Annotated in this window: 55 protein-coding genes (2 of these 55 running past the window's edge); 27 read left to right on the top strand and 28 right to left on the bottom strand. The window is 69.0% G+C overall.

Annotated features, from left to right (window positions below):
• The 6 genes from ASG96_RS18290 to ASG96_RS18270 all read left to right on the top strand — a co-directional run.
• Positions 1–584, top strand: partial view of a sugar ABC transporter substrate-binding protein gene (locus ASG96_RS18290; RefSeq protein WP_056750625.1) — the 3' end only. The gene continues 712 nt to the left of window position 1, outside the view; only the last 584 of its 1,296 coding nucleotides appear in the window; the start codon falls outside the window, past its left edge; its stop codon occupies positions 582–584.
• A 173-nt stretch (positions 585–757) separates the two neighbouring features.
• A complete protein-coding gene (locus ASG96_RS18285) occupies positions 758–1,696 on the top strand; it encodes a carbohydrate ABC transporter permease (RefSeq protein ID WP_056750628.1) in 939 nt (312 codons plus the stop codon).
• The gene (locus ASG96_RS18280) at positions 1,693–2,676 is read left to right on the top strand and encodes a carbohydrate ABC transporter permease (protein WP_157610994.1); all 984 of its coding nucleotides are present in this window, start codon (positions 1,693–1,695) and stop codon (positions 2,674–2,676) included. The genes ASG96_RS18285 and ASG96_RS18280 overlap by 4 nt, the downstream gene beginning before the upstream one ends.
• A 3-nt stretch (positions 2,677–2,679) precedes the next feature.
• Positions 2,680–3,702: a glycoside hydrolase family 68 protein gene (locus tag ASG96_RS18275; protein ID WP_057588838.1), complete on the top strand. Its 1,023-nt coding sequence runs from the start codon at positions 2,680–2,682 to the stop codon at positions 3,700–3,702.
• A 727-nt stretch (positions 3,703–4,429) separates the two neighbouring features.
• A complete protein-coding gene (dcm, locus tag ASG96_RS22795; RefSeq protein ID WP_255359603.1) occupies positions 4,430–5,506 on the top strand; it encodes a DNA (cytosine-5-)-methyltransferase in 1,077 nt (358 codons plus the stop codon).
• 5 nt (positions 5,507–5,511) lie between these two features.
• Complete coding sequence (locus tag ASG96_RS18270; protein WP_082591871.1) at positions 5,512–6,834, top strand: type II restriction endonuclease; 1,323 nt, start codon at positions 5,512–5,514, stop codon at positions 6,832–6,834.
• Between the two features lie 176 nt (positions 6,835–7,010).
• Here the strand turns inward: ASG96_RS18270 and ASG96_RS18265 are convergent, their stop codons facing one another.
• From ASG96_RS18265 to ASG96_RS18195, 14 genes are all read right to left on the bottom strand, one after another.
• Positions 7,011–9,059, bottom strand: a complete 2,049-nt coding sequence (locus ASG96_RS18265) for an AIPR family protein (protein ID WP_057588836.1) — start codon at positions 9,057–9,059, stop codon at positions 7,011–7,013.
• On the bottom strand, positions 9,056–10,015 hold the full coding sequence (locus tag ASG96_RS18260; protein WP_057588835.1) for a PD-(D/E)XK motif protein: 960 nt from the start codon (positions 10,013–10,015) through the stop codon (positions 9,056–9,058). Before ASG96_RS18260 ends, ASG96_RS18265 begins: the two co-directional genes overlap by 4 nt.
• Positions 10,005–12,731, bottom strand: a complete 2,727-nt coding sequence (locus ASG96_RS18255) for a Z1 domain-containing protein (protein ID WP_057588834.1) — start codon at positions 12,729–12,731, stop codon at positions 10,005–10,007. Before ASG96_RS18255 ends, ASG96_RS18260 begins: the two co-directional genes overlap by 11 nt.
• Positions 12,724–14,184: an ATP-binding protein gene (locus tag ASG96_RS22790; RefSeq protein WP_082591869.1), complete on the bottom strand. Its 1,461-nt coding sequence runs from the start codon at positions 14,182–14,184 to the stop codon at positions 12,724–12,726. Before ASG96_RS22790 ends, ASG96_RS18255 begins: the two co-directional genes overlap by 8 nt.
• A 149-nt stretch (positions 14,185–14,333) precedes the next feature.
• Positions 14,334–14,795: a very short patch repair endonuclease gene (locus ASG96_RS18245; RefSeq protein WP_082591868.1), complete on the bottom strand. Its 462-nt coding sequence runs from the start codon at positions 14,793–14,795 to the stop codon at positions 14,334–14,336.
• A 574-nt stretch (positions 14,796–15,369) separates the two neighbouring features.
• Positions 15,370–15,924: a hypothetical protein gene (locus ASG96_RS18235; protein ID WP_057588831.1), complete on the bottom strand. Its 555-nt coding sequence runs from the start codon at positions 15,922–15,924 to the stop codon at positions 15,370–15,372.
• A gap of 96 nt (positions 15,925–16,020) precedes the next feature.
• A complete protein-coding gene (locus ASG96_RS18230; RefSeq protein ID WP_057588830.1) occupies positions 16,021–16,635 on the bottom strand; it encodes an isochorismatase family cysteine hydrolase in 615 nt (204 codons plus the stop codon).
• Positions 16,636–16,728: 93 nt separating this feature from the next.
• Complete coding sequence (locus ASG96_RS18225; protein ID WP_057588829.1) at positions 16,729–17,331, bottom strand: hypothetical protein; 603 nt, start codon at positions 17,329–17,331, stop codon at positions 16,729–16,731.
• A complete protein-coding gene (locus ASG96_RS18220; protein WP_057588828.1) occupies positions 17,328–18,278 on the bottom strand; it encodes a hypothetical protein in 951 nt (316 codons plus the stop codon). The genes ASG96_RS18225 and ASG96_RS18220 overlap by 4 nt, the downstream gene beginning before the upstream one ends.
• Entirely contained in the window at positions 18,278–19,177 is a 900-nt protein-coding gene (locus tag ASG96_RS18215; RefSeq protein WP_057588827.1) for an ATP-binding cassette domain-containing protein, read from the bottom strand. The genes ASG96_RS18220 and ASG96_RS18215 overlap by 1 nt, the downstream gene beginning before the upstream one ends.
• Positions 19,174–20,121 (bottom strand): hypothetical protein, encoded by a 948-nt coding sequence (locus tag ASG96_RS18210; RefSeq protein ID WP_157610990.1) that lies wholly within the window; start codon positions 20,119–20,121, stop codon positions 19,174–19,176. The genes ASG96_RS18215 and ASG96_RS18210 overlap by 4 nt, the downstream gene beginning before the upstream one ends.
• Positions 20,118–20,672, bottom strand: a complete 555-nt coding sequence (locus ASG96_RS18205) for an RNA polymerase sigma factor (protein ID WP_056750683.1) — start codon at positions 20,670–20,672, stop codon at positions 20,118–20,120. Before ASG96_RS18205 ends, ASG96_RS18210 begins: the two co-directional genes overlap by 4 nt.
• Before the next feature lie 66 nt (positions 20,673–20,738).
• Positions 20,739–22,667 (bottom strand): glycoside hydrolase family 15 protein, encoded by a 1,929-nt coding sequence (locus ASG96_RS18200; protein WP_082591880.1) that lies wholly within the window; start codon positions 22,665–22,667, stop codon positions 20,739–20,741.
• A gap of 44 nt (positions 22,668–22,711) precedes the next feature.
• Positions 22,712–23,206: a hypothetical protein gene (locus ASG96_RS18195; RefSeq protein ID WP_057588824.1), complete on the bottom strand. Its 495-nt coding sequence runs from the start codon at positions 23,204–23,206 to the stop codon at positions 22,712–22,714.
• Positions 23,207–23,388: 182 nt separating this feature from the next.
• On the opposite strand from ASG96_RS18195, the gene ASG96_RS18190 reads away from it, so the two are divergent.
• Genes ASG96_RS18190 through ASG96_RS18180 form a run of 3 tightly spaced genes read left to right on the top strand, consistent with a single transcriptional unit; the run spans position 23,389 to position 24,618 of the window.
• Entirely contained in the window at positions 23,389–23,919 is a 531-nt protein-coding gene (locus tag ASG96_RS18190; RefSeq protein WP_057588823.1) for a hypothetical protein, read from the top strand.
• A gap of 10 nt (positions 23,920–23,929) precedes the next feature.
• On the top strand, positions 23,930–24,190 hold the full coding sequence (locus ASG96_RS18185) for a type II toxin-antitoxin system Phd/YefM family antitoxin (protein ID WP_057588869.1): 261 nt from the start codon (positions 23,930–23,932) through the stop codon (positions 24,188–24,190).
• On the top strand, positions 24,187–24,618 hold the full coding sequence (locus ASG96_RS18180) for a type II toxin-antitoxin system VapC family toxin (protein WP_057588822.1): 432 nt from the start codon (positions 24,187–24,189) through the stop codon (positions 24,616–24,618). Before ASG96_RS18185 ends, ASG96_RS18180 begins: the two co-directional genes overlap by 4 nt.
• A 285-nt stretch (positions 24,619–24,903) precedes the next feature.
• Here ASG96_RS18180 and ASG96_RS18175 read toward each other — a convergent pair whose 3' ends face one another.
• A complete protein-coding gene (locus ASG96_RS18175; RefSeq protein WP_057588821.1) occupies positions 24,904–25,422 on the bottom strand; it encodes a glycine cleavage system protein R in 519 nt (172 codons plus the stop codon).
• 243 nt (positions 25,423–25,665) lie between these two features.
• Here ASG96_RS18175 and ASG96_RS18170 point away from each other — a divergent pair, with 243 nt between their 5' ends.
• Genes ASG96_RS18170 through ASG96_RS18150 form a run of 5 tightly spaced genes read left to right on the top strand, consistent with a single transcriptional unit; the run spans position 25,666 to position 32,875 of the window.
• Positions 25,666–30,777 carry an S-layer family protein gene (locus ASG96_RS18170; protein ID WP_162262052.1) on the top strand — a complete coding sequence of 1,704 codons (5,112 nt, stop codon included), beginning with the start codon at positions 25,666–25,668 and terminating at the stop codon, positions 30,775–30,777.
• A 10-nt stretch (positions 30,778–30,787) separates the two neighbouring features.
• Positions 30,788–31,294, top strand: a complete 507-nt coding sequence (locus ASG96_RS18165; protein WP_056750699.1) for a phage tail protein — start codon at positions 30,788–30,790, stop codon at positions 31,292–31,294.
• An 8-nt stretch (positions 31,295–31,302) separates the two neighbouring features.
• Positions 31,303–31,815 (top strand): phage tail protein, encoded by a 513-nt coding sequence (locus ASG96_RS18160; protein WP_056750701.1) that lies wholly within the window; start codon positions 31,303–31,305, stop codon positions 31,813–31,815.
• 9 nt (positions 31,816–31,824) lie between these two features.
• Positions 31,825–32,346 carry a phage tail protein gene (locus ASG96_RS18155; protein WP_056750703.1) on the top strand — a complete coding sequence of 174 codons (522 nt, stop codon included), beginning with the start codon at positions 31,825–31,827 and terminating at the stop codon, positions 32,344–32,346.
• Between the two features lie 16 nt (positions 32,347–32,362).
• Positions 32,363–32,875 carry a GNAT family N-acetyltransferase gene (locus ASG96_RS18150; protein ID WP_057588819.1) on the top strand — a complete coding sequence of 171 codons (513 nt, stop codon included), beginning with the start codon at positions 32,363–32,365 and terminating at the stop codon, positions 32,873–32,875.
• Here ASG96_RS18150 and ASG96_RS18145 read toward each other — a convergent pair.
• The 6 genes from ASG96_RS18145 to ASG96_RS18120 form a co-directional block, all read right to left on the bottom strand.
• Positions 32,854–33,174: a hypothetical protein gene (locus ASG96_RS18145; RefSeq protein WP_057588818.1), complete on the bottom strand. Its 321-nt coding sequence runs from the start codon at positions 33,172–33,174 to the stop codon at positions 32,854–32,856. The genes ASG96_RS18150 and ASG96_RS18145 overlap by 22 nt on opposite strands.
• Entirely contained in the window at positions 33,171–33,554 is a 384-nt protein-coding gene (locus tag ASG96_RS18140; protein ID WP_235509219.1) for a hypothetical protein, read from the bottom strand. The genes ASG96_RS18145 and ASG96_RS18140 overlap by 4 nt, the downstream gene beginning before the upstream one ends.
• A gap of 189 nt (positions 33,555–33,743) precedes the next feature.
• Complete coding sequence (locus ASG96_RS18135; RefSeq protein WP_057588868.1) at positions 33,744–34,712, bottom strand: oxygenase MpaB family protein; 969 nt, start codon at positions 34,710–34,712, stop codon at positions 33,744–33,746.
• Positions 34,713–34,774: 62 nt separating this feature from the next.
• Positions 34,775–35,170, bottom strand: a complete 396-nt coding sequence (locus ASG96_RS18130; protein WP_057588816.1) for a PPOX class F420-dependent oxidoreductase — start codon at positions 35,168–35,170, stop codon at positions 34,775–34,777.
• Positions 35,171–35,242: 72 nt separating this feature from the next.
• Positions 35,243–36,616 (bottom strand): hypothetical protein, encoded by a 1,374-nt coding sequence (locus tag ASG96_RS18125; protein ID WP_057588815.1) that lies wholly within the window; start codon positions 36,614–36,616, stop codon positions 35,243–35,245.
• Positions 36,613–37,221, bottom strand: a complete 609-nt coding sequence (locus tag ASG96_RS18120) for a hypothetical protein (RefSeq protein ID WP_056750720.1) — start codon at positions 37,219–37,221, stop codon at positions 36,613–36,615. Before ASG96_RS18120 ends, ASG96_RS18125 begins: the two co-directional genes overlap by 4 nt.
• Positions 37,222–37,354: 133 nt before the next feature.
• On the opposite strand from ASG96_RS18120, the gene ASG96_RS18115 reads away from it, so the two are divergent.
• The 3 genes from ASG96_RS18115 to ASG96_RS18105 all read left to right on the top strand — a co-directional run bounded on the left by ASG96_RS18115 (position 37,355) and on the right by ASG96_RS18105 (position 40,100).
• Positions 37,355–37,879, top strand: coding sequence for a 2'-5' RNA ligase family protein (locus tag ASG96_RS18115; RefSeq protein WP_057588814.1), 525 nt, complete (start codon positions 37,355–37,357; stop codon positions 37,877–37,879).
• Between the two features lie 101 nt (positions 37,880–37,980).
• Positions 37,981–39,129: a hypothetical protein gene (locus ASG96_RS18110; RefSeq protein WP_057588813.1), complete on the top strand. Its 1,149-nt coding sequence runs from the start codon at positions 37,981–37,983 to the stop codon at positions 39,127–39,129.
• A gap of 317 nt (positions 39,130–39,446) precedes the next feature.
• Positions 39,447–40,100: a hypothetical protein gene (locus ASG96_RS18105; protein WP_082591865.1), complete on the top strand. Its 654-nt coding sequence runs from the start codon at positions 39,447–39,449 to the stop codon at positions 40,098–40,100.
• 9 nt (positions 40,101–40,109) lie between these two features.
• Here ASG96_RS18105 and ASG96_RS18100 read toward each other — a convergent pair whose 3' ends face one another.
• From ASG96_RS18100 to rocD, 3 genes are all read right to left on the bottom strand, one after another.
• Positions 40,110–40,754, bottom strand: coding sequence for a type VI secretion system tube protein Hcp (locus ASG96_RS18100; RefSeq protein ID WP_056750734.1), 645 nt, complete (start codon positions 40,752–40,754; stop codon positions 40,110–40,112).
• Between the two features lie 134 nt (positions 40,755–40,888).
• Entirely contained in the window at positions 40,889–41,128 is a 240-nt protein-coding gene (locus ASG96_RS18095) for a PLDc N-terminal domain-containing protein (RefSeq protein WP_057588811.1), read from the bottom strand.
• 71 nt (positions 41,129–41,199) lie between these two features.
• Positions 41,200–42,459, bottom strand: coding sequence for an ornithine--oxo-acid transaminase (gene rocD, locus ASG96_RS18090; protein ID WP_057588810.1), 1,260 nt, complete (start codon positions 42,457–42,459; stop codon positions 41,200–41,202).
• Between the two features lie 175 nt (positions 42,460–42,634).
• Between rocD and ASG96_RS18085 the strand changes: the two genes are divergently transcribed.
• From ASG96_RS18085 to ASG96_RS18070, 4 genes are read left to right on the top strand one after another with little or no spacing between them, the layout of a single operon-like run.
• A complete protein-coding gene (locus ASG96_RS18085; RefSeq protein WP_235509218.1) occupies positions 42,635–44,083 on the top strand; it encodes a cyclic 2,3-diphosphoglycerate synthase in 1,449 nt (482 codons plus the stop codon).
• Positions 44,080–44,565 carry a hypothetical protein gene (locus tag ASG96_RS18080; protein WP_056750746.1) on the top strand — a complete coding sequence of 162 codons (486 nt, stop codon included), beginning with the start codon at positions 44,080–44,082 and terminating at the stop codon, positions 44,563–44,565. Before ASG96_RS18085 ends, ASG96_RS18080 begins: the two co-directional genes overlap by 4 nt.
• A 5-nt stretch (positions 44,566–44,570) precedes the next feature.
• The gene (locus ASG96_RS18075) at positions 44,571–45,098 is read left to right on the top strand and encodes a hypothetical protein (protein WP_157610986.1); all 528 of its coding nucleotides are present in this window, start codon (positions 44,571–44,573) and stop codon (positions 45,096–45,098) included.
• Positions 45,038–46,018, top strand: coding sequence for a DUF4389 domain-containing protein (locus tag ASG96_RS18070; protein WP_200962715.1), 981 nt, complete (start codon positions 45,038–45,040; stop codon positions 46,016–46,018). The genes ASG96_RS18075 and ASG96_RS18070 overlap by 61 nt, the downstream gene beginning before the upstream one ends.
• A gap of 19 nt (positions 46,019–46,037) precedes the next feature.
• Here the strand turns inward: ASG96_RS18070 and ASG96_RS18065 are convergent, their stop codons facing one another.
• Positions 46,038–46,226 carry a hypothetical protein gene (locus tag ASG96_RS18065; protein ID WP_056750752.1) on the bottom strand — a complete coding sequence of 63 codons (189 nt, stop codon included), beginning with the start codon at positions 46,224–46,226 and terminating at the stop codon, positions 46,038–46,040.
• A 245-nt stretch (positions 46,227–46,471) separates the two neighbouring features.
• Positions 46,472–47,398, bottom strand: coding sequence for an alpha/beta hydrolase (locus ASG96_RS18060; protein WP_056750755.1), 927 nt, complete (start codon positions 47,396–47,398; stop codon positions 46,472–46,474).
• Between the two features lie 258 nt (positions 47,399–47,656).
• Here ASG96_RS18060 and ASG96_RS18055 point away from each other — a divergent pair, with 258 nt between their 5' ends.
• From ASG96_RS18055 to ptsP, 5 genes are all read left to right on the top strand, one after another.
• Entirely contained in the window at positions 47,657–48,418 is a 762-nt protein-coding gene (locus ASG96_RS18055; protein ID WP_056750758.1) for a DeoR/GlpR family DNA-binding transcription regulator, read from the top strand.
• Positions 48,415–49,359 (top strand): 1-phosphofructokinase, encoded by a 945-nt coding sequence (gene pfkB / locus ASG96_RS18050; RefSeq protein WP_056750763.1) that lies wholly within the window; start codon positions 48,415–48,417, stop codon positions 49,357–49,359. The genes ASG96_RS18055 and pfkB overlap by 4 nt, the downstream gene beginning before the upstream one ends.
• Positions 49,360–49,414: 55 nt before the next feature.
• Entirely contained in the window at positions 49,415–51,472 is a 2,058-nt protein-coding gene (locus tag ASG96_RS18045) for a fructose-specific PTS transporter subunit EIIC (RefSeq protein WP_057588807.1), read from the top strand.
• Positions 51,473–51,548: 76 nt separating this feature from the next.
• Positions 51,549–51,818: an HPr family phosphocarrier protein gene (locus tag ASG96_RS18040; protein ID WP_056750769.1), complete on the top strand. Its 270-nt coding sequence runs from the start codon at positions 51,549–51,551 to the stop codon at positions 51,816–51,818.
• A gap of 5 nt (positions 51,819–51,823) precedes the next feature.
• The gene (ptsP, locus tag ASG96_RS18035) at positions 51,824–53,530 is read left to right on the top strand and encodes a phosphoenolpyruvate--protein phosphotransferase (RefSeq protein ID WP_057588806.1); all 1,707 of its coding nucleotides are present in this window, start codon (positions 51,824–51,826) and stop codon (positions 53,528–53,530) included.
• Here the strand turns inward: ptsP and ASG96_RS18030 are convergent.
• Complete coding sequence (locus tag ASG96_RS18030) at positions 53,514–54,548, bottom strand: methyltransferase (RefSeq protein WP_057588805.1); 1,035 nt, start codon at positions 54,546–54,548, stop codon at positions 53,514–53,516. The two genes, ptsP and ASG96_RS18030, sit on opposite strands and share 17 nt — an antisense overlap.
• Positions 54,549–54,674: 126 nt before the next feature.
• Here ASG96_RS18030 and ASG96_RS18025 point away from each other — a divergent pair, with 126 nt between their 5' ends.
• Entirely contained in the window at positions 54,675–55,016 is a 342-nt protein-coding gene (locus tag ASG96_RS18025) for a hypothetical protein (protein WP_235509217.1), read from the top strand.
• A gap of 3 nt (positions 55,017–55,019) precedes the next feature.
• On the opposite strand, the gene ASG96_RS22785 is transcribed toward ASG96_RS18025, so the two are convergent.
• On the bottom strand, positions 55,020–56,225 hold the 3' portion of the coding sequence (locus tag ASG96_RS22785) for an ATP-dependent DNA ligase (protein ID WP_082591864.1). Its footprint extends 987 nt past the window's final position; 1,206 of the gene's 2,193 nt are visible here — the last part of the coding sequence; its start codon lies off the right edge, out of view; its stop codon occupies positions 55,020–55,022.

Raw genomic sequence — 56,225 nt, 5'->3', positions numbered from 1 at the left:
CGAAGGCCGTCGAGTGGGCGACGTGGTTCCGGAGCCTCGTCACCGACGGGCTGGTCCCGCTCAAGTCCGGCGCCGACCCGGCCAAGGACTTCATCAACGGCAAGACCGCGATCCTCTACAACGGCACGTGGACGGCGGTCGACACCCGCAAGGCCTTCGGCAAGGACACCCTCTTCCTCCCGCCGCCGGACCTCGGCACCGGCCCGAAGATCGGTGGCGGCTCGTGGCAGTGGGGCATCTCGCAGAACTGCTCCGACCAGGCCGGCGCGCTCGACTACATGAAGTTCGCGGCGCAGGACAAGTACGTGGCGAGCGTCGCCCGGGACACGAACAACATCCCGGCGACGGATGCGGCGGCCGCGCAGGTCAAGGGCTACGAGAAGGGCGGGGAGAACGAGATCTTCCTCGACTACGCGAAGAAGTTCGCCCTGCTGCGACCCGTGACCCCGGGCTACCCCTTCATCGCGACGGAGTTCACGAAGACCGCGCAGGACATCCTCAACGGCGCCGACCCCAAGCAGGCGCTCGACCAGGCCGTCAAGAACATCGACGCCAACCAGAAGTCCAACGGCTACTTCCAGTGACCCGCTGGGCGCAGCCATCCGGCTGAGCCACTGAGCCGAGTCACTGAACCGCGAGGGTATGCCGCCGCGTGCGGTGGGAGGGGCAGCGTGACTGCCGCCCCTCCCGCCGACCCGGGCGGACGGCATACGCGAGCTCCTGCTTGAACCCGGACCTTCACGAAAGGGGATGGACGATGACGACCATCACCGCGGCCGAGAACCCCTCGGCGATCACGCCCCCGGAGCGCAAGCCCGTCAAGGGCTCCCGCTCCTCGACCACGACGGCGCTGCTCATGCTGGTGCCGGCGGCGGTCCTGCTGATCACGTTCCTGCTGATCCCGATCGGTCTGACGTTCGGGCTCGCGTTCACCAACGCCCGGTTGATCTCGCCCCGACCGGCGGAGTTCATCGGCACCGACAACTTCGTGCGGCTCTTCCAGGACGAGACGTTCTGGAAGTCGCTGCGCAACACGATCGTCTTCGCCGTGGTCATCGTGCCGCTGCAGTCGGCGTGCGCGCTCGGGCTGGCGCTGCTCGTCAACGTCAAGATGCGCGGGGTCAACTTCTTCCGCACCGTCTACTTCCTGCCGGTCGTCACCTCGATGGTCGTCGTGTCGATGCTGTGGCTGTTCATGTACCAGAAGAACGGCCTCATCAACCAGGTGCTCCTCAAGTTCGGCATCGAGGGGCCGGACTGGCTCGGCGACCCGCACACCGCGCTGCTCGCGATCATCCTCATGTCGGCGTGGCAGGCGATGGGCTTCCACATGGTCATCTGGCTCTCCGGGCTCCAGACCATTTCGGCGGACCTCTACGAGGCGGCCGATCTCGACGGCGCCGGAACGTGGCAGAAGTTCCGCTACGTCACGTGGCCGGGGCTGCAGGCGACCCGCACGTTCATCCTCATCACCATCACGATCTCGGCGTTCGCGCTCTTCACGCAGGTCAACATCATGACCCAGGGCGGCCCGCTCGACTCGACCTCGACGCTCGTGCTGATGGCGGTCCGCACCGGCTTCCAGCAGCAACAGACCGGCTACGCCTCGGCGATCTCGCTCGCGTTCTTCGTCCTCGTGCTCGCCGTCACCCTCGTCAACCGCTACTTCACCCGAGACAAGGACGTCGTCCGATGAACGCCACCCCGACCGGCCCTGTCACTGACATCGCCGCCGGCACCGGCACTGTTGCCGGCACCGGCACCCTGGCCCACGTCGCCGAGACCGCCGTCCCCGAGCACCACCGGGGCGGGGAGCGGCCGCACCCAGCCCGGGCGGGGCTAGGGCTGCTGCTGCGGATCGTGCTCTGCCTCGTGTTCGGTCTGCCGCTGCTGTTCATGGTCGTCAGCAGCTTCAAGCCCGACCTGCAGATCTTCGACGACCTCGGCAGCTGGAAGGCGTTCCTGCCCACCGGCGACATCTCGGCGGACAACTACACGGGCGTCTTCGACCGGGTCCCGTTCGCGCAGTTCATGATGAACTCGGTCATCATCACCGTGGTCACCGTCGTGCTCGGCATCCTCGTCAACTCGATGGCCGCGTTCGCGCTGGCCCGGATCGGGTTCAAGGGCGGCGGCATCGTGCTCGGCATCATCCTTGCGACCCTCATCGTCCCCTTCGAGACCCTCGCGCTGCCGCTGCTGTGGTGGGCGAACCAGCTGCCCTTCCTCGGGCCCGACGGGTTCAGCCAGGGCTGGCTCGACACCTACCAGGTGCAGATCATCCCGTTCATCGCCAACGCCTTCTCGATCTTCCTCTTCTACCAGTACTTCGACTCCATCCCGAAGGAGCTCGACGAGGCGGCGAAGGTCGACGGCGCGGGGTGGTTCCGGATCTACCGAAGCATCGTCATGCCCCTGTCGGGCCCGGCCATCGCGACCGTCGCGATCCTCACCTTCCTGCCGATGTGGAACCAGTACCTCTGGCCGCTGATGTCGGTGCAGACCGAGGAGCTGCGACCGGTGATGGTCGGCATCGACTACTTCAAGCAGCTCAACACCTCGTGGGGGCAGATCATGGCCTACGCGACGATGATCACCGCGCCCGTCCTCATCCTGTTCATCGCCTTCCAGCGATCGTTCATCAACTCCATGGCCAGCAGTGGCGTGAAAGGCTGACTCGTGTTTCGTCTCCCTGAGGCCTGGGTGTGGGACTTCTGGCTCGTCGACGACGGCGAGCAGTACCACCTCTTCTTCCTCTACGCCTCGCGGGCGCTGCGCGATCCGCACGCCCGGCACTACCGGGCGTCGATCGGGCACGCGGTGTCTTCTGACCTGGTCCACTGGGAGCGGGTCGTGGATGCGCTCGTGCGGTCGGACGCGCCGGCCTTCGACGAGCTCGCGACGTGGACCGGGTCGGTCGTGCGACACCCGGACGGGCGGTGGTTCATGTTCTACACCGGGGCTCGCCTCAACGAGCACGGCGCGAACGTGCAGTCGATCGGGTATGCCGTGTCCTCTGACCTCTACGTGTGGGACAAGGCGCCGGCGCCGGTGCTGGAGGCGGACGGGCGGTGGTACGAGAGGTACGCGCCGCCGCCTCTCGGGAACTGGCACGACGAGGCGTTCCGCGACCCGTGGGTGGTGGCTGATCCGGACGGGGACGGGTGGCACATGCTGATCACGGCGCGGTCCGCTGTTGGGCCTTCGGCCGATCCTGCTGATCGGGTGGACCGGGGGGTGGTCGGTCACGCTTGGTCGGCCGACCTGGAGAGCTGGGAGCTTCGGGAGCCCCTGTCGTCGCCTGGTGCTGGCTTTGGGCAGCTCGAGGTCTTCCAGACGCACGTGGTGGATGGCAAGCAGGTGCTGCTCTTCAACTGCGCAGTCGGGGACATGCCCGAGGCGGCCCGCGCGGCCGGCATCACGGGAGGGGTGTGGATCGCGTCGGCCGAGTCGGTGCTGGGGCCGTACGACATCGCCGGCGCTCGCGAGATCGACGACCCCACCCTCTACGTCGGCAAGTTCATCGACGACCGCGAGACGGGCGAGACCAAGTTCCTCGCCTTCCGCAACGAGACTGGCGGCCAGTTCATCGGCGAGATCACGGACCCGTCTGCCGTCACTTGGGACGGCGACCGCCTCGTCCTCGCTAGCAGCGCCATTTGTACCGGCTCGCTGCTAGGAGGAGACGAGATGGCTGGCTAGGGGTCGCTTGATGGCGACACAGACTCAGGCGCTGTTAGCAACCGTCACTGGCTCAGGCGCGACTCGACCAGCACCAAGTCGCCCAGCGTACGGTCAAGCTGTCGCGAACCGACCCAAGATTATCCATCGCCGCCGCATTAGAGCGGCGGCTATGTCTCAGCCGCCGCAGTCAGTCTGACGTCCCGCGCGAGTATGTCCGCCCCGCCCGAGCGCGCCGTGGGGAACTGGGGCGACACTCGGCGGCTGCCACCCAGCCCGGTCGCCAACCGAGTAGGACGCCCCATGCGCGGCGGCCCCTGGGCAGCCCCCGCCGTTGCTGAGCCCGCGGGTCGGGCCCCTTCCAGTAGACCGCACACGTCGGGGATGCCTCCGAGGCCACCGTAGCGAGCGGTCCTACACTCGCGCGCCGCGTAATTCCAGTCGAGGCAATGTCCTTTACCCGCGGTATCGGTCAACAACTAGCTCCTTCTCGGCCGGACCAAGTTGACCACGGGGTGGGGTGGGCGCGACATGCGGCAAGACTGGTGAAGCCGCGCAGCCCGCGTGCCTTCCGTGGTCGGTGCCGCCGCTGCCTCACGGGGCACCATACGGCATGCACCCTGTGCGTAGGATCTACACCTGCTCCTCGGCCTTCATGTCCAGGTACGGAGCCACGTCAACGGGTGTCGGTGCTGGGTGCGATCCTCGCTGTACGGCACCATTGTCACCACCCCTAGAAGAGGACCCGATGAACGCCTCCGACACCCACGACTTCACGTTTGCCGACCTGTTCGCCGGGATCGGCGGCATTCGCCGCGCCTTTGAAGGGGCAGGCGGTCGGTGTGTCTTCACCAGCGAGTGGAACAAGTTTGCGATGGAGACTTACCGAGCGAACTTCACAAAGGACGAATCGCGCTCAGATCACTCGTTCGTGGGCGACATCACAGGGATCACCCCCCGGGCGGTCAAGAAGCACGACGTGCTGCTGGGCGGATTTCCGTGCCAGCCATTCTCTATTGCCGGAGTGTCGAAGAAGAATGCCTTGGGTCGTGCCCATGGATTCGCTGACCCAACTCAAGGGACGCTCTTCTTCAATGTGAAGGAAATAATAGCGGCCAAGCGGCCGGCCGCCTTTCTCCTGGAAAACGTCAAGAATCTTAAGAGCCATGATCGGGGTCGTACCTTCGAGATTATCGAAGACCAGCTACGGGACAAACTCGGATATCATTTGCAGTCCCGAGTCGTAAACGGCAAGGGTTGGACGCCGCAGAATCGTGAGCGCATACTTATCGTTGGATTCAGGGAACCCACCACCTTTAATCTGAACACGCTTGACCTGCCAGCTCCTGAAAGCGGGCCAAAGGTGGATAAAATCTTGCATCGCAAGGGTGAGCCGCTGATACCTCACGACGCGGGCCGATACTTCGATCCGCGGACAGGACGCGTGGACCCTAAGTATACGCTCACAGAGAATCTGTGGACGTACCTTCAAGACTACGCTGCGAAACATCGAGCGGCGGGGAATGGATTCGGATTCGGTCTGGTACGTCCTGGCATGACGACAAGGACACTCTCGGCGCGCTACTTTAAAGACGGCTCTGAAATTCTCATCGAACAGCGAGGACTGCGCCCGCGCCGTCTTACTCCGCGCGAATGCGCTAGGCTCATGGGCTTCCCCGACGACTTCATAATTCCAGTCTCGGACACACAGGCATACCGGCAGTTTGGCAACAGCGTGGTCGTGCCAGCGATAGTTGACGTCGCCAATGCGATGCGCCCTCATATCGTCTCAGCACTTGCGGCCTCCTCTGATCGAGTCGCCTGAAGCCAGTGGATGCGAGAATCGACGACGTATTCGTCGGCGTGTTCGGCAAGCGACTCGCCGCCACAGAGATTCGAGGGCAGTCGGTTTCCAGGTCGCAGGCCATACATGTCGGCGAGGCGACAGCGTTGTTGGGAATGCCAAAGGGCAAGCACTACTTCGAAGCGAGTTTGATTCGACTGACGGACGACGCAACTCCTGTCATGGAGACGGAGCGTTTGACGTTGAGCGATGTTCGTGCCGGACAGCGGGCAAGAAAGCCCGAATGGCGCTTGAACTACCCCGTGAGCTCCGCGGTTATGAATGCGGCCACCCCTGGTGACCTATGCTGGGTGGCGCGGCGCCGCGACGACCCTGATTCTCTATTGCTTGTGGTAGCAGCTGCAGGAAGTGAAATCGAAGCGCGCTTGGATCGCCTGATGGACACGGATCTTGTGGGTCGTCAGCTCCTTATCCCGATGGACGACATCAAGGAGTCAAGCTTCGAGCCCGGGAGCACCTCATCTGATGGATCCGAGCAGATAGACGGGAGTGACGCATGGATCTTGCAACAGCTGGGCGTGCCACTCGCGACACCGAACGAGGGCCTACTTGAGCACCTCATGGCAAAGATCGCAGGCAAACGAGTCAGTCACAAGACCGGATTCGTGGCCGTGGAGTCATTCTGCACCGCGGTCCGGTCCCTGCTCCCGGAGGTAGACGGTCGAGATGCTGATGAGGCAATAGCCACTTGGATGCAGGTCACCGAGGAGTTGTATTTCCTGTACGAGGAATCCGTGATTCAGAGGCGACTTGACGATGCATTCGCTAATCGAACCAAGATCGACATCAAGACGTTCACATCTGTCGCGAGCAGCGTGCTAAATACCCGCAAGTCTCGGGCGGGCGGTGCCTTCGAATCCCATCTGTCCGCAGTCTTCAGGGCCAATGGCATCGCCTTTACGCGGGTCACCAAGCCTTTGCGCTCAGACAAGACCAAGCCAGATTTTCTAATGCCTAGCTTGTCCTTGTATCAAGACGATGATTTTCAAACGGGCCTACTATCGACCGTCGCGGCCAAGCGCACCTTGAAGGAGCGATGGCTGCAGGTAGCGTCGGAGGGTAAGCGTATCCCGACGAAACACTTGGCCACAGTCGATCGCGATGTGGCTAGCGACACCATCCTGGGAATGCCATCCCACAACATTGTTCTGGTGATGCCTCGTTCGCTCAGGGATACGCGCTACTGGCTCAATGCTCGAGACGTTTGGACGCTCGAAGATCTTCTATCCATGTTGCTAGACAAGCAGGCCGGGGCAGCTGACTTGGGTTATCTAACCTCTTTCTCATAGGCGAAGGCTGCAGTTCAGAGAGACTCGTCTCCACCCACCTTCTCCAACTCCCCTACTCGCCCATCACCTGTATGTGCAGTGGGTCAAAGCATCGCGCATGCGTCACGCTGATCTGCGCTGCAGCACATCTTCAGCGGCCTTATGCGAAGGCGGTTCCGGGTGTCACTCGTGACGATCTAGCGAAACCCGCTGTTCAGGGCCCGTTGGTGGATCTCAAGAAGCCTCGCAGCTTGACGCTCGCTAGGCACCTTTGGCCGCGCTCCAGTCATGAGCGCGACGATGTCGTTGTCGGTGGGCGAGATAAGTCGATTCTCACGGCAGAAGGCATGAACTTCCTTCCATTCGTCCACGCTGATCTCGAAGACCTTGGACTGCGCAGCGATATTGGTGTCAATCCTCTGCGTGGCGCGCGCGTCCTTGTGGGCTTGGGCAGCGACGCTGGCCGAGACTAGCTCGCCAGCGAGGCTGGGGGGGAGGTCGTACGCGACCTTCTTGACCAGCTGCCAGCACTGCTCTCGCTTGGCCCACTCGGTTACGTTCTGGATCGGACGCTGCTCTGCGGTGAGCACACGAAAGCAGAGATGAGCGATGTCGAGACATGCCTCTAGGAGAGCCGCAGAGGGTTGTTGCCGGTTCCAGATCGCGAGGAAGTCCAAACGAGCACCCCGCGCTTGGGACGCGATGGTGTGTGCCAACTTGGCCATGGTATAGGCAACAATGTTGGCCAAGTAACCGGACTGATACCACTCGCTCTTTGCCACGCGCACTCGAATGGCTTGGAACAGAATGGCCTTCGCGACCAGCTCTTTGAAATACGCCTCGTTGAACTGCGTGTCGCTACTCGCCCATCTGTCCGCAACGGAGTTCGCGAAGGCGAGGAAGTTCTTCTGCGCTCCGGCGCTCACCTTGTGTGGTTCTTGTCCCCATGACACCGAATACTTGGCGGCGTCCGTCTTAGTAATGAGCTGGGCTCGCGGGTAAACCGCTTCGAACTTTTTGGCTTCAGCTGGGGGTAGCTTTGCCCTTTCGTTTTGGTACTGGCCGCGGGTTCGCTCGTAAAACCACTTCGTCTGGAAATGGGTTCCGGCCATGCTGGGCACCAGAACCTGTCGTGACAACGTCTCGATGCGTACGTGGAACGGGCTGTTCGAGAAGAAGTCCGCTTCACTGATGCGGTTCTGGCTGTTCGCATAGCGCGAGACGTTTGGAACCAAATCAATAGCATTTTCGGGCTGCACCACGACGAGCTTCATCTGAACGTGGACCTTAGAGAGGTCGGGCTTCGGAGAACTGTCCCGACGCACGTAGAACAATGACGCCGTCGTCTGACCGCCGTTGACGATCTGAAGGTCGCGCAGCCGGAGGATCGATCCGTCTGGGCTTGTCTCGACAGCAGTTGCGGTCGCAGTCACGCCGTTGTTGTAAGCGAGGAACAATTGCGGATCACTGAGGATTGTCGTTCGGATGCCCTTGTTTATGTTTCCACGTCCACTCAGGAACGAGCGAACGTTGCTTTCCAGCAGTCGGCTTCCGTATCGGCCATATAGGTCAGCGAGAAGCTCACCTGGAACGGCCGCCAAGTAGGTCTCGAACTCCCCTTCCCCGCGGACGGTCAAGGCCGGAACGCCGCCTGCGCTCCACTCGGTGAGGTCAAGGTCGAGTTGAGCGCGTCCCTGGGACGACGTGGCTAGAGCCTCCAACCGTTGTAGGTCCCAGATGTGGAAGTCGACAGGGATCTCGCCCACGCTGGTCGAAGGCAAACTGGCCACCCGTGACCCTAGGGTGAGGTCGGTGAAAAGGTAGAGGCGGAAGCGCGTGATGGCCCGACCTCTGCTATGGATGTCGCGTGCAAGCTGGACCGCAGCTTCGGATGGCTCTCGGTCTACGGGAAATGTCCCGGCGACGGCATCGCGCAAGTAGGCCTCGAGCAGACCGAAGAGGCGCTGCACCTCGGCGTTGCCCATGGTCCCTCCAGCGCCAGAACCATCGAATTGCGAGATTGCGAGGGCGACTGAGTCGTCGCTGTCGCCGAGGTCGTGACCGTCGACACCGCTGTTGCGACGGCCACTCTGACCTCTGAAGTGGATCGGGATGAGGTTTTCGATCTCTTCAGCAGCAGCCATCCGCTCGGCCATCTCGGTCACGAACGCGGACGCGGTCAGATCATTGTCCACATCGGCACGCACCTCGACGGTGTTAAGCAGCTCTGAGAGAAAGTCATTCATGGCAGATGCCTCTCATCCACAACCCAAGCTTCCAATCCTCGGACGTCCAATTGATACCGCACTGAGCTGACTGGGCTCGGTATATCGACGGCCCGAAGGCTCGGGAAGCTGGAGTCCACACGAAATACGGTCGTGTTCTGCAAGGTGAAACACGTATCCGAATAGTAGGAGTCAGACAGATCCACTCCAAGGCGAGAAACCAAGAGGTCGAACAAGTGGCGTTCGGCCGGGTTGACGCCGAGAGCGTCCCTCCATGACAGCACGAGATCGACCAGCGAGCGAGCTCCCAAGGACTCGCGAGATCGTTCGTCAAGGTCGAGCACCAAGAGATGCAGGGTCTTGTCACCCGGATCGAGCTGCTCTGCGGACGAGACCTTCACCGCGGTGGCCTTGGATCGTTTGGCCTTCACCTCCCAGACGTGCCCCGAGGGGAAAGTGAAATCCTGAACGCCGCCCAGGGGGCCTGACCATGAGCGAACGAGTTCGGCACGGGATCTCCCTCGGCTTACGACTGTCTCCCCCGCCCACAACTCCGCCACGAGACCTCTGAGCTTCTCCAGCGTCAGGCGCTTGGCAGGACGCGGTCGAAGAAGCACCTGCCATTGTGCAAGGGCGAGCAGGAACTCGTCGATGGCCGTCATGGATGCCGTGGGCACGGCTGACCTTTGGGCCAGATCTACACCTAGTCGCACGAATGTGGGAAATAGCGATTGGTCGGCGAGCGTCCAAGTCGTGGCCCAGAGCCCGTCGTCACGTTGGGACGAGGAGGTGGTGACGTCACGGCTGAGATCTTCCAATTCCGGATCGTGGGCGCTAATGAGCACCATCACCGCTCGCCCCTTCTCGTCTGAACCGAAGAGCAGGTTCAACGGGTGGCGTGGATCGAAATACTTCTTAGCCGGCGACCGGTCTGAACACAGCCGCGCCCACTGGCCCTCGACGTCGTCAGTCTGCATCCGTGCCCCATTCCAGCTGCGCGAGCCACCCCTGCTGCGCAACCGTGTTGATGATGTAGTCGGCGTCGGTCGACGTGTCATTCACGTCCACGTGGCGGCCCGGTATCGCGATCTTGGTCGCCACGACCAAGTGGCCGCCAACGTGATCGAGCCCGTCAGGCGTCACGTTGTCCTTCCACTTTGGTCGTAGCGGATAGAGCATTAGCACGGGCCGTGGCAGGCAGTGGTAGAAGGCGGTCTCTGGAACACCCTTGGGACGCTTACCCTCCGGCCACTTCTTCGAGTTCCAAAATGCGGCCGTTGCTTCTTCCTTGGCCTCCTTCGATATGAAGTTGAGAGAAGCCACGTCCGAGGAGCCAGCCAGCCTGGCCGAACCGCCTGAGACCCTGAGAACAGTGCCATCGGAGGCCGTCAACATGCGCTCGGGCGGATAGAGCGGAAGTCCAAGTCGCATATCGGGATCACCGGTCTTCCTGCCATTGGCCAGCACGACATCCCATTTCTGCATACTTGGTGATTTCGCATTGCGCACGAAAGTCTGGAGGTTGTTGCCCGTCCAGATGAGCTCTGCTTGGTCCGTCGCCAAGCCGTCCAGATAGTCGGCAATCGTAGACTTTGGCACTCCGCGCCAGCCTGGCCAGTTCATCCGGTTCGCCGGTTCGCTTGGTGCGCCCAAGACTGTCAGCAGTGTCCTCAAGGCCGACTCGTTCTTGGCGAGACTGGCATCCTCGCCAATGAGGCGAACGGTCTCAATTCTGCGACCGCCAAGAGAGACTGACTTCTTGAACGTCGTGGCCGCCTTCATCTTGTTTCGCGCAGTTACCAACAGACTCTCAGGATGCTTCTTCACGGCGAGCCCGAAGTCCGCCGGAGTGAGACGCTGCGCCTTCATCTCTGCGAGATCGTCTCGGAGTTCTCGAACCGCCTCATCGACGAATCGGAACTGGTCTGCGACGTCGGCTGTGATCCACAGTCTAGTTAGGTCCTGGAATCCGTCACGGTAACCGAACCAGCGCGCCATCTGCATCAACGTGTCGAAGGCGCCTGCTTGCCGGTAGAAGTAGCTGGTACTCAGGCCATCCAACGTCAGCCCTCGGCTCAAGACGTCCCCGCCGACAGCGATCATCCTTGGCGGCTTGTCCCACGCCAACTCTTGGTCGACTAGAGCCTTGTCGCGGTCGGAGTTCACTAACGTCACGCGAATGTCGGCTACAGAGGACCAGAGTGCGTCGAGAACCTGCGCCCAAGAGAACTCCACGTCCGAATAGACCTGATCGTATGCCTCCTCGAGTGACTCGAGGTGCGAATTGGGTTGCCCGTCGGCATAAGCGGCGGCATGGAATTCCGCGGCATTGCGCAATTCGACTGCGTATTGCTCGACGAGTTCGTGAACCTGACGCTGGATGTTCTTGAAGCGTGACACGTTGACCAACATCGAACGCCCGCCGCCATGACCGCGGAGATCTCTGACCGCCGTCGCGATCAGGAAAGTTCTCACGGCCAATTTCAAGCTTGGTGGAAGGCCTGGTACGGAGTCTCCTGACTTGTGCCGGCTGGGCACGTACGCCTCCGCATCCGTCACATCCATGAGGCCGCCGTCGAAAACGTCGTCGCTGGTGCCGAACGTCGCGCTGGCCCCCACGTAATTGGTAGGTGTCTCGAGGCTGTACACGTAATCCCGGGGAAACAGATCGTTCTGGTGATCATGGTCGATGAATATGTTGGCGAAGGGTGTTGCAGTGAATGCGATATATGAACTGCGTGTGAACTTTCCTAGGATGCCTCGGATCGCTGCGTTGATGGCCGTAGGCGACTCCTCGGCTCCAGTGTTCACGGACGCGTAGTCGGACTCATCATCAAGGAGAAGAAGCGGCAAGTCGATTCGTCCCGTGGTGCCTGCCTGCTGTCCCAACCACTCTTGGACGGCGTTCAGTACGCTTTTGTTCTTCTTTAGGACAAAGACATACGGAGAGGGTGTGTTTTCCGAAACGGTGATGCTCGACGCCATCAGGCTGGACTTGCGGAAATCCTGCATCACAGTGGTCATGCTTTGAGCGTCGGCGATCGTCTCGTTCAACAGTCCGATGCCGACGAACTTCTTACTTGCTTGTTGGTTGCTTTGGCCACCCTTCTGTGCGATGAGTCTGGTGTCTCTCCCGATGAATGCCTCATCCAAGCGTTCCTGAGTCTGTTGCCTAAGACTCTCGGTGCTTCCGGCAAGCACGATGATCAGTCGGTACCCCGCGTCAGCAGCTTTGTTGAAGAGCCCGAGGTACGTCCCCGTCTTGCCTGACTGGACATCACCGATGACCAAACCGCGGCGGCCCCATGCGCCTCCCGCTTTTGGATCGCCGACGAGGTCGAGGATCTCGTCTGTGAGATGTCCAAGCTTGTCCACGACCTTCGGAGGCCGACCGTTTTGCAGAAGCCATTGTTTATAGGCCTTCCAGCGTGACCACTCGATTTCACTCCGCCTCCCCGGGAGCCAAGAGACGAAGTCTTCTGAAGTCACGGCGGTGCCCAAGTCGACGTCGATCTGCAGCCGCTGGATGAGTTCACGCGTCATCGCGTCGATCTCGGCGTCCGACGCAGTAGGAGCGAGGACCGGTCGTAGACCGGCGACCATGTCACGGAGTTCCTGCTCCGTGTGCAGACCCGTGCTCAGCGCTCCGCTGACTGCGAGCTTAAGTTGTTCCATCGCCACGTTCTCAGCCACGTACGGCCTCCTTGAGGATGTCAGCGCCCCGGGGGTGACCGCTGAAGGGTTCGACGTTGATCATGGCGGCGACGAAAGCATCTTTGGTGGCGGCTGGGCCGGCGGCGGCCGAATACTTCGTCCACATATCACGCGCGATTTCTGCGATGGCGGATTCTTCCAAGCCGTTCTCCATCACCTGATCCTTTGCCAAACGATTGAAGATGTCGTCGCCAGGCATCGTCGCCTCAATCAGGGTGAGGAGCCGTCCCAGCTCTGCCTCCCCCTGTCCCCCGGACGCGACGAGGGCGGCGTCCACTGCGGGATGGCTCCTATTGAGTGAGTATGTGAATCCGTTCTCATGTGTCACGAGCTGCCAGACATGCTGAGTCGCGCTCTTCTCCTTGCGACCCTGCCAGTTCAGGGTGTTCTTGCTGGGCGTGGTCACGCGGTCAGCGAACTTCTTCAATCGCCGACGCACCTCGGGGGGCGGTTGCGCGGTGGCCTTCTTAATGTCCAGCGCCCAAAGGTGGTCGAGCGAGTTGGGGACGTCGACCTGAACCCTCGAGAGCTTGGCCATGTCCTGTCTGGGAAGGATTCGGAACCAAGTTCCCCAGATGACGAGGCGGCGGGCCCGGTAGATGTAGAAACCTTGGCTGTCACGCAGTTGTCCAGCCACCTGCAAACTTGCCCGGTCCGCGGCGGACAGTGTGGTCAGCCGAGGTACCGTGAAGGGCTGGACCGTGACCGTGGACCCCTCCACCTTGAACGACTCGGACGGTAGGCGCTGTGTCCGACGGTGAGTAGAGAGGAAGGGGTCGATGGCGGGGATCGCGCGGCTGTTCAGCCTGATGACGAGCGCTCTTCTGGAGTCCCCGATGAACCTGTGGAAAATGAGGCCGAGATGATCCCGCACGCCCAGCATCGCGGAGTCCATGTCGGCCGCAGTTTCGCCTGCATGTGCTCGTAACTGGTCGAGTTCACGCCAGAGAACAAGAGTGCCAGATTCAAGGGCTAATAGTCGCTCCACCCCCGGAAGTGACTCCACCTCGACATCGTCGAGGCGCAGTAAGGACCAAGTGCCTTCACGCAAAAGGTGATCTAGGTTCCAAGAGTAGGCGACCACGCCCTCACTCGTCTTGCTCACCAAGGTTATGTCGCGGCACTGAGAAAGTGAAGCCGTCTTTAGGCCCAGGCCAAAGCGGCCGAGGTCGTCGGCCGGTCGCTGTTCGGTCGAGCTTCGAGCAGCCAGACGCATCGCTTCCCGTGCCGCTTGACGTGACATGCCCGAGCCATTGTCTAGGACGGCAACGAAGTCGCCGGGTTCGCTCGCGAACGAGATGTCGATTCGCGAGGCTCCGGCAGTGATCGAGTTATCGACGAGGTCGGCGATTGCTGCTTCCAGCGTATAACCAACCGCTCTCATGGACTCCATGAGGTGCGGTTCGGGAGGGATCTGTTCCTCGGTTGCCATTGCCTCGCTGCTTCAGCTTACTGTGGTCCGCCACCTGATCTTAGGCGCAGAGTGATATGGGCGCCTCGTTAACGTTCGAAGCCTTGGGGAGCCCAACCATGCCATGAACCAGGCATCTAGTGGCCGATTCGGTGAGGCGGTGTGTCCGCCTACTCTTGGCCCAGTCTCCGCTCGACCACGTCAGCCATCAACCCAGGCGCGAGATGCTCCCAAACTCGTATGGGCTCCCAACCCGCGGCTCGAAGCACACGGTCGGTGTCCTGATCCCGGAGTCGGTTCGCCTCGATCTTCGCTAGCCACCAGTCCCGATTCCTGATCGGAGGGACGAAATGGTCCGGGCAGCCATGCCAAAAGCAGCCGTCGACGAAGACGGCCACGCGGTGTCTGGTGAAGGCGATGTCGACCCGCCGCCTCGGCAGCCCGGGCACGGGGTACTGGACACGGAACCGTCGACCCCGACGGTGCAGCTCGCTCCGTAGGGCGGTTTCGGGTTGTGTCCCGTCTCGGCGCTGCCGTCGGAAGCGTTCACGGACAGCAGCGTCAATGGGTGGTTGCGGCGTCGGAAGAGCCGTTGGTGTGACCGTTCCTGGAGCGGTCGGACGGGCGTCCATGCGCCAAGCCTGGCAGGCGTGCCTGCCGACGCAAGACGTCAGACTGGTAGCCCTTCTTTCGAATGCGGAGGGCGTCCGTCACCAAGGCGCATCTCGCTCTCGCCTGCGATGCGGAATCTTGACTGCACGAGTTGGTCGACCCTCAAGGTGGCCGTTGCAAAGCGCAATCAGCTACTGCAGCCTCCAGCCCCCGGATCGCTTGCCAGCTTTCGACGCTAGAACGCCGTCGTTCCGCAGATTCTGGGCCGCCCAGCGGAGGTCGTATTGCCATGTGAAGAACAGGTCTCCAGAAGCGCGCAACTCAGGCTCGTGGCGCTCCCAGACGTATCGAGCAACCTCGACCACCGACATCTCGCGCCCTTGGTCGCGAAGAGCTTGCACGATCCAAGTCTCCAAGTCACTTTTCTCAGCCACGGGAGCAGCTTGGCAGCTTGAGTCAGATCCTGCGTCCTATTTGAGCGTGTCGTGAACTTTCGTGTGGCCCCAAGGGGATGGGTGTAACGGTGACGACCCCGCACCTCCGTTGCGCGGTGTTGCCGCGGCTTCGGCATCTCCAGCTCGGCTCGACGGGCCGTCAGTCGCAGTTGGGGCAGGGGCCGGAGACGGGCATCTCCATGAAGCACGTGGGGCAGACCGCGCCGCGTCGCGCCTCCTGTGCTGCGGCCGCACGCGGGGTGCTGGCCCGGACGACCCGGGTCTTGGCGGTAATGGTCGGCTTCGCGTCGGCGGGGACGTCGGCTCCCCAGTGGCGGTAGCACTCGAGCCGGGATGTAGCCGCGTGGGTCTCGCGCTCGAGCGGGTCGGTGATCGGTGACTCGCCCGCGACACGGAGCACCTCGTCGTACGCGGCGCCGACCTGCCCGTCATCCTTGTGCACGACGAGCGACGCGAGCGGCGGCTCGTTTCGGACGTGGTTGACCTTGACCAGGTCGGTCAGCAGCGCACCGATCCAGTTGCGCATCTGCGACTTGGTCCGCAGCGCCGAGCGGCGCTGGACCTCCTCAGCGAGCTCGGAGTAGGTGATGACGGCGTTGTAGCGGCCGGCGGTCTCCACGAGCACCTCGTAGGCGTGCTTCGCCCAGTAGGGCTGGGCGAACTTCGCAGTCACGAACGTCTCGTGGTCAGACATGGTGAGCCATTCGATTCCTTCGTGGTTCTCTCGATGAGATACCAGTCTCCACCCATCGCCTCGGCGGCCCTCACCCACCCACCGATGAGTCAATCCTCAACGTGTGGAGGACTCAGACGCAGCGCCGATCCAATCGATCATCTCGTCGGTCGTGGCGACCTGGGCGAAGAAGGTGCCGACCGTGGCCAGCGAGGCTCGCTGCACCTCGGCCACCTCGAGGCCAGGCACCCCACCCGTCGTCGTGGCGTCGCTGATGAAGAACGCGCGCACGTCGCGGACCATCGCCTCGCGGGCCGTCGTCTCGCAGCAGACGTTCGTCTCGATGCCCGTGATGATGATGGTGCCGACGCCGAGCAGCTCGAGCCGGGCCAGCAGGTCGGTGTCGTGGAAGGCGCCGAAGTGCGGCTTCTCGAGCACGTGGTCGGACGGGTCCATGACGAGCGACTCGTGGAAGGCGGCGCTGTGGGACGTGCGGTCGAGCATCCCCTCCCGCACCGGCGGGAACATCTCCCCGAGGATCCCGAGATCAGCGTCCGCAGGCACCGCATGCCGGACGTGGATGACCGGGATGGCCGCCCCACGGCATACCTCCGCCAGGCGGTTGATGCGCTCGACGACGGCGGGCGCGTCCGCCGCGATCTCGACGAAGACGTTCTGGACGTCGATGTTGAGCAGGGCCATCCGGCGCGGGTCGACCTCGAACTGCATCATGGTGCGCCTTCCGGTCGCCTCGGCCCCCTGGGTGCACGCTACGGCTCCCCGGCCCATCGCCACCGACGAATCGACCGTCAGCGCCGCCACTCGTCAGGCGAGCGGGTCCCGGGTCGCGCGGGTCAGCACCGCCAGGCAGGTGACGCCCACGCCACCCCACAGCGCGAACGAGCCCTCCCACCGCGCGTCCGGCTCGCTCGGGAAGACGTCGACCCAGCGCGAGAGCGGGTTCACGACGGCCAGCGCGATGACCACCGTCAGCATTGCGCCGCCGACGGCGTCCCCGGGCTCGGTCACGTGCCGTCGCCACGCGGCGGCCGCGGCGACGGCCACGAGCACGCAGCCGGTCAGCCACACCATGACCCCGAACCGAGCGCTCAGCCCGCTCCTGACCGCCAGGGCGGCGACCCCCATCGACCCCGCGACGAGCACCGCACCAGCCACGAGGAGTCGGGCTCGGCTGCGCTTCCGCAGGGACGTGGGCGCGGCACCCACTGCCTCGGCCGCCGCCTCGTCGAGGACGTATGCCGTCGCCGCGGCGAGGGCGGCCACGCCCACCACCAGCGCCGTGCCCGCTACGGCGCTGGTGGTCCACGTCGCCGCGACCCCCAGAAGCAGCAGTCCCACTGAGGTCAGGGCCGCCACGGGCCGCCACGGGATGCCCGCGGCCGGCCCGAGGACGCGCGCGTGGATCATCGCGTCACGACCACGCTGTGGCCGTCGGGGTAGGAGCGCACCGGTTGGCTGAGGCCGGTGGCGGAGGCGAGACCATAGGCGATCACCGAGAGCGCGAGCGTCACCGCGCCGATGCGGACGAGCCGCCGCCGGGTCCGACCCTCCGACCGCCACAGCAGTGCGGCGAGAGCCGCGAGGCCGCAGAGAGTGATGACCCAGACGAGGTACCACGCCGGCGACCCGGTCAGGCTGGTGACCGTGACGTAGTCCGCCGAGGCCGACGAGAAGTAGCCCACAGGGGCGAAGAGGCGGACCCAGCGGAACCACTCAGGCGGTGCCCCCTCGGTGGTGCTGAAGGCGCCGAGGACGCCGATCGTCCAGACGACCACCGCCAGCACGAGGACCGCCGACGCCCCACGGAACCGCCACCACCGGCCGGCCGCGATGCCGAGCAGGGTGCCGCCGACGGCCGTCGCGACCGAGTTCTCGACGAGGACCGCCGCGACCGCCGCGTGCGACAAGGGGCCGTACATCCACTCCGGCGCGCTCAACCCCGACGGGCCGATGGCGTAATAGAGGACGAGCCACGCCGAGGCGACGAGCGCAGGGACACCAGCCATCAGACAGAGCGCGGCCGTCCGGGTGGTGACGGAGGTGGGCGACGCCTCGAGCAGCTCACCGGCCCCGTGGAACGATCGCGTCAGGTGGTAGGCGGTGATCATCGAGGCCACGCCCACCGTCAGGGCTACGACGGGCAGGCTGAGCGAGTCGCTGGTGACCTGGTGTGCCTGCTCGTTGAGGGCCATGACCGTGAAGACGACGCCGAGCGCCGTGCCCACGAGGAACATCGGGTGTCGGGCGAAGCGCCACGCCTCGATGCGAGCGAGCGCGGCGAACGGGCTCCGGTAGGCGGCGCGCGGAGCGACCGCGGTCGTCACGGCGAGGGCGTCCTGCGGGGTGCTGGTCATCACGCCACCTCCGCCGAGGTCGTGGCGTCGGCGGAGGCCGGGCTGGTGGCCCCCCGCAGCAGCAGGTAGGCGTCCTCCAGGCTGGGCTCGACGAGCTCGGCGCCGCTCGGCACTGACTCCCCGACGTTGCGATAGCGCCCGGACGCGGTGCGCCACGACGCCTGCGCCGCGGCATCCGGGGCCGCGGCCATCCAGACACGTCCGGCCGCGAGCGACACCAGCTCGGGCACCGTGCCGTCGAAGTGCACGCGGCCGGCGTCGAGCACGACGACCCGGCGGCAGAGTGCGGCGACGTCCTCGGTCTGGTGCGTCGAGATCACCATCGTCGAGGTCGCGGCGATGTCGGCGAGCACGCCCCGCAAGGACGCGCGCTGCTCGGGGTCGAGCCCGGTCGTCGGCTCGTCGAGGACCAGCAGCTCCGGGGTGCCGAGCAGGGCCTGGGCCAGAGCGACCCGGCGCCGCTGACCACCGGAGAGACGACTGATCCGCTTGGTCGCGACGTCGCCGAGGCCGACGAGGTCGAGCACTCGTCTCACCTCCGTGGTGCGAGTGCCACGGTCGGCCCACTCCTTGAGGACTGCCATGTAGTTGACGAAGGCGAAGGCCGAGAACCCGCGCGGGAAGCCGAGCTCCTGCGGCTGATAGCCCAGCCGTCGCCTGACCTCGGTGCGGCCATCCGGCTGGCTCGGGTCGCGACCGAGGAGCCGCACCTCGCCGGCGTCGGGGCGCAGCACCGTCGCCATGACGCGGAGCATCGTCGTCTTGCCGGCGCCGTTCGGACCGAGCAGTCCGGTGATGCCGGGCCCGAGGTCGAGGTCGACGTCATCGAGGGCCGCGAGGGAGCGGTAGCGCTTGGTGACACCGCGCAGGGAGACCGGGGTCGAGCTGGTTGCGGTCATGACGCGATCCTTCCGATCGTGCCGAGTCGCCGGGCTCGAAGGACGAGGACGGGCGGCCCGATGAGGAGCATGAGGACGTAGAGGACGAGGTACTGCGGCGCGAAGACGGCCCAGATCGTGTCGAGGCGGGAGGCCGCGCCGGTGGCGATGACCCACGCGACGGTGATGGCGCTCGCCGGGCGCCACGGCCCGAACCACGTCGACAGGGCGAGCACCGCCGCGGTGAAACCCAGCGCCGGGAGGAGCCACACCCACGCCGCCGACTCGGGGAAGACGAACTGGCCGACGAGGACGACGGGCAGCGCCGCGAGGAGCACGGCGGCGGTCCGGAGCAGGAGCAGGCGTGCGAGCGGGTACGGCGCCGAGCTCTCCTGCTCCAGCGCCGGCCCGCCCTCCGGCCCGAAGGCCGCCGCCACGGCGAGGACCGGCACGAGCGGCGCCACGACGAGGAAGATCAGGACGCTGCCGTTGCGCGCCGCCACCGCCCCACCGACGGCGAAGGCGACGGCGAGGGCGACCGCGCAGATCCACGAGCCGCGGAGCGCCGGCGCCGCGGCGACGAGCATCGCGTCGCCGGGCGGCAGGCCGAGGCGCACGAGGAGCCGCTCCAGCACCGATACGCGCGGCACCTCGATCTCGTCGCGGACGGCGGTCCAGACGGCCGCCAGGTCAGGCAGGTCGGGCGCGTCCGGCGGGTCAGGCGCGTCCGGAACCTCGGACAGGGCTGGTGGCTCAGGCTGCCCGCGACCTGCCACGTCCGAAAGGGGAGTGTCGTCGGGAAGGGAGCCGACGGCATACGCCATCGGGGGCAGCTCGGCCGCGACACCCGCCTGGCACTGCGTGCAGCGCAGGAGGTGCTGCTCGAGCGACATCGACGTGACGGCGTCGGCCTCGCCATGGACCCAGGCGCGCAGGTCGTCCGGCCGCACGTGGCGCGTACTCATGACGACGCTCCTTCCAGCAGGCTGGCCCGCAGGCGCGCCCGTGCGCGGTGGGCCCGCGTCTTGACGGTGTTCTGGGGGATGCCCAGCAGGCGTGCGGCCTCCCGGGTGGTGAGGCCGTCGAGCACGGTCGCCTGCATGACGGCCCGCAGCTCGGGGGAGAGGGTGGCCATCGCCCGACCGAGGTCGCCGTACTCGACGCCGAGGAGCAGCTCGTCCTCGGCGGTCGGCGAGGCAGGGCCGGAGGCGCCCGGGTCGCGCAGGAGCACGACGTCCCGGCGCGACCGGAGACGGCTGACGAGCCGTCGGATCGCGATCCCCCACATCCAGGCGCCGACCTCGCCCGTCCCCTGGTAGCGCCGGGCCCCCTGCCACACGGCGACGAAGGTGTCCTGAAGCACGTCGGCCACGACCTCACGGTCGTTGCAGCGTCGCATCAGCCGGACCGAGAGCCACGGTGCGTGGCGCTCGTAGAGCCTCTCGAGGGCGCCGACGTCCCCGGAGGCCAGCGCCTCGAGGAGGCTCTGGTCGTCGGGAGCGACGAGTGGTGACACATCTCTACTGTCGACCCGGAGGGCCGGATCGGTTCTCGGTATGGCGACGAAGCGCGGTGCGGGGCGTCAGCGGGGAGGCAGGTCGCCGCCCGTCTCGGTGGCGATGACGTGCATGACCGCGTTGATGAGGGCCAGGTGGGTGAACGCCTGCGGGAAGTTGCCGAGGTGGCGGCCCGTGTGGGTGTCGATCTCCTCGGCATACAGCTCGAGCGGCCCGGCGAACGACAGCAGCTTGGCGCACAGCTCGTGCGCCCGCTTGTGCTCGCCGATCTCCGACAATGCCGACACGAGCCAGAACGAGCAGATCGTGAACGTCCCCTCCTCGCCGGAGAAGCCGTCGTCGGTCTCGTCGACGCGGTAGCGGAGCACCAGCCCATCCACGGTCAGCTCGTCCGCGATCGCGAGCACCGTCGCCTTGGTCACCGGGTGGTCCGACGGCAGGAACTGCACGAGCGGCGCCAGCAGCAGCGACGCGTCGAGGGCGTCCGTGCCGTAGTACTGCGTCAGCACGCCCCGCGAGTCGACGCCGTGCTCGAGGATGTCGGCCTTGATCTCCTCGGCCGCCAGCTCCCACTCCGCGGCCTGTGAGTCCTCGCCGATCATCGACGCCAGCTTCGCGCCACGGTCGACCGCGACCCAGCACATGATCTTCGACGACGTGAAGTGCTTGAGCTCGCCGCGCACCTCCCAGATACCGGCGTCGGGCTCGCGCCAGTGCTTGAGCGCCGTCCTCACCTGCTTCCCCAGGATCGGCCAGATGCGTCCGTCGAGGTGGTCGGCGACCTTGGAGTGCAGGTAGACCGAGTCGAGCAGCGCGCCCCAGACGTCGTGCTGCACCTGCGAGTGCGCGGCGTTGCCGATGCGCACGGGCCGCGACCCGGCATACCCCGACAGGTGGTCGAGCTCGAACTCCGGCAGCTCGCGCTCCCCGCCGATGCCGTACATGATCTGCAGGTCCTCGTCACGCTCGGCCATGTCGGCGATGAACGAGAAGAAGTCCACGGCCTCCCAGTCGAACCCGAGCGAGTACATCCCCCACAGCGCGAACGTCGCGTCACGGATCCACGTGTAGCGGTAGTCGTAGTTGCGCTCTCCACCAATGGTCTCCGGCAGCGACGTCGTCGACGCCGCGGCGATCGCGCCGGTCGGCGCGTACGTCAGGCCCTTCAGCGTCAGCGCACTCCGCTGAAGATAGCTGCGCCACGGGTGGTCGGGGAAGCGTCCTCGGGCGAGCCAGTGCTGCCAGTGGTGCGCGGTCCACACGAGCCGCGAGTACGCCTGCCCGAAGTCCGTGGGCGGCGGGTGGGCGCCCCAGGAAAGAGCGATGTAACGGACGTCGCCCTCCCTGAGGAGCGTTCTCGCCGCGGCCTGCCCGCCCTCGAAACCGAGCCGCAGGTCCGTGGTGAGCGTGAGCGTGAGGTCGAACCCCTCGGCCGACGCCTGCCCCTGGTGGTAGCCGCGGTCGGTGTACGTCCACGTCACCGGCCGGCGGCCGTAGTCGAGCACCGGCTCGCACTCCATGACCGTCTGCACCTCGCCCGAGACGCACCGGATCGTCCGCAGGAGCGTGTGCTCGGCGTCGTAGTCCATCGGCGTACGCCGGTGCTTGGGGGAGACGTCGTCGTCGTGCCGCCACGGCCCGATGAGCAGCACGTCGCGGACGATGATCCACCCGGTCGGCGTGCCCCAGCTCGTCTCGAGCACCATCGTGCCCGGCAGGTAGCGCCGCGCCGTCGGCACGCTGACGTCGGACGGCCCGAGCCGGAAGCGCCCCGAGTGCCGACCGAGCACGGCGCCGAAGACGCTCGGTGAGTCGAGGCGCGGCAGGCACATCCAGTCGACGTCGCCGCCCGGCGCCACGAGCGCCGTCACCTCGCCGTCGGAGAGGAACCCGTAGTCCGCGATCGGGACGGCTTTCACATGGCCCGCCGGGCCCGCCGGGCCCGCCGGGCCCGTCGGGGCGTGCGAGGTCGCGACGTCGGCTGCAGCGTCCATGTCCTCAGACTGCTCGAAGGCCGCCGCCATCACAAGACCCGCGTCTACGGATCCGGTGCGATGGTGAGCCGCGGGCGAAGCCGAGGTTCATGCCCGGCGCGGTGGTCCATGACCCCGGTCCACCCGTGCGGAGTCACGACGTAGACGTCGCCGTCGACGGCGCTCGTGAGGTGGTTGCTGTAGCGCCACGCCCCGAACCACCGGTGCTCGGCAATGGTGTCGATGACCCGCCCTTCACGGCACACGACCGTGACCAGCAGGTGGGTGACGGGACTCCGCCCCGGCCTCGCGCCCGCGCCGGTGCTCTCGGGGACCAGCTGGAGCGCGACCTCGCTCAGCCGCGAGCTCGCGTCGTGCGGGTCCCAGAACGATTGCGGCTCAGCCGGATCCGGCACGTAGGCCGCTGCCGTCAGCTCCTGGGTGTCGAGGGTCAGGGCCGCCACGACGACGCTGCCGGAGACGAGCGGGCACACGTCGTCGATGGACCGCAGGACGCGCTCCGGGTCTTCGAGCTCCCACCGCTGACGAGGTCTGGTCATGCCCCGACCGTGCCAGCGACGCGGGGGCCCGTGCTCGCGTTGTCCCCAGCCCCTGGCGCGGCCCGCAGGTGACCCGCTGCCTGTGGACGACGCCAGCCGACCCCGGGCGTGCGGTGCTTGGGTCGATGCCACGACACCAACGCATCCCGACACCAACGCGCGGCGACCGACACGGAGGACTGATGGGCTACAGCACGCACTACCTCGGCCGGCTCGACATCACGCCGGTGCTGCGCGAGCCGGAGATCGAGTGGCTGCGCGCCTACGCCGAGCTCATCGACCCGGGAGCGCACGGCTACGACCTTCCGCCGAACCCTCGGGCCGAGCGGGTGGACCGAGCCCGCCGCTCCCGCACCAGCCCGGTCCAGCCGCCCGAGTCAGGGATCCCGACGCCCTGGGGGATGTGCGACTGGAAGCCCTGCGTCGAGGGGTGCTGCCTGCGCTGGAGCGAGGTCGAGAAGTCCAACAACGCCGTGCCCTGGCTCAAGCACCTCGTCGACCACTTCCTCAGGCCCGGCGGCCTGGCCCGTGGCGCGGGTGCCGACTTCGAGGACTTCACCTTCGACCACGTCGTCAACGGCGTCATCGCGGCGGAGCGTGGGGACACCCGCGAGCTCTACCTGATCCGAGCCGTCGACAACGTCATCACCACCGAGACGCTCGTCGCCGGCGACCCCTGGGATGCTGACCAAGGTGACTACAATGGCTCGTGAGGTGGTCACCATGACTCATGAACAGGTCGGGATCCGCGAGCTGAAGAGCCGACTGAGCGAGTTCGTCGATCGCGCCCGCGCTGGGGAGACGCTCGTCGTCACCGACCGCGGCCGACCGGTGGCCGAGATCCGACCGCTCTCCGGTCGCACGACGCTCGAGGCCCTCGTCGCCGAAGGCCTGGCGACTCCCGCTCGCCCCAAGCGCCCTGCCCCCGAACCCCTCGCCGTCAAGGGTGGGATCAGCGACCTCGTCGCCGACCAGAGCCGGTGATCCTCTACCTCGACACGTCGGCCTTCGTGCCGCTCCTCGTCGCCGAACCCACCTCTGCCCTCTGCCGACGGCTCTGGGACGACGCCGACGACGTCGTCTCCTCCGTGGCCCTGCGCGCCGAGGCCGCCTCCGGACTCTGGGGGGCCCGGCACACCGGCCGCATCACCGCTCGTCAGCACCGCACACTGCTCGCTGCCGTCGCCGACCTGACCGAGAAGATGCACCTCGTGGTCGTCGACGACCGGCTCTCGACGGCCGCGGCCGACCTCGCCTCCACCCACGGCCTACGGGGCTACGACGCCGTCCATGCCGCCACCGCGCTCACCGTCGTGGGGCCGGACGGGCTGGCCGCCTCCGGCGGCACGACGCTCCTCGCCACCTGGCGGGCGGCGCCCATCGCGACCTGCGACATCAACGCCGCGACGTAGGACAGAGGGGCGTATGCCGTCCGCTTCCGCAAGCGCGCTGCAAGAGTCCCGCAACGTCTCCCGAATTCAGACATTTCGCCGTGTTGCCGGGCCTCCACTAGGGGAGTCGTCCACCGACGACACAGACTTCGGCGGTTGGCCCGTTGTGGTACGTGAACCGTCACGGGGCCCGAGCTCGCAACGCGAGGCGGGCCCCATCGTCATCCCACAGCGGGCCTCACGACTCGCTGAGTCACCTGATGACCCAATGCACAGCCCCCGCAACCAGGGTCGGAGGGACGCCCGTCAGGCCAGAGCGATGTCGACGAGCAGCTCGGTGGCCAGCCGCTCCAGGTCGGCGCGCAGCGCCGCGGAGTCGGACCCGCCGGGCACCCGCACGACGACGTGCGCCTCGAAGAGCAGCCCGCCGGCCATCGGCGCCTCACGCGTGCCCGTCGTCATCGTCTCGATCGACAGCTCGTGCCGGCTCAGCACCGACGACACCTCGCGCACGATGCCCGGGCTGTCGTTGCCGAGCAGGTCGAGCGTCAGCCGCTGGGCGTCGGAATCGTCCGCCACCCCGTCAGCCTCGGCGCCCGGATGGGCCGCCACCTCGAGCAGCCCGTCGAGCTCGCGCAGCGCCGCGGTCAGCTCGTCGACACGCTCGGCCGGCACCCCGACGACGACGATGCCGGCGAACTTGCCTGCCAGCTCTGCGAGCTGGCTGTCCTCCCAGTTGCCGTCGTGGGCGGTGACGACGTCCGCTAGGGCGCTGACGAGGCCGGCGCGGTCGTCGCCGATGACGGTGAGCACGAGTCTGGGCACGTCAGCAGCCTACTGACCCGACGGCATACGGCCTCCGGGCCTGCGGATTCTCGCCATTCCTCGTCGCCGCGCCGAACGGCGGTGCTATCAAGGGAGGGTTGCACGGGGACCCTGCCCGCGGGCTGCGCCAACCGTGGCAGCGGGCTCCGATCGGAGGTCGCGATGTCACGCGCCGGTGCCAGTACCACTGCCCGTCCCATCACCCCCTTCCACCGCATCGCCGCCGCGTGTGCGCTTCTCCTGGTGGCAGCCCTGCTCGGCCCCGCCGGCAGCGCCTCGGCAGCACCGAGCACCGGCGAGATGTCGTATGCGTGCGCCCTCAAGAGCAACGGCCTCCTCCGGGCCGTCACCTCTCTGGGCGAGTGCAAGAGCACCGAGACGAAGGTGACCTTCAAGCCCGGCCCGGTGCTCGTCTGCATCCAGCCGTCCGGCTCGACCCGCCTGACCAAGAACGCCCGTGACTGCAAGCCGCCGGCCACCTTCAAGACGCTCCCGCCGCTGGCCGGCACCGTGTACTTCTGTGCGGCCCTGCCCTCGGGCACCCTGCGCTACGTCACAGGTCCCGGCCAGTGCCTCACCGGCGAGGTCCAGGTGCAGGTGACCCCCAACGACGCCGCGCCGAGCGTCACGTCGACGTCGCCGACCACCAACGCGACCCACGTCGGCACGTCCGTCACCCCCGCCTTCACCTTCAGCGAGCCCGTCACCGCGACCGTCGCCTCCTTCGCGCTCGACTGCGACAGCGCGGCGATCCCCTTCAGCATCAGTGGATCCACCACGTCCACCGTCACGCTCCACCCGACCGGATCCCTGCCGCAGGGCGCCGCCTGCTCCGTCACCGCGTATGCCGCGGGCATCAGTGACGTCGACACCCTCGACCCGCCCGACAACCCCGCCGCCGACCGCACCGTCTCGTTCACGACCGACACAGCTCCCTCCCTCGTCTCGTCCAGCCCGGTCGGGGACGCCACCGGGGTCGCGACGTCCACCGACATCGTGCTCACCTTCAGCGAGCCCATCGACGTCGCCGCCGACGCCTTCACGCTCTCCTGCGGCGGCCCGAACCTGGCGTATGCCGTCACCGGCTCGGGCACGTCGACGGTGAGCGTCAACCCCACCGCAAACCTCCCGCAGACCGCGACCTGCTCCTTGACGGCGCCCGCCAGCGCCATCACCGACGTCGACGCCGGCGACCCGCCCGACGCGCTCACGGCCGCCCTCAGCGTCACCTTCGTCACCGTCGACGCGGCGCCCTCGGTCGTCGCGACGACGCCCGTCGACGGCGCGACCAGCGTCTCGACGACCGCCGCGCTCGCGGTCACCTTCTCCGAGCCGGTCACGCTCGCCGCCGGCGCCCTCACCCTCAGCTGCGACAGCGGCCCCGTCACCACGACGCCCGGCACCGCCGACCAGATCACCTACACCTTCACGCCGACCTCGGCCCTCACCGAGGGCGACGCGTGCACGGCCACCGTCGACAAGACCAAGGTCTCCGACGTCGACGCCGTCGACCCGCCCGACCATCCGGCCGCCGACCGCGTCTTCTCCTTCGTCGTCGACACGGCTCCGTTCGTCGTCAGCAGCTCACCGGCCGACGGAGCGACCGATGTGCCTGCAACCGGCGCGCTCACCGTCACGTTCAGCGAGCCGGTCACCGTCGCCCTGGACTCCTTCGGGCTGGCCTGCAACGGCACCCCCGTCGCGTTCACCTTCGGCGGCTCCGGCACCGCGACCGCGACCCTGACCCCAACCGGCGCCCTGCCCGGCGCGGCGTCCTGCACCCTCACCGTCGTGGCGAGCAAGGTCCACGACCTCGACGCCGGCGACCCGCCCGACACGATGGCGGCGAACTACACGGCCGGCTTCACCACCGTCGACACCGCCCCGACCGTCGTCTCGACGTCACCGGCCGACGGCGCCACCAACGTGTCGGCAGGCGCCACCATCACGGTCACCTTCAGCGAGCCGGTCACGGCCGACGCAGGCGCCTTTGCGCTGGCCTGCCCGACGGGCACGACGACCGCCTTCTCGCTGAGCGGGTCGGGCACCGCCGTCTGGACCCTCGACCCGACCGGGCTCCTGCCCACCGCCACCGACTGCACCCTGACGATCACCGGCAGCCAGATCCACGACGTCGACACGGTCGACCCGCCCGACACGATGACAACCAACGTCATCGCCGACTTCACTGTCGCCGCCAACAGTGCGCCGACCGACCTCTCGCTCTCCGCGTCGACCGTCGCCGAGAACCAGCCGTCCGCCACCGCCGTCGGCACGTTCACGAGTACCGACCCCGACCCGGGCGACACCTTCACCTACGCCCGGGTCGCCGGATCCGGAGACACCGACAACGCCTCCTTCGCGATCGTCGGGGACGAGCTGCGCACGGCCGCCTCGTTCGACTTCGAGGCAAAGGCGTCCTACTCGGTCCGCGTCCGCACGACCGACTCGGCCGGGAACTTCTTCGAGAAGACGTTCACCATCACGGTCACCGACGTCAACGAGGCGCCGACCGACATCACCCTGACCAACAGCTCGGTCCCCGAGAACCAGCCCGTCGGCACCCTCGTCGGCACCCTGGGTGCCGTGGACCCCGACGTCGGCCAGACGCATACGTTCTCGGTCGTCACCGTGGCTTCGCTGGGCTGCGGGGGCACGTACGCCGACGGCGCCGGCTTCAGCGTCAGCACCGGGTCGCTCGTCACCGCGGCGTCGCTGAACTTCGAGGTGAAGTCCTCCTACAGCGTCTGCGTGCGCGCCACCGACAGCGGCAGCCCCGTCAAGACGTTCGACAAGGTCCTCACGATCACGGTCACGAACATCAACGAGGCGCCCGTCGTCGGCGGCGACAGCTACTCCGGCGCCATCGGCAACACCCTCGCGGTGCGGGGCGTCACGGCCACCGGCCCGAGCACGGCCCTGACGGGCGACCTGCCCCTCGCCAACGACTCCGACCCCGAGGGTGCCACCCTCTCCGTCGTCGCCGGCACCATCGCGACGACCGGTGGTGGCAGCGCGACGATCAACGCCGACGGCACCTTCAGCTACCTGCCGGGGGTCGGGGACGTCAGCCAGACCGACACCTTCACCTACACCGTGACCGACGGTCTGCTCACCTCCACCGGCACCATCAGCGTCGCCATCGGCGCCGACCGCGTCTGGTGGGTCGACGGTGCGGCAGCCCCGGGTGGCGACGGCCGCTCCACGGCCCCCTTCACGACGCTGACCCCGCTCAACGGGGCCGGCGGCGCGGGCGACCCCGACGGCACGGGCGACTACGTCTTCGTCTACGCCGCCCCGGGGTCGTATGCCGGTGGGCTGGCCCTCGAGGCCAACCAGCGGCTCTACGGGCAGAAGTTCGGTCTCGCGATCGGCGGTACGACCCTCGTGCCCGCCGGTGCCACCGCGCCGACGATCACCAACGCCGCCGGCAACGGCCTGACCCTGGCCAACGGGGTCGAGGTCCAGGGCCTCACGGTCTCCGGCGCCTCCGCCGACGGCATCCACGGCGACGCCGTCACGACCGCGACCATCGGCAGCACCGTCACGGTGAGCGCGAGCACCCAGGACGGCATCGACCTGACCGGCGCGGCCTCGGGCGGCATCTCCGTCGGCGCGACGGTCACCGGAAGCACCGGTCGCTCGGTCGCCGTCAGCAACCGCAGTGGTGGCACGACGACCTTCTCCGGTGCGATCACCGGATCGGGGATCGCCCTGACCTCCAACACCGGAGCGACGGTCACCTTCACCGCCCCGCTGACGATCTCGTCCGGCACGGCCAGCGCCTTCAGCGCCACCGGCGGCGGCACGGTCACGGCCAGCGACCTCACCTCGACCCTGACGAGCACGACCGGCTCGACCCTCGTCGTCGACAGCACGACGATCGGTGCTGCGGGCCTGAGCTTCCGGTCGGTGAGCGCGAACGGCGCGGCGAACGGCATACGGCTCAACGCCACCGGCAGCTCCGGTGGGCTGACGGTCGTCGGCGGGGGCAACACCTCCGTGGGCGGCAACGCGAGCGGCGGCACGATCCAGAACACGACTGGAGCGGGCGTCCTGCTGACGAACACCGCCGGCGTCAGCCTCACCAACCTCACGGTCAGCGGCACCCCGAACGCGCCGGGCATCGACGGGACGGCAGTCGCCGGCTTCTCCTTCACCAACGGCACCGTCTCGGGCAGCGGCACGGCGAAGGCGAGCGGCCTCCACTCGAGCATCGCCTTCAACGACGACGGACCCACGGTCGCCAACGTCACCGGATCACTCACGGTGTCCGGCTCCGTGCTGACCGGCGGCTACGGCGGCGGACTCCACGTCGTCAACCGGAGCGGCGCACTCTCGTCGGTCACCGTCACGAACAACACCGTGCAGAGCCCCGCCGCAGCCGCCGACTCCGTCGGCTCGGGCGTCCTGCTCAACCTCTCCGGCTCCACCACGACGACCGCCACGATCGGCACGGGGTCGGTCACCGGCAACACCATCACGGGCTACCCGAACGGCGGCGGCATCATCCTGCTCGGTGGCAACCCAGAAAGCGCGTCGGCCCCCGTCGCGGACTTCGGCACCAGCGGTGCCCACGTGCTCATCGGCAGCAACCTCGTCGCGGGAGCCAGCAGCGCGAACCCGATGTCGACGCAGTGCATCCAGGTCGCGCTGACCGGTCGCGGCACGAGCTACGTCGACGTCACCGGCAACGGCACGGGTGCCGCACCGCTCGGGCTCAACAAGGGCACGTGCGTCTCCGTCGACGTCGACGGCGCCCACGTCCTGACCAGCGCCATCACGGGCAACGTCGTCAAGCCCCAGGCCCAGCTCGGTGGCGCGTTCGGCATCGCCGGAGGCACGGACCAGAGGCTGCTCGCCGACACCAGCGTCCTCGACAGCGCCGTCCTCAACGCGACGATCAGCAGCAACACGGTCTCGTCCTCCGACCGGTCGGGCATCCGCTTCCTGGCCAACTCGCGCGGGACGCTCAACGCGAAGATCGAGAGCAACACCGTGGCGGCGCCCCTGTCCACCACGGCGGCGAGCGTGCCCGGCATCCGCGTCGACTCCGGGACTGGTTCCAGCGCCGCGATCGACACCACCGTGTGCCTCAAGATCTCGTCGAACACGACGGCCGGCAACACAGCCGTCGGCGCCACCACGCCGGGCATCGGCCTGCGCAAGCAGGGCACCGTGGCAACGACGAACGACTTCGGCGTCGTCGGCCTGAGCCCGAACCCCGCGACGGGTCCGCAGACCGAGGCCTACGTCTCCGGCCTCAACCCCGCGAGCGCCGCGGGCACCTTCGGCACGGGGGGCACGGCCGTCCTCTCGGGCAGCAGCTTCATCCCGTGCACCCTGTCCTTCTAGGAGGAGCCACATGTCCGATCCCTTCATCGGCGAGATCAAGCTCGTCGCCTTCGGCTACCCCCCGAAGGGGTGGGCGCTGTGCAACGGGCAGCTGCTCCCGATCAACCAGAACCAGGCACTCTTCTCCCTCCTCGGGACGATGTACGGCGGCAACGGGACGACCACCTTCGCCCTGCCCGACCTCCGGGGCCGGGTCCCGCTCCACACCGGGCAGGGCCTCACGCAGGGGCAGGTGCTCGGCGAGGCCAGCCACACCCTGATCGTCAGCGAGCTGCCGGCGCACCTGCACCCCGTCACCGCCACGAGCGCCGGCGCCACGACCGAGGCCCCCAGCGTGGACGTGACGCTCGCGACGAGCGCCGGGTCGCCGGCCTACGCACCGGCGCAGAACCTCGTCGCCATGGACGGGGGCGCGTTCACCACCGTCGGCGGCAACCAGCCGCACGAGAACCGGCAGCCCTACCTCGCCATGTTCATGTGCATCGCCCTCGTCGGCATCTTCCCGTCGCGCAACTAGGAGAGACCATGAGCGAGCCCTACATCGGCGAGATCCGCCTGTTCGGCGGCACCTTCGCGCCCGTCGGCTGGCTGGCCTGCAACGGCCAGCTGCTGCCGATCGGCGTGTACGACGCCCTCTTCAACCTCATCGGCACGACCTACGGCGGCGACGGTCAGACGACGTTCGCCGTGCCCGACCTGCGCGGTCGGATTCCGGTGCACGCCGACGGCTCCGGCTACGTCCTCGGCCAGTCGGGAGGCGTCGAGTCGGTCACCCTCACGACCTCGCAGATGCCGGCGCACACCCACCCGGTCATGGGGTCCTCGGCCACCGCGTCCGTCACCTCAGCTACCGGCAACGTCCCGGCCACGACCGCGGGTGTGACCGTCTTCGCCTACGGCACCGACCAGCCGCACACGACGCTGCACCCGTCCACGGTGGCCCCCAGCGGCGGCTTCCAGCCGCACGACAACATGCAGCCCTACCTGTGCATCACCTTCATCATCGCCACCGAGGGCATCTATCCCAGCCAGAACTGAGGTACCGCCATGACCGACCCCTTCCTGGCCGAGATCCGCATCGTCGGCTTCAACTTCGCGCCGAGCGGCTGGGCCACCTGCGACGGTCAGCTCATCCCGATCAGCCAGAACACCGCCCTCTTCTCCCTGCTCGGCACCTTCTACGGCGGCGACGGCAGGTCTACGTTCGCGCTGCCCAACCTTGCCGGGTCAGCGCCCATGCACCCCGGGCAAGGTCCCGGCCTGACGCCGCGCGACCTCGGTGAGGTCGGCGGCGAGCCCAACGTGACGCTCATCCAGGGCGAGATGCCCGTCCACAACCATGGGGTGGCGGCGTCGCAGGCCGAGGGTGGCGACCGCAGTCCCGCAGCCAGCCTGCCCGCCGCCGAGGCAGGCGGCATCAACTCGTACGCGCCGCCCGGCGCCCCCGCCCAGATGGCGCCCACCATGACGGGTGCGGCAGGTGGGAACCTGCCGCACAACAACCTGCAGCCGTCCCTGGTGGTGACCTTCGTCATCGCGCTGCAGGGCATCTTCCCGCAGCGGCCCTGAGGTGGCCGGAGAGCGTATGCCGTCCGCCCCCGACGTGAGGTCGCCGGCCGTCACGCTGCGCCGCGCGACCGACGACGACCGCGAGCTCCTCCGTGCCGTCTACCGATCCACGCGTGAGCCCGAGCTCGCGATGGTGCCGTGGGACGAGGCGACCAAGGCCGCCTTCGTCGCGCAGCAGTTCGAGGCGCAGGACCGTGCGTGGTCGCGTCAGCGTCCCGAGGCCGTGCGCGACGTCGTGCTCGTCGACGGTGTGCCGGCCGGACGGCTCTACGTCGACCGCACCGTCGACGAGATCCGGGTCGTCGACATCACCCTGCTGCCCGAGCACCGTGGTCGTGGCGTGGGGGAGGCGCTGCTCGAGCCGGTGCTGGCCGAGGGTGACCGCGACGGTCTGCCCGTGACGATCCACGTCGAGCGACACAACCCGGCGCTGCGGCTCTACGCCCGCCTCGGCTTCGAGGTCGTCGACGACCTCGGGGTCTACCTCTTCCTCCGCCGTCCGGCCCGTCAGCCGAAGACGGCCTCGTAGCGGTGCCGGCCGTCGGCACCCGGGCCGATGGGCACGAGGAAGAGGTCGAAGCCGCCGAGCACATCGTGCTCCAAACGGTGCATGCCTTGTGCCGACGGGGGATTCGGGCCGCCCGCGAAGGTCAGGGTGAACGGCTCCCGCGTCGGCCCGCCGGCGGGCCTGCGGCTGACCTCCGCGAGGACGACCGAGAAGCCGCCTCCGCCTCCGCCGTCGCCGTCCCCTGAGCCGGACACGGCAAACGCGGACCCGACGTGCGGCTCGAAGTCGCCCGCCCCGACCCCGGCGAGGTCGAGCGTCACAGGCGGTTCACCACGGCGGTCCACGTCTTGCCCGTCGGGCCGGGCACGAGGTGGAGCGGCGTCGTCGTGAAGCCGGATCGGCTGACGCCGTAGGTGTCCTCGCGCGAGCCCGTCGTCGAGGTGAAGTGCAGCGCGTAGCGCCGGTCGGAGCCCGGCGTCCCGGGCAGGTCGTTGACAGCGGACAACCGGCCGGTCCAGGCCGACGTCGCCGACTTCGCCGAGAAGGAGGTGCCGACCAGGGCGGTCCATCGCGACCGGCTCAGCAGGTCGACCGGGGCCTTGGCTGCCGCTGCGGTGCCGGCACCTGCCGCCGTCACAGCTGTGGCCACTGCGGCTGCGGGAACGGCCTGAAGCACTCGTCGACGACTGATCACGACCATGTCCGTACGCCTCTCGACACCCCCGCGGCGCCGGGGCTCTCCGGCACCCTCGCATCATCCCGCGCGGGCGTGCGTGCGTCAGCCGAACGGCATACGCCATCGGGCCATTCGGCAGGTGGCGAGCAGAGAGGCGCCGGGCCGGGTGCGCCCGCTTCTTGAGCGCCACCCGGCCCGGTCAAAGGTGGCCGCTCACCCCGCGGCCTGGGCCCCGACGAGGTCATCCGTCTCGTCGGGGGGTCTGGGGGTGTCCGGCGGGGAGTCGGGTGCGGAGACGGGCGCGGCGTCGGACGGGCGGCGCTCGGCGAGACCGGCCATGCCCCACCGCACCGCCGCCGTGCCGAGGTGCCCGAGCGGTCGCGCCACGAGCGTCGAGACGACGCCGGGCAGCGGGATGCCGAGCATCTCGCGGGCCCACCCGGGCAGCAGGGACACGCCGCCGGAGGCGAGGGTCCCGTAACCGGGGCGGGCGTAGAAGGGCAGCGGGGGATCGAGCAGCAGGAAGCGTGCGGCCTCGCGTGCGGCCGGTGACGACTCGAGCTCGGGGCGGTAGGAGGCGAGGACGGTCCGCAGCTCGGCGACCGAGGTCGGCGGGTCGACGACGCCGAGGCGCCCGGCGGGGATGCCGGCCTGCGCGACGTAGACGTCGGCCTCGGCATCGGTCAGCGGCTCGTCGCCGAAGGTCTGGTAGCCCCGGAGGAAGGAGTCGATCTCGGCGGCATGCACCCACATGAGCAGGTGCGGGTCGTCGGCGCGGTAGGGCCGGCCGAGGTGGTCCTTGCCGCGCACCCGCTCGTGGATCGAGCGGACCATCGCGATGGCCTCCTCGGCGTGCTCGACCGTGCCGAAGGTCGTCGTCGCGAGGTAGTGGCTCGTGCGCTGGAGGCGCCCCCACGGGTCGCTCTTGTAGCCGCTGTGGCCGGCGACCCCGGCCATCGCCATCGGGTGCAGCATCTGCAGGAGCAGCGACGTGACGCCGGCCGGGAACATCGAGGCGTCGGCGTGCACGCGCCAGACCGGGTCCTCGGGGGTGAACCACCGCTCGCCCTCCGCACCCCAGATCCGCTGCGCACGGTCGGGCGCGTCATCGCCCGCGACCTTGCTGCGCAGCATGAGGCCGAGCCGGCGCTGGACCAGCCGGGCACCTGCGGTGTGGCTCATGGTCGAGACCATAACCACAGGTCAGCGGCGTGCGGAAACGACCTGTCCACCCTTTGTCCGCGTCAGCCCAGGGTGATGCGGATGCCGGCGCGTGGACCACGCGGTCGGACCCGGTCGGTGACCGCCGCGACGGCGTCGCCCAGACGGGCCATGAGGTACTTGCGGCCGATGGCGCGCTTGACCGCGGCGACGCCCTCCGGGCTGCGGTCGACGACGGCCGTGCCGGCATACGTCGGGGCCCCGTCGGGCACGCGACCACGCATGTCGCACGGCCGCAGCTCGACCCGCGAGGTGTGTGCGAGGCGCTTGAGCTTGCCGCTCGGGTCGACGGTGACGACGACGAGCTCACCCGCGTCACGCGAGATCCACACGGCCGACGACACCGGGACCCCCGTCCGGCGGAACGTCGTCAGCGACACGTAGCGGTTGGCGTTGACGACGTCGAGGTCGTCCGGCATGGGGCTCACGCCGCCAGCGTATGCCGTGTGGTCGCCCGTGGACGCACGCCGGCACGGTGCCGAGCCGGCGCCTCAGACGAGCGTGCGGACCACCGCGACCACGCCGATGGTGAGGGCCGTCCCCGCCATCAGAGCCGCAGTCGTCGTGGCGGTCGCACCACCGCGACCCGGGCGACGTGCCAGGACGGTGGCCGTCGTCGTGAAGGCCGCGAGGAGCAGTGCGAGGTTCATGAGGTTGGCCGCGTCACCACGTCGCTGCGAGGAGTCGACGGCCTCGTGCTGGGCGGCGAGGAGCGCGTCGTAGTCGGCCGGTTCGGACGTGACCATCGCGACGACGGCGGGCGGGACCCCGTCGGACTCGCTCGGCGGCGCCGTCATCGCCGTCGCGACCTGCGCCCACGTGGACGCCGCTGCGGCGTCGGCGCTCGCGAGCTCTGACTGACCCGGCACGTCGTCGCCCACGGCGACGAACTGCCTTGCGAGGGAGAGCATCCCGAGCTGCACCTGCTGGTGCTGGCTCCGGAGCGCGAACGAGCTGAAGAGCTGGCTCGCGAGCAGTGAGCCCGTGATCGTCGTCGCCCGCCGTGACGACTCAGCATCGTCGCGAGCCGACCCGCTCGAGAGCACGAGCTGCGCCGCCGTCAGGACCGGGAGCAGCAGCCACGCGACGAGGGCCACGCCTGCGGCCACCCGCTGGGCACGCGTCCGCTCCTGCCACGGCTGGGGGACGAGCCCGACGTCCTCGCCGTCGCCGGGGGACGAGCCGCCGGACGCCGACCTCGCCGTCGACCCCGCCGCCGGGTCCGCCTGCGGTCGGTGCCGGTTGCCAGCGGTGCGCAGGACGACGAACGCGGCCGCGGCGACCACCGACAGGGCAGCCAGGCGCAACGCCCACGCCGCTCGCTCGTCGCCGTCGGCCACGGCGTCCTCGACGCCTTGCGGGTCGGCCCCGGCGGTGGTGAGCGCGTCCGCGAGACGGGTGCTCACGGCATACCCGTGGTCGGCCCGCTCGTAGTCGGCGGACAGCAAGGAGCTGCCGGCCTGCTGCAGCCCGGCCCGGAGCTCACCGGCGGCCTTGCGCAGCGTCGCGGCCTCCGCGGCCGCCAGCCGGCTGCCCGGGGTGGCGAGACCCTGCGAGGTGACCGTGTCGGACGCGTCCTGGAAGGCATCGGCTCGCACCTCGAGCAGCGCGAGGTCGAGCGCGACCGGCGCCTGGTCCTGGTAGAGGTGACGCAGCTCCTCGACGGTGAGCGCCATCGAGCGCGTCTCGAGTCGGGTCGACTGCAGCCAGTCGCCACTCGCCTGGGCGGCGAGCCAGGTGCCCGCAGCCAGAAGCGCGGCGATGAGGACGGAGACGACGACCTGCGCCGGGTTCGAGCGGACCCGGGCAGCCCAGTCGTGCAGGCGTGCTGCGGCACGTTCGGTCAGCGCGTCGTCGCCGCTCACCGTGGTGGCTCCTGCGTCACCGGCTCGTAGGTCACGGCCCCGAACTTCCCCACGAGGACGAGGTCCTCGCCCTGCCTCGACCACGAGTAGGTCTCCGGCGACAGGTCATCGAGCGGGCGGCCGTCGTAGCTGCCCGAGGGCGAGTCCGGGTCGTGCAGCGTCTGCACGCCACCCTGGGGCTTCAGCGTCAGCGTCGAGCCGGTCACCTCGACGACCCCCTTGGTGCCGATGGCGAACTCGAAGGTGCCGCTCGACCGCGACTGCATGAGCACCTCGGCCCGCTCGAACCGGCCGTCGGGCCGGAAGGTGTAGAGCACCTCGGCCGACCCCTGGTCGAGGCTCTGCCACGTGCCCTCCAGCTGACCCAGGGTGGAGGTCGGGGTGGAGGTCGTGGAGGGCGGCGTGGACACCGGTCGCGGTGCTGGGGTGTGCGTGACCGTCACGGTCGTCAGCGTCGGCGTGGCACCCGACTGTCTCGCCGAGGAGCACGCCGCGAGCGACAGCGGGGCCGACGCCACCACGCTGAGTGCGAGCACCGCGGTCCAGCGCCACCTCGTGCGGTCCGGCGGGTTCGTGGTCATGTGGTCGTCCATGGGCTCGGGCATCGGCTCGCCCTCCTCGTGCCGGGCACCTCGTCGGTGCCTCTTTGCGCCTCTTCCCATCGGACGTGGCGGCCGGGGCCGGTGATACATCCGGCCGCCGGCCGGTCTCGCGGGGTGCCCGTGCGCACAATGGGCCATGGCGCTCGCGCTCTGCCTCCTGCTCGACCGCAGGTCGGACCGCGCCGTCCGCGCGCTCTGGGAGCGGCTCGAGGCGGACGGCATACCGACGCTGCTCACCCACACCCACGGTCACCACGTGCCCCACCTGTCGTATGCCGTCCTGCTGGCCTGGGAGCGCGAGGCGGTCCGCTGCGCCGTGGCCGGGCTGGGCGACGGTGGGCCGGTGGAGGTGTCGGTGCAGGGCACGGTGGTCTTCCCCCGAGGGCGCGTGGCGCTCGCCGGGTCGGCCTCCGTCGATCTCGCGACGCGGCAGGCCCGGGTGGTCGAGGCGCTGCGCGACACTGGAGCGACGATCCACCGGCACTACGAGCCTGGCCACTGGATGCCGCACGTGTCCGCGACGACCGGCGTTCCGGGCTCGCACCTGCAGGGCGTCGTCGACGCCGTGTCGGACCGGCTGCCGCTGACCCTCCGGTGCGACCGGGCCGCCCTCATCGACACGACGGACGGCACGACGTGGGAGCTGCCCGCCGTGCCGTGAGTGCTGTGGTCGTCACCGCTGAGTACGGGGGCCCAGTATCGATCGGCCCGCCCGTGGCTCTTCTCCCCGACCAACCAACCTTCGGGGAAAGACACACGATCATGCGCATCAGCTTCACGCCCGCCGAGAACGGCTTCGCCTTCAGCAACGGCTTCACCAACCACGTGCTCCGCATCCCGGCCGTCGGCGTCGACATCACCACCCGCGGCCGCTGTGGCGGCATGGCGGCCGCCGCCATGGACTACTGGTACGCCGGCCTGGCCATGTCGACGAACGGCACTCTCCCGCAAGACGGCTCGCTCGTCGGCGACTACGTCTACGCCCGGCTCATGGACACCTTCGTCGACAACGGCCTGAAGTTCGTCCAGTACGCCACGAGCCTCGACCACCCGACCTGGCTGCGCGGCAAGGGCGTCGCCCGGATGACCCGCGAGGACGAGCTGCCGAAGCTCAAGGCGCGGCTCAACTCGGGACAGCCCGTGCTCCTCGGCCTGACCCAGGCCCGCTCGGTGACCGAGCTCGGCAACGACCACCAGGTCGTCGCCTACGGCTGGGAGCAGGACAGCCGCTACACCTACGTCCTCGTCTACGACAACAACAACCCGGGCCAGGAGGTCCGGCTCAGGCTCACCACCGTCGACGACCCGGCCGAGCGGGCCATCACCGGGAGCAACGGCAAGACGTGGCGCGGCCTCTTCGTCGAGAGCTACACCCGCAAGGTCCCGAGCTACCTCGCCGACGGTCGCGTCATCCACGACTCCACCGACCCGCGCATCATGGTGATCCGCGGTGGCGGGCAGTTCTGGGTGCCGTCACCGGCCGAGTTCGACGCGTGCGGGCTCCGTTGGGACGCGGTCGTGTCCGCCAAGTCGGGCTCGATGGCGCACGTCGCGACCCACCCGGGCAACGGCACGCTCGTCCGCGAGCGCGGCACCGACCCGATCCACGTCGTCTACGGAGGCAAGGCCTTCTGGATCCCGTCGCCCGAGGTCTTCGAAGGGCTGGGACTCGACTGGGGGAAGGTCCGCGAGATCCCGCAGGGCACGCTCGCCGGACTGCGCTCGATGCCGCTCGACCGGACGTTGCTGCGTGAGCGGTCGGCCGACCCGGTGTGGCTCGTCGACGGCGGACGCCTCCGGCACGTCACGAGCCAGGCCGTCATGGACCGGCTCGGCCTCGAGTGGGGCTGCGTGCGTGTCGTGCCCGACGGGGCCCTCGCGGGTCTCGCGACGGGAACGCCGATCACCTGAGGAAGGCCGACCGGCGGCCGGCGACCGGTGGCCGGCGGCCGGCGGCCGGCGGGACTAGTCACCGGTGGTCCTTTTGCACCATGGTGCGCCATTTCGACGACGTGCGCCGACACCGGCGTGTCACTCTGTCTCGGTCGCTCCTGCGCGGGACACTCGTTCTCAGGAAAGACCGAGACTTCGACGGTTGGCCCGTTGTGGTACGTGAACCGTCACTGGTGGCCCGGCATCGCGAACGCGAGCCGGGCTCCAACACATTTTGGGGGAGGGTGGCGCGGATCTCGCGGCCCGACAACGGTTTCCGGACTACCGTGAGAGGCATGAGGCGCCTGGTCGCACCAGTGGTCGTCGGCGCCGCGGTCGTGACCGTGGTGACGCTGCGCTGGTCGGCCCTGCACTGGGGCGCCACCACCGAGGAGACGCGTGAGCACCTGCCGGGTGACGAGATCCTCCCGGTCGCCGGCCTCGTCGCCACTCGTTCCATCACGGTCCAGGCCCCGCCCGAGGACGTGTGGCCCTGGGTCGTGCAGCTGGGCGCCGACCGCGGCGGCTTCTACAGCTACGACCGTCTCGAGAACCTCGCCGGGTGCCGGGTGCACAGTGCGGAGAACGTCGTCGAGGAGTGGCAGCACCTCGAGGCCGGCGACGTCGTCCGCCTCCACCCGCAGGTCGCGCTCGCCGTCGCGTCGGTCGACCCCGGACGGTCGCTCGTGCTCCACGCGGCACCCACCATGCCGGGCGACCCGGGGGCGGCGCCCTACGACTTCACGTGGTCGTTCGTCCTGCGCCGCCACCCGCACCTCGCGACCCGGCTCATCACCCGCGAGCGCTTCGCCTACACGCACCGGTGGTCCCCGCTCCTCGTCGAGCCGGTGTCGGCCGCGAGCTCGCTGATGAGCCAGAAGATGCTGCGCGGCATCCGTGACCGCGCCGAGCGCGCGGCCGAGTCGTCGGGCCGCGCGCCCGTCGTGTGACGGCGGGACTCAGGTGGCCGAGCCTGTGCCGGTGCGCACGTTCCACGTCGCCGAGATGGTCTCGCCGACCCCACCGGTCGCACTCTGGAGGAAGAGCGTGTACTTGATGATCGCGAACGCCAGCGAGAGCGATTCGAAGGGGGGCCCTTCTGACGCGGACGACTGGTAGGAGATGACGGCGACGTCCTTGAGCTCGAGCTCGAGGAACTTTCTCGGCGTGTCCCCGCCGGTCATGCCCTGGAGCACGGCCGTCGACACGTGCTTGCCATTCATGGTCCGAAGGAAGAGAAGCGGACTGGCGGAACCGAACTGTGTCGACAGATTGAGATTGCTGATGCTGGCCTTGCTCGACGACCAGCCCGATCCCGAGACGGCAGACGAGTTCGAGGCTCCCCAGGAGTAGCTCTCCACGTCGATCCACGCGAGGTGCCGCTCATCGACACTGTCCCCGGGGATCCCATCGAGCTGGAGGAAGTAGGAACCTCCGGAGACGCCCGCCAGCGCGGCGACCGTGTCCATCGACGGGAGGGCGGCAGCCGAGGCCGCTTCGGTGCCACCGAGCGCGATGGCGCTGGTGAGGCCACCGAGGCCGAGGGCCCCGGTCTTGAGAGCCCCGCGGCGGGTGGTGGTGAATGCATCGTTGCCGTCGACCATGACTGCCTCACATCGATCAGGTGGCCCTGATTGGCCACGGACTCCGATCGTGGCGCGAAAATGGTTGAGGCGCAGTCAAACTCAACATCCGGGGAGTTGGTGATGTGGCCGATGTCAGCGCATGTCGACCGATGTCAGGACAGCACCTCCGGGACCACCACCCGGCGCCCGCGGGCGAAGTAGGCGAGCGGGCCCACGAAGTTGATCGCGATGATCGCGGCCCACTTCGCCTTGCTCCCCGCGACCTCGCTCGCCGGCCGGCGAGCCAGGTCGGCCCAGGCCGTCGCCGCCAGGGACAGCTGGATGCACCCCGCCACGAGGATCGCCGTCTGCTGACCACTCGTCAGGTCCGACCACTTCTTCTTCTGTGCCATGACCCCTCCTCGGGGACTCTCGCGCTCTCGGTGCAGGACTCGGTGCAGGACTCTCGGTGCAGGAACGACGCTCAGCGAAGGATGGCCCGGAAGGCATCGAGGAGGATCTCGAGCTCCATCTCCCCGATGACGAGCGGGGGAGCGATGCGCACCGTCGAGCCGTGCGTGTCCTTGACGAGGACACCGTGCTCGAGCAGGCGGTGCGACGCCTCGCGCCCGGTCATGAGCCGCGGGTCGATGTCGACGCCGGCCCACAGACCGCGGCAGCGCACCGCGTCCACGCCGTGTCCGAGCAGCTCGCGCAGCCCGGTCTCGAGCAGCGCCCCGAGCCGCCGCGCCCGTTGCTGGAACTCACCGGTCGACAGCAGGCCGACGACTGCCTGGCCGACCGCGGCCGCGAGCGGGTTGCCGCCGAACGTCGACCCGTGGCTGCCCGGGGTGAAGACACCGAGCACGTCACGGTCCGCGACGACCGCCGACACCGGGACGATGCCGCCGCCGAGCGCCTTGCCGAGCACGTAGAGGTCGGGGACGACGCCCTCGACGTCACAGGCGAAGGTCGTGCCGGTGCGGCCGAGCCCCGACTGGATCTCGTCGGCCACCATGAGCACGGTGCGCTCCCGGGTGAGGGTGCGCACGTCGCGCAGCCACCCCTCGGGCGGGATGATGACGCCGCCCTCCCCCTGGATCGGCTCGAGCAGCACCGCGACGGTGTCGTCGGTGATGGCCGCCTCGAGGGCCTCGAGGTCGCCGAACGGCACCATGTCGAAGCCCGGTGTGTAGGGGCCGTAGTGGTCGTGGGCGAGCGGGTCGTCGGAGAAGCTGATGATCGTCGTCGTGCGGCCGTGGAAGTTGCCGGCCATGACGACGATCCGGGCTCGGCCGTCGGGCACGCCCTTGACCTCGTAGCCCCACCTCCGGGCGGTCTTGATCGCGGTCTCGACGGCCTCGGCGCCGGTGTTCATCGGCAGCACGAGCTCCTTGCCGGCGAGCGTCGCGAGGTCGCGACAGAAGGGGCCGAGCCGGTCGCTGTGGAAGGCGCGGCTCGTCAGGGTCAGCCGGTCGAGCTGCGACCGGGCAGCAGCGACGAGTGTCGGGTGGAGGTGCCCGAAGTTGAGCGCCGAGTAGCCGGCGAGGGCATCGAGATAGCGGCGTCCCTCGACGTCCGTGACCCACGCGCCCTCGGCGTGCGCGATGACGACGGGCAGCGGGCTGTAGTTGTTGGCCACCCAGCTCTGCGCCAGCGAGACGTGCTCGTGGGTGGTGGTGCGGGGACCCGGGGCCGGGCCGGTCTGCTCGCTGGCCCCGGTTCGTGCGGCCGTGTTGCTCACCCCTCGATCGTGGCACTGCGCCGCCCGTGCGGCACCGGAATGTGAGGTGATCCGCCTCTCGGACGGCCGCCGGCCGCGAACCCCGGTGGGACACTGGCAGAGGCGGGTCCCGCAGCCAGGACTACCCGCGGTGGGGTGTGTCGGTCACGTCGGTGACCCAGCCATGGAGATGGTCATGAGCGCCCCCAGCACGCCTGTCCCGACCCGCGCCGCTCCTGAAGCCGCCGGCGAGGTCGCCCCACGGACGCGAGTCGTCATCCTCGGCGCGGCTGGACGCGACTTCCACGACTTCAACGTCGTGTTCCGCGACGACCCGGCCTACGAGGTCGTCGCCTTCACCGCGACGCAGATCCCCGACATCGACGGCCGTCGCTACCCGCCGCAGCTCGCGGGATCCCTGTATCCGCAAGGCATCCCGATCGTCACGGAGTCCGAGCTGACCGATCTCGTCGAGCGCGAGCACGTCGACGTCGTCGTCTTCGCCTACTCCGACGTGCGGCACGAGCAGGTCATGCACCTGGCGTCCCGGTGCATCGCCGCCGGCGCCGACTTCCGGCTCCACAGCGCGCGGCGCACGATGCTGCGCAGCACGAAGCCCGTCGTGGCCGTGACGGCCGTGCGCACGGGCGTCGGCAAGAGCCAGACGACCCGCTACCTCGCGCGGATGCTCATCGACCTCGGCCTGCGCGTCGTCGCGATCCGGCACCCGATGCCCTACGGCGACCTCGCCGCCCAGGCGTGCCAGCGCTTCGCGACGTATGCCGACCTCGACCTCCACGACTGCACCATCGAGGAGCGCGAGGAGTACGAGCCGCACCTCGACGCGGGCGTCGTCGTCTACGCGGGCGTCGACTACGAGCGGATCCTGCGCGAGGCCGAGCAGGAGGCCGACGTGATCCTCTGGGACGGCGGCAACAACGACCTGCCCTTCTACGTCCCCGACCTCCACGTCGTGCTCGCCGACCCGCTGCGACCGGGTGACGAGGCGGCCTACCACCCGGGCGAGGCCAACGTCCGGATGGCCGACGTCGTCGTCATCGCCAAGTGCGACTCGGCACGGACGGCCGACATCGAGGCCGTCGAGGCGTCCGTGCGTGACCTCAACCCCGGCGCCACGGTGCTGCGCGCCGACAGCCCTGTCACCGTTGACGATCCGGCCGCCGTCCACGGTCGCCGAGTCATCGTCGTCGAGGACGGCCCGACGCTGACGCACGGGTCGATGACCTACGGCGCCGGCGTGGTCGGCGCCCGCGCGGCCGGTGCCGCCCTGCTCGTCGACCCGACCCCGTATGCCGTGGGGTCCATCGCCGCGACCTACGCGAAGTACCCGAACGCGCGGGGTGTCCTGCCGGCCATGGGCTACGGAGCGGAGCAGGTGCGCGACCTCGAGGCGACGATCCGGGCCGCGGTCGACGCGGGGGAGTGCGACGCCGTCGTCAGCGGCACGCCCATCGACCTCACCCGGGTGCTGTCGGTCCCGGCGCCCCTCGTGCGGGCCCGTTACGAGCTGCGGGAGGTCGTGCCCGGAGGCCTTGCCGCCGCAGTGCGGACCGCACTGCCGCTCGACGTCCTCACCGTCCTCGGCGCCCACGCGGGCGCCTCGTTCGCCGGGAGCGCGTCATGACCACGCCGACCGAGCACCTGCCCTCCGACTCGCGCGACCACCACACCGGCCACCAGCTCGACCCGCCTGCCCCTGCGCCCGTGGGGGGCCGCCGCGGCGCATCCTTCGGCTCGCTGGTCGTCAGCCTCGTCATGCTCGTGCTCGTCAACGTCTGGCCCGGCTGGGAGGCCGTGCCGTTCCTCACCGCCCGCACGGTCCTCGTCATCGGGGCGGTCAACGCCTCGATCATCGCCCGGGCGATCGCCGACCTCGTCAACGTCGTCGTCGACCGGCCGCGCCCTCGGGCGTTCGGCGACATCATCTCCATCGGCTTCGGCCTCATCGCCATCACCCAGGTCTGGCAGGTCTTCCCGCTCGACGTCATCGGCACCGGCTGGGAGGTCGTCGCGCGCGTGCTGCTCGCCATCGGCTTCGTGGGCAGCCTCGTCGGGATCGTCGAAGCCATCGTCAGACTCGTCACCGGCCGCTTCCCGAGGATGTGATCGCCATGACCTCCACCACGCCCACCGGCCCGGCCCCCGTCAGCCCCGACCCGATCGCCAGCCCGGTCGCTCCGCCCGACCGGACGCATCCGGCCAGCCGGCACCTCGTCGCGCTCATCATCGGGTGCCTCCTCATCCTGCCCGGCCTGGGCCTGCTCCTCGGCGGCGCCGGCCTCGCGGTCACGTATGCCGTCGGACGGGACGACGCGGGCTACCTGTCCCTGACGCTCCCCGCCCTCACCAGCCAGTCGCCGGCGATCACGGCGGAGGACATCGTCGTCGAGACCGGTCCCGACGTGCCGTCCTGGGTGCTCGACCGGCTCGACGTCGACCTGAGGCTCACCGCACGCCCGCTCGTGTCCGGGCGCGAGGTCTTCCTCGGCGTCGCACCCGCCAGCAGCCTCACGGCATACCTCAAGGGCGTCGCGCACGAACAGGTCGTCGGCATCGCCGGCGGCCGGAACGGGAGCGCGTGCGCGCAGGCTTCCTCCTGCCCGTCGCCCTGCTCATGCTCGGGATCGGCCTCGTCGTGACCGGGATCGCCGTCGCGCTCGTCGTCCGTGGTGCGAGCGGCAGCAGGCCCTCCGCGAGCGGCACCGCGACGCCGCCCGCATCGTCGACTGGCCCTTCGACGACCGCGGCGCCGATGACCGCGGCACCGCTGGTCGGGGCACCCGTGTCGCAGCTGCCGCACCCCCGTGCGGTGAGTCCGGTCGCGCTCGACGCGCGTCTCGACGAGCCACTCTCGCGGTGGCTGTGGCTGGTCAAGTGGTTCCTCGCGATCCCGCACTACGTCGTGCTCGGCTTCCTGTGGTTCGCGTTCATGGTCGTCAGCGTCATCGCGTTCTTCGCGATCCTCTTCACCGGGCGCTACCCACGCGGGCTCTTCGAGTTCAACCTGGGCGTCCTGCGCTGGACGTGGCGCGTGTCCTACTACGCCAGCAGCGGAGGCCTCGGCACCGACCGCTACCCGCCGTTCAGCCTCCAGGCCGAGCCGGAGTACCCGGCACGGCTCGACATCGCCTATCCCGAGCGGCTCTCGCGCGGCCTCGTCCTCGTCAAGTGGTGGCTGCTCGCCATCCCGCACTACCTCATCGTCGGCCTGCTCGTCGGTGGCGGATCGTGGGCGTGGACGTGGGCGCGGGACATCGACGGGAGCTCCCGCCTCAACGTGCTGAGCGGTGGCCTCCTCGGCCTCCTCGTCCTCGTCGCGGGCCTCTCGCTCCTCTTCGCGGGTCACTACCCGCGGGCGCTCTTCGACCTCGTCGCCGGACTCAACCGCTGGGTCTACCGCGTCGTCGCGTATGCCGCGCTCATGACGGACGTCTACCCGCCGTTCCAGCTCGACGAGGGCGGCGCCGAGGTGCCGCTCCCGCCGCCCACGCTCCCGCCGCCCACGCTCCCGCCGCCGGTGGCCGACGACCGGGTCGGGCCGCCACCTCAGGCCAGGTAGACGACGTCTCCCGGCGGGGTCAGGGCCGGCGGCGCGGTCGTGACAGCGCCAGCCCGAGACCCGCCACGGCGACGATCGGTCCGATGACCGCCCACAGGGTCACGCCCGACATGGCGCTGCCGCTGACGTAACCGAGCCCCTGCAGGGTCCACAGCGTGCCGACGAGCAGCACGAGGACGCCGACGATGACGCGCACGGGACGACTCATGACAGGACCCGCAGACCGGTAAGCATGTCCTGACGCTACGTCCCCGCGACCCGTCACGTCACCACTCGCTCGCCGAGAACGCCCCACGGTCGTATGCCGTCCGGTGACCCCTGCGTCACTGTTGCACCCCGTGCAGCACTGACGTAGCGAACGGGGCGGGTCGGGCGCNNGTTGCACCCCGTGCAGCACTGACGTAGCGAGCGGAGCGGGTCCGGCGGCTCGTCCTACGTCACCGACCCGGCGGGTCAGGCCTTGGCGGGCAGGTGCGCGTCGAGCCAGTCGACGAGCTCGACCTCGACCTCGTCGCGGTTCGTCTCGTTGAGGATCTCGTGCCGGGCCCCGGGCCAGAGCGTGAGCGTCACGTCCTGCACCCCGACCTCGCGGAACCGGTCGGCGACCTCGCGCGGGCCCTTGCCGTCCTCGCCGACCTGGCACCGGTCCCCGGAGGCGAGATGGATCGGGAGGTCCTTGGGCACGCGGGATGCCGACCGGTCGGTGTTGACGTCGGCGAGGCCTCGGACCATGTCGGCGAGCCCACCCGTGCTCATGATGAAGCCGCAGTCGGGATCGGCGACGTACTTGTCGACCTCCGCGGTGTCGCGCGAGAGCCAGTCGAAGTCGGTCCGGGTCGGCTTGAAGGCGGCGTTGAACCGACCGAACGACATCGAGTTCAGCAGGGTGCTGACGTGGTCGTGACCTCGCACCCTGGCCTGTGCGCTGGCGATCGCCAGGCCGACCTTCCCGATGGCGCCGGCGCCCCCGGCGGTCCCGAGGAGCACGAGACCGGCGAGCTCGGAGCCGAAGCGCGCGGCGTAGGACCGCGAGAGGAACGAGCCCATGCTCATCCCGATGAGGAAGACGGGGAGGTCCGGGTGCTCCTCCCGGGCCTTCTCGGTGACCGCGTGGAGGTCGTCGACGACGCTCTGCCACCCGTCCTTCGGAGCGAAGACCCCTCGCGCGCCGGACGTGCGCCCGTGCCCACGGTGGTCCGACGCGTACACGGCATACCCTCCCGCGGTCAGGCGCTCGGCGAACCGGGCATAGCGCCCCGAGTACTCGGCCAGGCCGTGCGCGATCTGCACGATCGCCTTGGGGTCGCCCTCGGGCAGCCAGCGGTTGACGAAGACGTCGGTGCCGTCGGGCGTGGTGACCGTGAAGGTGCTGCTCTGCATGGATCGTCCTCGATCTCGCGTCGGTCTGGCTCTCGAGCGGCAGCGTATGCCGTCACCGAGGTGCCGGGGGAGGGTCCGCTCACGACGTGGTTCGGGCAACCGCGTCGCCCGTCCGTATTGCCCGTTTCGCCGGACCGGATCACAGAAAACCACAGAAACGGGTGCCCGAGTCTATTTACTTCACGCCGAACCGGTGGTTTCCTTGTGTCACGAGCCCGACAGGGCACGATGGGCAACGACACAGGACGAGGGAGTCCGATGTACGCAGCGGAGCGGCAGCAGCGGATCATCGCTGAAGCACGTCGTGCGGGCCGGGTCGAGGTGACCGCCCTCGCCGACTCCCTCGGGGTCGCCGCCGAGACGGTGCGCCGCGACCTCACCGCCCTCGAGCGCCGCGGCTCCCTCCGCCGGGTCCACGGCGGCGCGATCCCCGTCGAGCGCCTCGAGGTCGAGCCGACGCTCGCCACCCGCTCCGGCCGGCTCGCCGAGGTCAAGCGCCGCATCGCCGCCCGCGCCCTCGACGAGCTGCCCAGCGGCGGCAGCATCATCCTCGACGGCGGGTCGACCACCCTCGCCGTCGCCGAGATGCTCCCGCCCGACCTCGACCTCACCGTCCTCACCAACAGCCTCGCCGCGGCCACGGTCCTCTCGACCCACCCCGGCATCAAGCTCTACCTCCTCGGCGGACGCGTCCGCGGCACGACCGGTGCCGCGGTCGGCGACTGGGCGACGGGCGCACTGTCCGACGTCGTCGTCGACGTCGCGATCATCGGCACCAACGGCCTCTCGGTCGCCCGCGGCCTCACGACGCCCGACCAGTCCGAGTCCCTCGTCAAGCGCGCCATGGTGGGCGCCGCCCGCAAGTGCGTGGTCCTCACCGACTCGAGCAAGGCCGGCGACGACCACCTCCACCGATTCGCCCAGCTCGCCGACGTCGACGTCGTCATCACCGACACCGACCTCGACGACGACGTCGCCGCCGAGATCCGTGCGGCCGGACCGGAAGTGGTGACCGCATGATCGTCACGCTCACACCCAACCCGAGCATCGACCGCGCCGTCCTCATCGACGCGCTCCGTCGGGGCGAGGTGCACCGCGCCACGAGCAGCCGCATCGACCCGGGCGGCAAGGGCGTCAACGTCTCCCGCGCCCTGGCCGCGCAGGGCGGCCCGACCGTCGCCGTGCTGCCGAGCGGAGGTCCCGAGGGCCACCTGCTCGAGGAGCTGCTCGACGCCGCCGGGGTCGGCTACGTGTCCGTGCCGGTCGACGGCTCGGTCCGCATGAACATCAGCGTCCTCGAGCCCGACGGCACGACGACCAAGCTCAACGAGCCCGGCCCCGACCTGTCCGCCGCCGAGGTCGAGGCGCTGCTCACGACCACCCTCGAGCGCGCCGACGGCGCGCAGTGGGCCGTCGGCTGCGGCAGCCTCCCGCCCGGCGCCTCGACCGACCTGTATGCCGGCCTCGTCAGCCGGGTGCGCGAGCGCGGCGGACGTGTCGCCATCGACTCGTCCGGCGCACCGTTCGCCGCCGCCGTCGCCGCGAAGCCGCACCTCATCAAGCCCAACCACGAGGAGCTCGCCGAGCTCGTCGAGCACGACCTGCCCACCCTGGGCCACGTCCGCGACGCAGCCCGTGAGCTCGTCGCCGGCGGCATCGACGTCGTGGCCGTCAGCCTCGGCGGCGACGGCGCCCTGCTCGTGACCGCCGACGAGTGCGCCCATGCACGCGCGACGATCACGGCACCCCTGTCCACCGTGGGCGCCGGCGACTGCATGCTCGCCGGCCTGCTCCACGGCCTGTCCACCGGCCTCGACCCGGCGGACGCCCTCATGACGGGGGTGACGTGGGGCGCCGCGGCGGTCACCCTCCCCGGAAGCCGCGTGCCCGCACCCGAGGACCTCGACGGCATACGCGCTGTGCTGACCCGCGAGCCCGACTTCGACCGCGTCCTGTCCTGACGCGCCCACCCACGCCGAACACCTCGATCGTCCAGATCCTCCGAAAGGAAATCCCATGTCCCTGATCACCGAAGACCAGGTCGTCCTCGACCTCGTCGGTGCCGACCGCCACGAGGCGACTCGGAGGCTCGGCGAGCGCCTCGTCGCGTCCGGCCGGTGCACCGACCTCGACGCCTTCTTGGGCGATGTGCGCAAGCGCGAGGAGACGATGGCGACCGGCCTGCCCGGCGGCATCGGCATCCCGCACGCCCGCAGCGCCGCCATCACCGAGCCCTCGCTCGTCTTCGGCCGCTCCGGTGACGGCATCGACTGGGGCGCCAAGGACGGCCCGGCGACGCTCGTCTTCCTCATCGCGGCCCCCGAGGCCGGCGGCGACGCGCACATGCAGATGCTGCCCAAGCTCGCCCGCGCCCTCATGAAGAAGGACTTCAAGGCCGCGCTCGCCGCCGCGACGACGGAGGCCGAGGTCGTGCGCATCGTCAGCGCCGAGGTCGAGCTCGACCAGCCGGCCGCTGCTCCCGCGGCAGCCGCCGCCGGGGCGGACACCACGGGCGCGGCAGCGCCGGCCGCCAAGCGCGCGCTCAACCTCGTCGGCGTCACCTCGTGCCCGACCGGCATCGCCCACACCTACATGGCGGCCGAGGGCCTCGAGAACGCCGCGAAGGCGGCCGGGCACACGATGAAGGTCGAGACACAGGGATCCGCGGGCTCGACGCCGCTCAGCGCGGCCGAGATCGCCGCCGCCGACGCCGTGATCTTCGCCCACGACCTGCCCGTCAAGGACGCCGGCCGCTTCGCCGGCAAGCCCCTCGTCGACGTCGGCGTCAAGAAGGGCATCTCCGACGGCCCGGCGCTCGTGACCCAGGCCGAGCAGCTCGTCACCGAGTGGGACGCCGACCCGAGCAAGCGCGAGGCCGCCGTCGCTGCTGCCGCTGCCGCTGGTCCGTCCGGTGGCCTGACCTCGAAGGTCGAGAGCGGCGCGAGCACCGGCACGAAGATCCGCCAGTGGCTGATGACCGGTGTCTCCTACATGATCCCGTTCGTCGCAGCCGGCGGCATCCTCATCGCCCTGTCGTTCATGCTCGCCCAGATCGCCCTCGGTGAGCAGGGGCCCATCGAGATCGTCAAGTACGGCCTGACGGCCGAGGGCAAGTACAACATCACCCAGAGCTTCAGCGCCTTCAGCCTCGAGTCGTGGGCCGGCCTGCTCTTCGTCATCGGCGGCGCCTCGTTCGGCTTCCTCGTCCCGATCCTCTCCGGCTTCATCGCCTTCGCGATCGCCGACCGCCCCGGCCTCGTGCCCGGCATCGTCGGTGGCTCCATCGCCGCGACGATGGGCGCCGGCTTCCTCGGCGGCCTCGCCACCGGTTTCCTCGCCGGCTTCGTCGCCCGCTGGATCGCCCACTGGAAGGTGGCCAAGGGGGTCCGCGGCGTCATGCCGGTGGTCGTCATCCCGCTGCTGTCGACCCTGATCACGGCAGGCCTGTTCATCACCGTGCTCGGCCGTCCGATCAAGGCCCTCAGCGACGCGCTGACGAGCGGCCTGAACAACATGAGCGGCTCGAGCGCCCTGCTGCTCGGCATCGTGCTCGGCGCGATGATGGGCTTCGACCTCGGTGGCCCGGTCAACAAGGCGGCCTACTTCTTCGCCACCGCGGGCCTGGCCACGGCCGGCACGGTGGCCGACGCTCCCCAGCTGAAGATCATGGCGGCCGTCATGGCCGCCGGCATGGTCGCGCCGCTCGCCATGGCCCTGGCCACGACGATCCGCCCGCACCTCTTCTCCGAGCCCGAGCGTGAGAACGGCAAGGCCGCCTGGCTGCTCGGCGCCTCGTTCATCTCCGAGGGAGCCATTCCGTTCGCCGCGGCCGACCCGGTGCGCATCATCACCTCCTCCGTGATCGGCTCCGCCGTCACGGGTGGCCTCGTGATGATGTTCGGCGCGACGCTCCGGGCCCCGCACGGAGGCATCTGGGTGCTGCCGCTCATCGGCAACTTCCTGCTCTTCCTGCTCGCCCTCGTCATCGGCGTCCTCGTCATGACGGCCATCGTGGTCAGCCTGAAGTCCCGCGACACGCACCTTGCCGAGGTCGACGCGAGCGCTACGGTCTGATCAGGGCGTGAGCTCGATCGCCGTCTGATCCACATCGACAGCACGACCACTCTGAATCCATAGAAGGAGCACGTCCATGGCAACCCGCACCGTCACCATCGCCTCCTCGGTGGGCCTCCACGCCCGCCCGGCCGCCCTCTTCGTCGAGGCGGCGAGCGCGTCCGGGCTCGACGTCGAGATCGCCAAGCCCGGCGAGGACCCGGTCGACGCGACGAGCATCCTCGGCGTCATGGCCCTCGGGGCCAGGCACGGCGAGGAGGTCGTCCTGACGGCCGACGGCGACGGTGCCGACGAGACGCTCGACTCGCTCGTCGAGCTCCTGTCTCGCGACCTCGACGCGGAATAACGAGCATGGCCGAGTCGGAGACCCCGTCGCAGACCCAGTCGGAGACCAGGCACGGCATCGGTGTCAGCCCGGGCACGGCCTACGGGCCGGTGGTGCAGGTCGCACCACCGGTCCGCCCGCCGGCCGACGAGGGTGCCGTCGACGACGAGGAGGCAGCGCTCGCCGACGTGCGCGCGGCCTTCGAGTCGGTCGCCGTCTCGCTCGAGGAGCGGGCGACCCGGGTCGACGACACGGCCCAGCAGATCCTCAAGGCGACCGCCCTCATCGCGCGCGACAAGGGCCTCGTCAAGGCCGCGGCCAAGGAGCTCGCCGCCGGGCACGGGCGGGCCCACTCCATCGCCAACGCGGTGGAGACCTATGCCGCCCAGTTCGAGGCTCTCGGCGGCTACTTCGCCGAGCGGGTGGCCGACCTGCGTGACGTCGGGTCACGCGCTGTCGCAGCGGTGCTCGGGGTCCCGGCCCCCGGCGTACCCCCCTTCACGGAGCCCAGCGTCATCGTCGCGGAGGACCTCGCGCCCGCCGAGACCGCGACGCTCGACCGGCGACTCGTCGTCGGCATCGTCACCGAGGCCGGCGGTCGCACGAGCCACACGGCGATCCTCGCCGCGCAGATGGGCATCCCCGCCGTCGTCCAGCTCGCCGGCGCGACCGAGATCGCGGCAGGTACCCCGATCGCGCTCGACGGCGACACCGGTGAGGTGACGATCGCCCCGGATATGGAGCTCGTCACCGCCCAGCGGGAGCGGGCGGCGCGTCGGGCCGAGGCGCTGTCGCACCTCTCTGGACCGGGTCGCACGTCCGACGGCGCCGAGGTCGCGCTGCTCGCCAACATCGGTGGCGTCGAGGACGCCGTCGCCGCAGGCGCCCAGGACCTCGAAGGTGTCGGGCTCTTCCGCACCGAGTTCGTCTACCTCTCGGCGACCAAGGCCCCGACGGTCGAGGAGCAGACCGAGATCTACCGCGGTGTCTTCGCGCCCTTCGAGGGCCGGCGCGTCGTCGTGCGCACCCTCGACGCCGGCGCCGACAAGCCGCTCAAGTTCGCCGACCTCGGGCCCGAGGAGAACCCCGCCCTCGGGCGCCGCGGCCTGCGGCTCTCGGCCGAGCGACCCGACCTGCTCGACGCCCAGCTCGAGGCGCTCGCCGTCGCCGCCCGCGAGACCGGGGCCGACGTGCGCGTCATGGCCCCGATGGTCGCCACGGCCGAGGAGGCGGCGTGGTTCGCCCGACGGGTCCGCGAGAACGGGCTGCCCAAGGCGGGCGTCATGATCGAGGTGCCGGGAGCCGCCCTGCGGGCCCACGACGTCCTCACTGAGGTCGACTTCGGCTCGCTCGGCACCAACGACCTCGCGCAGTACACGATGGCCGCCGACCGCATGCAGGGCGCGCTGTCCGACCTGCTCGACCCGTGGCAGCCGGGCGTCCTCGACGTCGTCGGGCTCGCGTGCGAGGGCGCCGCCAGGGCCGAGCGACCCATCGGGGTCTGCGGTGAGTCGGCCGGCGATCCGCTGCTCGCGCTCGTCCTCGTCGGGCTCGGCGTCTCGTCGCTGTCGATGGCGCCGAGCAAGGTCCCGGTCGTGCGGCTGGCACTGTCGCTCCACTCGGTCGCCGAGTGCCAGGCCCTCGCGGCCGCGGCCCGCGGTGCGCGCACCGCGATCGACGCACTCACCGCCGTCCGGGAGGCGGCCCGCACCGAGCTCACCGACCTGCTCTGACACCGCCCGATTCGGTCACCGGCCTCGCGCGTGCCTCGAGGATCACGACGTCGGCGTCGGTCTCCACCAGGCGTGCGGGCCCGAAGCCGGCGGCGACGAACAACGCGTCGAACTGCGCCGCCGTGCGTTCGCGGCCACCCGGCAGCACGAGCATGTTGAGGTCGGACAGGGCGGACTCGAGCTCGTGGCCCGGCCGGTCGAGCACGAGCTCGACGACGAGCACCACTCCGCCGGGTTCGAGGGAGCGACGGCACGTGCGCAGGATCTCGACGCACCTCTCGTCGGACCAGTCGTGCAGCACCTTCTTCAGCAGGTAGGCGTCGGCGGACGGGACTACCTCGAAGAAGCTGCCCGCCGCGACCGACCATCGGGACGCGACCGACTCGCTCGCAGTGGAGGGTGGACCGCCCGGTGTGGCCTGGGGCAGGTCGAACACCGTGCCGTGCAGGTGCTCGTGCCGGGCCAGGACGGCCTCGAGCAGCGCCCCGTGTCCACCACCGACGTCGACGACCGAGGTGAGCCCGCCGAAGTCATACGCTCGAGCCACCGCCGCCGCCACCCTCGAGGTCAGCGCCGCCATGTTGTCGTTGAAGATCGCGTTCGCCTCCGCGTGGGAGGCCCGGTAGGCCCAGACGTCCTCGCCGTGCAGGGCCTCGAACGCGTTGTCACCCGTCCGCACGCTGTCGGTGAGGTGCCCCCAGGCCGCCCACGTCGCCGGGTCCTGGAGCGTGCGGGCCAGAGGCCGCAGCGAGCCGGCGACGTCGGTACGCAAGCCGGCCCCGAGCGATGTTGCGGTGTAGGCGCCCTCGGTCGACACGGCATACAGCCCCAGTGCGACGAGCACCCGCATGAGCCGATCGAGGGTGTCCTCGTCCGCGCCCACGCGTCCCGCGAGCTGCGTCAGGTGCAACGGGCCGAGTGCGAGCTCGTCACTGAGCCCCAGCTCGGCGGCTGCGCTGACTGCCGCCGACGTCCGGAAGCGGGTGATCAACGATCTGAGGTCAGGCGTCACGTCCATCTCGCCATCGTCCTCCAGAAAGGGCCGTGACCACCCTCATAGGTCTGGAACGGTTGCAGGCCAAGGCGGCTCGATAGACTCGAGGTGGACGTCGACACCGACGCCCACGCGGCAAAGGAGCTCGGCATGAGCACGTCCAGCCTCTACATGGATCGGGTCCGTCTCGAGGACGGCTACCACGAGGACGACCTCCCCTTCATCGAGCACGCGCTGACCCAGCTGTTCACCCAGCTCGAGCGCTTCGACCCCTCGATGGTCCACATCGGGCTCAGGGTCAAGGACCGCGGGCAGCCCGGCATGCACACCTCGGTCGAGGTCTGCATCAGCGGCCTGCCGACCGTCATCGGCGTCTCCAACCTCACCGACACCAAGGCCGCACTCAACGACGCCGAGATGAAGGTCGTGTCGCAGCTGCGCGAGGCCGCCGACCGCCACCACGACCGCCGTCCTCGCCAGCCCCGTCACTGAGCGTCAGTCGGACCCGGCGGAGAGCACGTCGGTGAGGTCGTAGCTGACGGGCTCCTCGAGCTGGTCGAAGGTGCACGACTCGGGCGTGCGGTCCTCGCGCCACCGGACGAACTGCGCCGTGTGCCGGAAGCGCGTGCCCTCCATGTGGTCGTAGCGCACCTCGACGACGCGCTCGGGTCGCAGTGGCACGAACGAGAGGTCCTTCTGGTTGTTCCAGCGGGAGTACTCCGACGACCGCGGAGTGCGTACGCCGCCGGCGTCCTCCGCGGGAGCCGCCCAGTTCCAGGGGTGCTCGTCCCACTCGGCGACGAGCGGCTGGAGCTCCTCGAAGAGCTCCTTGCGGCGAGCCATCGGGAACGCGCCGATGACGCCGACCGAGGCGAGCTGCCCGTCCGCTCCGTAGAGCCCGAGCAGCAGCGAGCCGATGGCGTCGGGGCCGCTCTTGTGCACGCGGTAGCCGGCGACCACGCAGTCGGCGGTGCGCTCGTGCTTGAGCTTGAACATCAGTCGCTTGTCGGGCTCGTAGGCGATGTCGACGGGCTTGGCGATGACGCCGTCGAGCCCGGCGCCCTCGAACTGGGTGAACCAGCCCGTGGCGACGTCGCGGTCGGCGGTGGCGGCCGTGAGGTGGATCGGTGCCTCAGCCGTGGCGAGTGCCTTTTCGAGGGCCGCGCGCCGCTCGGCGAACGGCTTGTCGAGGTAGGACTCCTCGCCGAGCGCGAGCAGGTCGAAGGCGACGAACGACGCCGGCGTCTCGGCGGCGAGCTTCTTGACGCGTGAGGCCGCCGGGTGGATGCGCTGCTGGAGCAGGTCGAAGTCGAGACGGTCGCCGGACTCCGGTGACACGAGGATGATCTCGCCGTCGATGACGCACTTGTCGGGGAAGTTCGCGAGGACGGCCTCGACGACGTCGGGGAAGTAGCGCGTCATCGGCTTCTCGTTGCGCGACCCGATCTCGACGAGGTCACCGGACCGGAAGATGATCGACCGGAAACCGTCCCACTTCGGCTCGTAGAGCACCTCGACCTTGACGGCCGAGAAGTCCTTGACCGGCTTGGCCAGCATCGGTGACACGGGAGGGACCACCGGCATACCCCACGTCGTGCGCAGGTCGGCGTCGCGCTCGGCCTTGGGGGCCATGTACTCGGTGTCGGCCTTGTCCTGGCGACGCTTGCTCGGCTGCACGCGCGGCGGCTCGCCCGGCATCTT

This window comes from Terrabacter sp. Soil810, assembly GCF_001429645.1.
In the GTDB taxonomy this organism is placed as follows: Bacteria; Actinomycetota; Actinomycetes; order Actinomycetales; family Dermatophilaceae; genus Terrabacter.
This window is presented reverse-complemented; position numbering and strand designations above follow the sequence as displayed.

What these genes read in the sequence shown, in the direction of transcription:
- ASG96_RS18285 (WP_056750628.1), top strand. Translation starts at nt 758, where the DNA reads ATGACGACCATCACCGCGGCCGAGAACCCCTCGGCGATCACGCCCCCG.
- ASG96_RS18280 (WP_157610994.1), top strand. Translation starts at nt 1,693, where the DNA reads ATGAACGCCACCCCGACCGGCCCTGTCACTGACATCGCCGCCGGCACC.
- dcm (WP_255359603.1), top strand. Translation starts at nt 4,430, where the DNA reads ATGAACGCCTCCGACACCCACGACTTCACGTTTGCCGACCTGTTCGCC.
- ASG96_RS18265 (WP_057588836.1), bottom strand. Translation starts at nt 9,059, where the DNA reads ATGAATGACTTTCTCTCAGAGCTGCTTAACACCGTCGAGGTGCGTGCC.
- ASG96_RS18260 (WP_057588835.1), bottom strand. Translation starts at nt 10,015, where the DNA reads ATGCAGACTGACGACGTCGAGGGCCAGTGGGCGCGGCTGTGTTCAGAC.
- ASG96_RS22790 (WP_082591869.1), bottom strand. Translation starts at nt 14,184, where the DNA reads ATGGCAACCGAGGAACAGATCCCTCCCGAACCGCACCTCATGGAGTCC.
- ASG96_RS18245 (WP_082591868.1), bottom strand. Translation starts at nt 14,795, where the DNA reads ATGGACGCCCGTCCGACCGCTCCAGGAACGGTCACACCAACGGCTCTT.
- ASG96_RS18235 (WP_057588831.1), bottom strand. Translation starts at nt 15,924, where the DNA reads ATGTCTGACCACGAGACGTTCGTGACTGCGAAGTTCGCCCAGCCCTAC.
- ASG96_RS18230 (WP_057588830.1), bottom strand. Translation starts at nt 16,635, where the DNA reads ATGATGCAGTTCGAGGTCGACCCGCGCCGGATGGCCCTGCTCAACATC.
- ASG96_RS18225 (WP_057588829.1), bottom strand. Translation starts at nt 17,331, where the DNA reads ATGATCCACGCGCGCGTCCTCGGGCCGGCCGCGGGCATCCCGTGGCGG.
- ASG96_RS18220 (WP_057588828.1), bottom strand. Translation starts at nt 18,278, where the DNA reads ATGACCAGCACCCCGCAGGACGCCCTCGCCGTGACGACCGCGGTCGCT.
- ASG96_RS18215 (WP_057588827.1), bottom strand. Translation starts at nt 19,177, where the DNA reads ATGACCGCAACCAGCTCGACCCCGGTCTCCCTGCGCGGTGTCACCAAG.
- ASG96_RS18210 (WP_157610990.1), bottom strand. Translation starts at nt 20,121, where the DNA reads ATGAGTACGCGCCACGTGCGGCCGGACGACCTGCGCGCCTGGGTCCAT.
- ASG96_RS18200 (WP_082591880.1), bottom strand. Translation starts at nt 22,667, where the DNA reads ATGGACGCTGCAGCCGACGTCGCGACCTCGCACGCCCCGACGGGCCCG.
- ASG96_RS18195 (WP_057588824.1), bottom strand. Translation starts at nt 23,206, where the DNA reads ATGACCAGACCTCGTCAGCGGTGGGAGCTCGAAGACCCGGAGCGCGTC.
- ASG96_RS18190 (WP_057588823.1), top strand. Translation starts at nt 23,389, where the DNA reads ATGGGCTACAGCACGCACTACCTCGGCCGGCTCGACATCACGCCGGTG.
- ASG96_RS18185 (WP_057588869.1), top strand. Translation starts at nt 23,930, where the DNA reads ATGACTCATGAACAGGTCGGGATCCGCGAGCTGAAGAGCCGACTGAGC.
- ASG96_RS18165 (WP_056750699.1), top strand. Translation starts at nt 30,788, where the DNA reads ATGTCCGATCCCTTCATCGGCGAGATCAAGCTCGTCGCCTTCGGCTAC.
- ASG96_RS18160 (WP_056750701.1), top strand. Translation starts at nt 31,303, where the DNA reads ATGAGCGAGCCCTACATCGGCGAGATCCGCCTGTTCGGCGGCACCTTC.
- ASG96_RS18155 (WP_056750703.1), top strand. Translation starts at nt 31,825, where the DNA reads ATGACCGACCCCTTCCTGGCCGAGATCCGCATCGTCGGCTTCAACTTC.
- ASG96_RS18150 (WP_057588819.1), top strand. Translation starts at nt 32,363, where the DNA reads ATGCCGTCCGCCCCCGACGTGAGGTCGCCGGCCGTCACGCTGCGCCGC.
- ASG96_RS18140 (WP_235509219.1), bottom strand. Translation starts at nt 33,554, where the DNA reads ATGGTCGTGATCAGTCGTCGACGAGTGCTTCAGGCCGTTCCCGCAGCC.
- ASG96_RS18135 (WP_057588868.1), bottom strand. Translation starts at nt 34,712, where the DNA reads ATGAGCCACACCGCAGGTGCCCGGCTGGTCCAGCGCCGGCTCGGCCTC.
- ASG96_RS18130 (WP_057588816.1), bottom strand. Translation starts at nt 35,170, where the DNA reads ATGCCGGACGACCTCGACGTCGTCAACGCCAACCGCTACGTGTCGCTG.
- ASG96_RS18120 (WP_056750720.1), bottom strand. Translation starts at nt 37,221, where the DNA reads ATGCCCGAGCCCATGGACGACCACATGACCACGAACCCGCCGGACCGC.
- ASG96_RS18115 (WP_057588814.1), top strand. Translation starts at nt 37,355, where the DNA reads ATGGCGCTCGCGCTCTGCCTCCTGCTCGACCGCAGGTCGGACCGCGCC.
- ASG96_RS18110 (WP_057588813.1), top strand. Translation starts at nt 37,981, where the DNA reads ATGCGCATCAGCTTCACGCCCGCCGAGAACGGCTTCGCCTTCAGCAAC.
- ASG96_RS18105 (WP_082591865.1), top strand. Translation starts at nt 39,447, where the DNA reads ATGAGGCGCCTGGTCGCACCAGTGGTCGTCGGCGCCGCGGTCGTGACC.
- ASG96_RS18100 (WP_056750734.1), bottom strand. Translation starts at nt 40,754, where the DNA reads ATGGTCGACGGCAACGATGCATTCACCACCACCCGCCGCGGGGCTCTC.
- ASG96_RS18095 (WP_057588811.1), bottom strand. Translation starts at nt 41,128, where the DNA reads ATGGCACAGAAGAAGAAGTGGTCGGACCTGACGAGTGGTCAGCAGACG.
- ASG96_RS18085 (WP_235509218.1), top strand. Translation starts at nt 42,635, where the DNA reads ATGAGCGCCCCCAGCACGCCTGTCCCGACCCGCGCCGCTCCTGAAGCC.
- ASG96_RS18080 (WP_056750746.1), top strand. Translation starts at nt 44,080, where the DNA reads ATGACCACGCCGACCGAGCACCTGCCCTCCGACTCGCGCGACCACCAC.
- ASG96_RS18075 (WP_157610986.1), top strand. Translation starts at nt 44,571, where the DNA reads ATGACCTCCACCACGCCCACCGGCCCGGCCCCCGTCAGCCCCGACCCG.
- ASG96_RS18065 (WP_056750752.1), bottom strand. Translation starts at nt 46,226, where the DNA reads ATGAGTCGTCCCGTGCGCGTCATCGTCGGCGTCCTCGTGCTGCTCGTC.
- ASG96_RS18060 (WP_056750755.1), bottom strand. Translation starts at nt 47,398, where the DNA reads ATGCAGAGCAGCACCTTCACGGTCACCACGCCCGACGGCACCGACGTC.
- ASG96_RS18055 (WP_056750758.1), top strand. Translation starts at nt 47,657, where the DNA reads ATGTACGCAGCGGAGCGGCAGCAGCGGATCATCGCTGAAGCACGTCGT.
- pfkB (WP_056750763.1), top strand. Translation starts at nt 48,415, where the DNA reads ATGATCGTCACGCTCACACCCAACCCGAGCATCGACCGCGCCGTCCTC.
- ASG96_RS18045 (WP_057588807.1), top strand. Translation starts at nt 49,415, where the DNA reads ATGTCCCTGATCACCGAAGACCAGGTCGTCCTCGACCTCGTCGGTGCC.
- ASG96_RS18040 (WP_056750769.1), top strand. Translation starts at nt 51,549, where the DNA reads ATGGCAACCCGCACCGTCACCATCGCCTCCTCGGTGGGCCTCCACGCC.
- ptsP (WP_057588806.1), top strand. Translation starts at nt 51,824, where the DNA reads ATGGCCGAGTCGGAGACCCCGTCGCAGACCCAGTCGGAGACCAGGCAC.
- ASG96_RS18030 (WP_057588805.1), bottom strand. Translation starts at nt 54,548, where the DNA reads ATGGACGTGACGCCTGACCTCAGATCGTTGATCACCCGCTTCCGGACG.
- ASG96_RS18025 (WP_235509217.1), top strand. Translation starts at nt 54,675, where the DNA reads ATGAGCACGTCCAGCCTCTACATGGATCGGGTCCGTCTCGAGGACGGC.